The 47,368-nt window shown below is 68.9% G+C and carries 45 protein-coding genes and 1 pseudogene; 28 read left to right on the forward strand and 18 right to left on the reverse strand.

The window, feature by feature from the left end:
* The 7 genes from DK254_RS19515 to DK254_RS19545 all read left to right on the forward strand — a co-directional run.
* A partial coding sequence (locus DK254_RS19515) for an amino acid synthesis family protein (protein WP_109935791.1) occupies positions 1 to 550 on the forward strand: 550 nt, incomplete at its 5' end.
* Positions 551 to 576: 26 nt separating this feature from the next.
* The gene (locus tag DK254_RS19520) at positions 577 to 1,410 is read left to right on the forward strand and encodes an alpha/beta fold hydrolase (protein ID WP_109935094.1); all 834 of its coding nucleotides are present in this window, start codon (positions 577 to 579) and stop codon (positions 1,408 to 1,410) included.
* A complete protein-coding gene (locus DK254_RS19525) occupies positions 1,407 to 2,888 on the forward strand; it encodes an aldehyde dehydrogenase (RefSeq protein ID WP_109935095.1) in 1,482 nt (493 codons plus the stop codon). Before DK254_RS19520 ends, DK254_RS19525 begins: the two co-directional genes overlap by 4 nt.
* Before the next feature lie 10 nt (positions 2,889 to 2,898).
* Positions 2,899 to 3,384, forward strand: coding sequence for a flavin reductase family protein (locus DK254_RS19530; RefSeq protein WP_089391077.1), 486 nt, complete (start codon positions 2,899 to 2,901; stop codon positions 3,382 to 3,384).
* A 190-nt stretch (positions 3,385 to 3,574) separates the two neighbouring features.
* On the forward strand, positions 3,575 to 3,964 hold the full coding sequence (locus tag DK254_RS19535) for a carboxymuconolactone decarboxylase family protein (protein ID WP_089391078.1): 390 nt from the start codon (positions 3,575 to 3,577) through the stop codon (positions 3,962 to 3,964).
* A gap of 43 nt (positions 3,965 to 4,007) precedes the next feature.
* Positions 4,008 to 4,760, forward strand: a complete 753-nt coding sequence (locus DK254_RS19540; RefSeq protein WP_109935096.1) for a GntR family transcriptional regulator — start codon at positions 4,008 to 4,010, stop codon at positions 4,758 to 4,760.
* A gap of 4 nt (positions 4,761 to 4,764) precedes the next feature.
* Positions 4,765 to 5,328 carry an NUDIX hydrolase gene (locus DK254_RS19545; RefSeq protein WP_089391080.1) on the forward strand — a complete coding sequence of 188 codons (564 nt, stop codon included), beginning with the start codon at positions 4,765 to 4,767 and terminating at the stop codon, positions 5,326 to 5,328.
* A gap of 334 nt (positions 5,329 to 5,662) precedes the next feature.
* On the opposite strand, the gene DK254_RS19550 is transcribed toward DK254_RS19545, so the two are convergent.
* Positions 5,663 to 5,956, reverse strand: coding sequence for a DUF1330 domain-containing protein (locus tag DK254_RS19550; protein WP_109935097.1), 294 nt, complete (start codon positions 5,954 to 5,956; stop codon positions 5,663 to 5,665).
* 77 nt (positions 5,957 to 6,033) lie between these two features.
* Between DK254_RS19550 and ribBA the strand changes: the two genes are divergently transcribed.
* From ribBA to DK254_RS19575, 5 genes are all read left to right on the forward strand, one after another.
* Positions 6,034 to 7,164 (forward strand): bifunctional 3,4-dihydroxy-2-butanone-4-phosphate synthase/GTP cyclohydrolase II, encoded by a 1,131-nt coding sequence (ribBA, locus tag DK254_RS19555; protein ID WP_109935098.1) that lies wholly within the window; start codon positions 6,034 to 6,036, stop codon positions 7,162 to 7,164.
* Between the two features lie 351 nt (positions 7,165 to 7,515).
* The gene (locus DK254_RS19560) at positions 7,516 to 8,541 is read left to right on the forward strand and encodes an ABC transporter substrate-binding protein (RefSeq protein ID WP_089391094.1); all 1,026 of its coding nucleotides are present in this window, start codon (positions 7,516 to 7,518) and stop codon (positions 8,539 to 8,541) included.
* A complete protein-coding gene (locus DK254_RS19565; RefSeq protein ID WP_089391083.1) occupies positions 8,526 to 9,473 on the forward strand; it encodes an ABC transporter permease in 948 nt (315 codons plus the stop codon). Before DK254_RS19560 ends, DK254_RS19565 begins: the two co-directional genes overlap by 16 nt.
* Positions 9,474 to 9,479: 6 nt before the next feature.
* Positions 9,480 to 10,289 (forward strand): ABC transporter permease, encoded by an 810-nt coding sequence (locus DK254_RS19570; protein ID WP_089391084.1) that lies wholly within the window; start codon positions 9,480 to 9,482, stop codon positions 10,287 to 10,289.
* A gap of 17 nt (positions 10,290 to 10,306) precedes the next feature.
* Positions 10,307 to 11,446, forward strand: a complete 1,140-nt coding sequence (locus DK254_RS19575) for an ABC transporter ATP-binding protein (protein ID WP_109935099.1) — start codon at positions 10,307 to 10,309, stop codon at positions 11,444 to 11,446.
* 815 nt (positions 11,447 to 12,261) lie between these two features.
* Here DK254_RS19575 and DK254_RS19580 read toward each other — a convergent pair.
* Complete coding sequence (locus DK254_RS19580) at positions 12,262 to 13,665, reverse strand: cytosine permease (RefSeq protein WP_109935100.1); 1,404 nt, start codon at positions 13,663 to 13,665, stop codon at positions 12,262 to 12,264.
* Positions 13,666 to 14,228: 563 nt separating this feature from the next.
* On the opposite strand from DK254_RS19580, the gene DK254_RS19585 reads away from it, so the two are divergent.
* A complete protein-coding gene (locus DK254_RS19585; RefSeq protein WP_109935101.1) occupies positions 14,229 to 14,714 on the forward strand; it encodes a flavin reductase family protein in 486 nt (161 codons plus the stop codon).
* 224 nt (positions 14,715 to 14,938) lie between these two features.
* Here DK254_RS19585 and DK254_RS35240 read toward each other — a convergent pair whose 3' ends face one another.
* On the reverse strand, positions 14,939 to 15,667 hold the full coding sequence (locus tag DK254_RS35240; RefSeq protein WP_371921176.1) for a methyl-accepting chemotaxis protein: 729 nt from the start codon (positions 15,665 to 15,667) through the stop codon (positions 14,939 to 14,941).
* A 129-nt stretch (positions 15,668 to 15,796) separates the two neighbouring features.
* A pseudogene (locus tag DK254_RS35245) lies at positions 15,797 to 16,972 on the reverse strand (cache domain-containing protein); the annotation flags it as partial.
* Between the two features lie 114 nt (positions 16,973 to 17,086).
* Here DK254_RS35245 and DK254_RS19595 point away from each other — a divergent pair.
* Positions 17,087 to 18,130 carry an LLM class flavin-dependent oxidoreductase gene (locus tag DK254_RS19595; protein ID WP_109935103.1) on the forward strand — a complete coding sequence of 348 codons (1,044 nt, stop codon included), beginning with the start codon at positions 17,087 to 17,089 and terminating at the stop codon, positions 18,128 to 18,130.
* A gap of 71 nt (positions 18,131 to 18,201) precedes the next feature.
* Here DK254_RS19595 and DK254_RS19600 read toward each other — a convergent pair whose 3' ends face one another.
* The 4 genes from DK254_RS19600 to DK254_RS19615 form a co-directional block, all read right to left on the reverse strand.
* A complete protein-coding gene (locus tag DK254_RS19600) occupies positions 18,202 to 19,560 on the reverse strand; it encodes an aromatic acid/H+ symport family MFS transporter (protein ID WP_109935104.1) in 1,359 nt (452 codons plus the stop codon).
* Between the two features lie 76 nt (positions 19,561 to 19,636).
* On the reverse strand, positions 19,637 to 19,981 hold the full coding sequence (locus tag DK254_RS19605) for an NIPSNAP family protein (protein ID WP_109935105.1): 345 nt from the start codon (positions 19,979 to 19,981) through the stop codon (positions 19,637 to 19,639).
* Positions 19,981 to 21,714, reverse strand: coding sequence for an FAD-dependent oxidoreductase (locus DK254_RS19610; RefSeq protein ID WP_109935106.1), 1,734 nt, complete (start codon positions 21,712 to 21,714; stop codon positions 19,981 to 19,983). Before DK254_RS19610 ends, DK254_RS19605 begins: the two co-directional genes overlap by 1 nt.
* Before the next feature lie 77 nt (positions 21,715 to 21,791).
* Positions 21,792 to 22,625 carry an SDR family NAD(P)-dependent oxidoreductase gene (locus DK254_RS19615; RefSeq protein WP_109935107.1) on the reverse strand — a complete coding sequence of 278 codons (834 nt, stop codon included), beginning with the start codon at positions 22,623 to 22,625 and terminating at the stop codon, positions 21,792 to 21,794.
* Positions 22,626 to 22,851: 226 nt separating this feature from the next.
* On the opposite strand from DK254_RS19615, the gene DK254_RS19620 reads away from it, so the two are divergent.
* The 5 genes from DK254_RS19620 to DK254_RS19640 all read left to right on the forward strand — a co-directional run bounded on the left by DK254_RS19620 (position 22,852) and on the right by DK254_RS19640 (position 28,075).
* Positions 22,852 to 23,727, forward strand: coding sequence for a helix-turn-helix domain-containing protein (locus DK254_RS19620; RefSeq protein WP_109935108.1), 876 nt, complete (start codon positions 22,852 to 22,854; stop codon positions 23,725 to 23,727).
* A 279-nt stretch (positions 23,728 to 24,006) separates the two neighbouring features.
* Positions 24,007 to 24,567, forward strand: coding sequence for an FMN reductase (gene msuE / locus DK254_RS19625; RefSeq protein ID WP_109935109.1), 561 nt, complete (start codon positions 24,007 to 24,009; stop codon positions 24,565 to 24,567).
* A gap of 11 nt (positions 24,568 to 24,578) precedes the next feature.
* Positions 24,579 to 25,730, forward strand: coding sequence for an FMNH2-dependent alkanesulfonate monooxygenase (gene ssuD / locus DK254_RS19630; protein WP_109935110.1), 1,152 nt, complete (start codon positions 24,579 to 24,581; stop codon positions 25,728 to 25,730).
* A complete protein-coding gene (locus DK254_RS19635; RefSeq protein WP_109935111.1) occupies positions 25,727 to 26,938 on the forward strand; it encodes an acyl-CoA dehydrogenase family protein in 1,212 nt (403 codons plus the stop codon). The genes ssuD and DK254_RS19635 overlap by 4 nt, the downstream gene beginning before the upstream one ends.
* A gap of 9 nt (positions 26,939 to 26,947) precedes the next feature.
* Entirely contained in the window at positions 26,948 to 28,075 is a 1,128-nt protein-coding gene (locus DK254_RS19640) for a sigma-54-dependent Fis family transcriptional regulator (protein WP_109935112.1), read from the forward strand.
* A 6-nt stretch (positions 28,076 to 28,081) separates the two neighbouring features.
* Here the strand turns inward: DK254_RS19640 and DK254_RS19645 are convergent, their stop codons facing one another.
* The 5 genes from DK254_RS19645 to DK254_RS19665 form a co-directional block, all read right to left on the reverse strand.
* Entirely contained in the window at positions 28,082 to 29,125 is a 1,044-nt protein-coding gene (locus DK254_RS19645) for a methionine ABC transporter ATP-binding protein (protein WP_109935113.1), read from the reverse strand.
* 53 nt (positions 29,126 to 29,178) lie between these two features.
* A complete protein-coding gene (locus DK254_RS19650; RefSeq protein WP_109935114.1) occupies positions 29,179 to 29,949 on the reverse strand; it encodes a MetQ/NlpA family ABC transporter substrate-binding protein in 771 nt (256 codons plus the stop codon).
* 98 nt (positions 29,950 to 30,047) lie between these two features.
* Positions 30,048 to 30,713: a methionine ABC transporter permease gene (locus DK254_RS19655; protein ID WP_109935115.1), complete on the reverse strand. Its 666-nt coding sequence runs from the start codon at positions 30,711 to 30,713 to the stop codon at positions 30,048 to 30,050.
* Complete coding sequence (locus tag DK254_RS19660; protein WP_109935116.1) at positions 30,710 to 32,083, reverse strand: LLM class flavin-dependent oxidoreductase; 1,374 nt, start codon at positions 32,081 to 32,083, stop codon at positions 30,710 to 30,712. The genes DK254_RS19655 and DK254_RS19660 overlap by 4 nt, the downstream gene beginning before the upstream one ends.
* A gap of 9 nt (positions 32,084 to 32,092) precedes the next feature.
* On the reverse strand, positions 32,093 to 33,307 hold the full coding sequence (locus tag DK254_RS19665) for an SfnB family sulfur acquisition oxidoreductase (protein ID WP_109935117.1): 1,215 nt from the start codon (positions 33,305 to 33,307) through the stop codon (positions 32,093 to 32,095).
* 321 nt (positions 33,308 to 33,628) lie between these two features.
* On the opposite strand from DK254_RS19665, the gene DK254_RS19670 reads away from it, so the two are divergent.
* Positions 33,629 to 34,357, forward strand: a complete 729-nt coding sequence (locus DK254_RS19670; RefSeq protein ID WP_109935118.1) for a hypothetical protein — start codon at positions 33,629 to 33,631, stop codon at positions 34,355 to 34,357.
* Positions 34,358 to 34,370: 13 nt separating this feature from the next.
* On the opposite strand, the gene DK254_RS19675 is transcribed toward DK254_RS19670, so the two are convergent.
* The gene (locus DK254_RS19675; RefSeq protein ID WP_109935119.1) at positions 34,371 to 34,559 is read right to left on the reverse strand and encodes a hypothetical protein; all 189 of its coding nucleotides are present in this window, start codon (positions 34,557 to 34,559) and stop codon (positions 34,371 to 34,373) included.
* Positions 34,560 to 34,794: 235 nt separating this feature from the next.
* On the opposite strand from DK254_RS19675, the gene DK254_RS19680 reads away from it, so the two are divergent.
* Both DK254_RS19680 and DK254_RS19685 read left to right on the forward strand, forming a co-directional pair.
* Positions 34,795 to 35,232 (forward strand): CBS domain-containing protein, encoded by a 438-nt coding sequence (locus DK254_RS19680; protein WP_109935120.1) that lies wholly within the window; start codon positions 34,795 to 34,797, stop codon positions 35,230 to 35,232.
* Positions 35,233 to 35,324: 92 nt separating this feature from the next.
* Positions 35,325 to 35,507, forward strand: a complete 183-nt coding sequence (locus tag DK254_RS19685; RefSeq protein WP_109935121.1) for a ribbon-helix-helix protein, CopG family — start codon at positions 35,325 to 35,327, stop codon at positions 35,505 to 35,507.
* Between the two features lie 902 nt (positions 35,508 to 36,409).
* Here the strand turns inward: DK254_RS19685 and DK254_RS19690 are convergent.
* The 4 genes from DK254_RS19690 to DK254_RS19705 all read right to left on the reverse strand — a co-directional run bounded on the left by DK254_RS19690 (position 36,410) and on the right by DK254_RS19705 (position 40,370).
* Positions 36,410 to 37,144, reverse strand: coding sequence for a proteasome-type protease (locus tag DK254_RS19690; RefSeq protein WP_109935122.1), 735 nt, complete (start codon positions 37,142 to 37,144; stop codon positions 36,410 to 36,412).
* Positions 37,145 to 37,214: 70 nt separating this feature from the next.
* On the reverse strand, positions 37,215 to 38,012 hold the full coding sequence (locus DK254_RS19695; protein ID WP_109935123.1) for a transglutaminase family protein: 798 nt from the start codon (positions 38,010 to 38,012) through the stop codon (positions 37,215 to 37,217).
* Complete coding sequence (locus DK254_RS19700; protein ID WP_089391910.1) at positions 38,009 to 38,959, reverse strand: alpha-E domain-containing protein; 951 nt, start codon at positions 38,957 to 38,959, stop codon at positions 38,009 to 38,011. The genes DK254_RS19695 and DK254_RS19700 overlap by 4 nt, the downstream gene beginning before the upstream one ends.
* A gap of 1 nt (position 38,960) precedes the next feature.
* Positions 38,961 to 40,370, reverse strand: a complete 1,410-nt coding sequence (locus tag DK254_RS19705) for a circularly permuted type 2 ATP-grasp protein (protein WP_109935124.1) — start codon at positions 40,368 to 40,370, stop codon at positions 38,961 to 38,963.
* 372 nt (positions 40,371 to 40,742) lie between these two features.
* On the opposite strand from DK254_RS19705, the gene ydcS reads away from it, so the two are divergent.
* From ydcS to DK254_RS19735, 6 genes are all read left to right on the forward strand, one after another.
* Positions 40,743 to 41,882 carry a putative ABC transporter substrate-binding protein YdcS gene (gene ydcS, locus DK254_RS19710; RefSeq protein WP_109935125.1) on the forward strand — a complete coding sequence of 380 codons (1,140 nt, stop codon included), beginning with the start codon at positions 40,743 to 40,745 and terminating at the stop codon, positions 41,880 to 41,882.
* Positions 41,883 to 42,171: 289 nt separating this feature from the next.
* Positions 42,172 to 43,197, forward strand: a complete 1,026-nt coding sequence (locus tag DK254_RS19715; RefSeq protein WP_109935126.1) for an ABC transporter ATP-binding protein — start codon at positions 42,172 to 42,174, stop codon at positions 43,195 to 43,197.
* A gap of 1 nt (position 43,198) precedes the next feature.
* Positions 43,199 to 44,149: an ABC transporter permease gene (locus tag DK254_RS19720; RefSeq protein WP_371921166.1), complete on the forward strand. Its 951-nt coding sequence runs from the start codon at positions 43,199 to 43,201 to the stop codon at positions 44,147 to 44,149.
* Positions 44,139 to 44,945 carry an ABC transporter permease gene (locus DK254_RS19725; RefSeq protein ID WP_089391494.1) on the forward strand — a complete coding sequence of 269 codons (807 nt, stop codon included), beginning with the start codon at positions 44,139 to 44,141 and terminating at the stop codon, positions 44,943 to 44,945. Before DK254_RS19720 ends, DK254_RS19725 begins: the two co-directional genes overlap by 11 nt.
* Before the next feature lie 185 nt (positions 44,946 to 45,130).
* Positions 45,131 to 46,555 (forward strand): gamma-aminobutyraldehyde dehydrogenase, encoded by a 1,425-nt coding sequence (locus tag DK254_RS19730; protein ID WP_109935127.1) that lies wholly within the window; start codon positions 45,131 to 45,133, stop codon positions 46,553 to 46,555.
* Between the two features lie 92 nt (positions 46,556 to 46,647).
* Complete coding sequence (locus tag DK254_RS19735) at positions 46,648 to 47,124, forward strand: ester cyclase (protein WP_109935128.1); 477 nt, start codon at positions 46,648 to 46,650, stop codon at positions 47,122 to 47,124.
* The last annotated feature ends 244 nt before the right edge of the window (positions 47,125 to 47,368 follow it).

Below are 47,368 nucleotides of genomic sequence, written 5' to 3' on the forward strand. Positions count from 1 at the left end.
AACCTTCATCGAGGGCGGCAAGGCTGCCGAGAAGCCGGTGACCATGGCCGGGCTGGCCGTGGTGATCAGGAACCCCTGGCTGGGCCGTGGCTTCGTCGAGGACCTCAAGCCGGAGATCCGCGCCAACTGCTCCGACCTGGGCGCGCTGATGGTCGAGCGCCTGACCGCGCTGATCGGTGGCGCCGGCAGGATCGAAGCCTACGGCAAGGCCGCCGTGGTCGGCGCCGATGGCGAGATCGAGCATGCCTCGGCGGTGATCCACACCCTGCGCTTCGGCAACCACTACCGCAAGGCGGTGGACGCCAAGAGCTACCTGAGCTTCACCAACAAGCGCGGCGGCCCGGGCACCTCGATCCAGATCCCGATGATGCACAAGGACGACGAGGGCCTGCGTTCGCACTACATCACCCTGGAGATGCAGATCGAGGACGCGCCGCGCGCCGACGAGATCGTCGTGGTCCTGGGCGCCGCCGACGGCGGCCGCCTGTACCCGCGCATCGGCAACCGCTACATCGACCTGGAAGAGCTGGCCGCCGAGCAGGCCCAGTGATTCCGCGGCCAGTGCAGGAGCGTTCCATGATTCGGCTCACCGCTGAACACACACCGGCCGGCACCAGCTACCTGGCGACCGGCCAGGGCCAACCCGTGGTACTGATCCACGGCGTAGGCCTGAACAAGGAAATGTGGGGCGGGCAGATCGTCGGCCTGGCCCCGCATTACCGGGTCATCGCCTACGACATGCTCGGCCACGGCGCCAGCCCGCGCCCCGAACCGGGCACCGGGCTGGTCGGCTACGCCGCGCAGCTGCGCGAGCTGCTCGACCACCTGCAGATCCCCCAGGCCACGGTCATCGGCTTCTCCATGGGTGGCCTGGTGGCGCGCGCCTTCGCCCTGCACCATCCGCAGCAGCTGCAGGGCCTGGTGATCCTCAACAGTGTGTTCAACCGCAGCGCCGAACAGCGCGCCGGCGTCATCGAGCGCACCCGCCAGGCCGCCGAGCACGGCCCCGACGCCAATGCCGAGGCCGCGCTGTCGCGCTGGTTCAGCCGCGAGTACCAGGCGGCCAACCCGGCGCAGATCGCCGCCATCCGCCAGACTCTGGCGAGCAACGACCCGCAGGGCTACCTGACCACCTACGAGCTGTTCGCCACCCAGGACATGTACCGCACCGAGGACCTGGGCAGCATCCGCGTGCCGACCCTGGTCGCCACCGGCGAGCTGGACCCCGGCTCGACCCCGGAGATGGCCCGGCAGCTGGCCGCGCGCATTCCCGGCGCGCAGGTGGCCATACTCGATGAACAACGCCACATGATGCCGGTGGAGTCGCCGCGCCTGGTCAACCAGGTGCTGCTGGACTTCCTGCACCAGGCCCTGAGCCTGCCGAACCAGACCGAGGGGATAGTCGCATGACACTCGCCCGCTTCCAGATGTGCATCGACGGCCAATGGCTCGATGCGCTTTCCGGCAAGACCTTCGAAAGCCTCGACCCGTCCAGCGCGCAGCCCTGGGCGCTGCTGCCCGATGCCGCCGAGGAAGACGTCGAGCGCGCCGTGCAGGCCGCGCAGAAGGCCTTCGAGAATCCCGCCTGGCGCAAACTCAGCGCCACCGCCCGCGGCAAGCTGCTGCGCCGCCTGGGCGACCTGATCGCCGAGAACAGGGAGCACCTGGCCCAGCTGGAGAGCCGCGACAACGGCAAGCTGATCCGCGAGACCCGCGGCCAGGTCGGCTACCTGCCGGAGTTCTTCCATTACACCGCGGGCCTGGCCGACAAGCTCGAAGGCGGCACCCTGCCGATCGACAAGCCGGACATGTTCGCCTACACCGTGCACGAGCCGCTGGGCGTGGTGGCCGGGATCATCCCCTGGAACAGCCCGCTGTACCTCACCGCGATCAAGCTGGCCCCGGCCCTGGCCGCCGGCAATACCATCGTGCTCAAGCCGTCGGAACACGCCTCGGCGACCATCCTCGAGCTGGCCCGCCTGGCCCTGGAGGCCGGCTTCCCGGCCGGCGTGGTCAACGTGGTCACCGGCTTCGGCCCGAGCACCGGCGCGGCCCTGACGCGCCACCCGCTGGTGCGCAAGATCGCCTTCACCGGCGGCGCCGCCACCGCCCGCCACGTGGTGCGCAGCAGCGCGGAGAACTTCGCCAAGCTGTCGCTGGAGCTGGGCGGCAAGTCGCCGAACATCATCTTCGCCGACGCCGACCTGGACAGCGCCATCAACGGCGTGGTGGCCGGCATCTACGCCGCCACCGGGCAGAGCTGCGTGGCCGGCTCGCGGCTGCTGGTGCAGCGCGAGATCTACGACGAGTTCGTCGCCCGCCTGATCGAACGCGCCCAGCGCATCCGCATCGGCAACCCGCAGGAAGATGCCAGCGAGATGGGCCCCATGGCGACCGCGCAGCAACTGGCGGTGGTCGAGGGCCTGGTGGCCGCGGCCAAGGCCGAGGGCGCGCGCCTGCTGATGGGCGGCAAGCGCCCCGAGGGCCAGGGCGAGGGCTGGTATTACGAGCCGACGCTGTTCGCCTGCAACAGCCACTCCATGCGCATCATGCAGGAGGAAGTGTTCGGCCCGGTGGCCTCGGTCATCCCCTTCGACGACGAGACCGAGGCGCTGGCCCTGGCCAACGACTCGCAGTACGGCCTGGCCGCCGGCATCTGGACCCGCGACCTGGGCCGCGCCCACCGCCTGGCGCGCGACGTGCGCTCGGGGATCATCTGGGTCAACACCTACCGCGCGGTCTCGGCCATGGCGCCGATCGGCGGCTTCCACCAGAGCGGCTACGGCCGCGAGAGCGGCATCGACTCGGTGCTGGCCTACACCGAACTGAAGACGGTGTGGATCAACCTCTCGCAGGCGCCCATGCCCGACCCCTTCGTGATGCGCTGAGGTACAGACCATGATCGAACCCGGAATCTACAAGGAAGTCATGGGCTCCTTCCCCTCGGGGGTGACCGTGGTCACCACCCTGGACGCCGCGGGCGGCATCGTCGGCATCACCGCCAGCGCCTTCAGCGCGCTGTCGATCGACCCGGCGCTGGTGCTGTTCTGCCCCAACTACGCCTCGGACACCTACCCGATCCTGCGCGACAGCAAGCAGTTCGCCATCCACCTGCTGTGCGCCGACCAGCAGGCCGAGGCCTATGCCTTCGCCGGCAAGGGCAAAGACAAGGCCAAGGGCATCGACTGGTACCTGAGCGAGCGGGGCAACCCGCTGCTGCGCAAGGCCACGGCGATCATCGAGTGCGAGCTGTGGCGCGAGTACGACGGCGGCGACCACGCCATCATCGTCGGCGCGGTGAAGAACCTGATCCTGCCCGAGCAGGCGGTGACGCCCATGGTCTACCACCGCGGCAAGCTCGGCGCCCTGCCGCAGCTGGCCTGATCGTCACGCCCCGTGGGAGCGAGCCTGCTCGCTCCTACAGGTAGCGGAGAAACACTGACGCAGGGTGGCGTTGAGCGAAGCGATACCCATCACCACGGCCGCATGAGTTTCGCAAGCTCGACCCCTCCTGCGAGAAACACCTCGGAGCAGCCGGCAGACAGTTGCTCCTACATGAAAGCAGGAGCATGCGATGAGCAACGAGAAATACGACAAGGGCCTGGCCATCCGCACCCAGGTGCTGGGCGAGGCCTACGTGAACAGGTCGCTGGCCGCCGCCGACGAGTTCAGCAAGCCGCTGCAGGAACTGGTCACCGAGTACTGCTGGGGCCACGTCTGGGGCCGCGAGGGTTTGTCGCTGAAAGAACGCAGCATGATAAACTTGGCGATGATTTCGGCCCTCAACCGGCCGCACGAACTGAAGCTGCACATCCGCGGCGCCCTGCGCAACGGGCTCAGCCGCGAGCAGATCCGCGAAATCCTGCTCCAGGTCGGCATCTACTGCGGCGTCCCGGCGGCGGTCGACAGCTTCCGCCTGGCCCGCGAGGCCTTCGCCGAGGCCGATGCCGAGACCCAGGGCTAGGCCGCTTCACCCCCTACGGACAGCCATAACCAGAGCGGACCACATGAAACGCTTGCCCCTCGACGATAGCTTCAAGGTCAACCGCAACCCCGTGACCCTGCGCGAGATTGTGCTGGACAAGCTGCGCGGCGCCATCCTCAACTTCCAGTTGCTGCCGGGCGACCGCCTGGTGGAGCGCGACCTCTGCGACCGCCTCGGCGTCAGCCGCACCTCGGTGCGCGAGGCCCTGCGCCACCTGGAGTCCGAGGGGCTGGTGGAGTTCGCCGACGCCAAGGGCCCGCGGGTGGCCATCATCACCCTGGAAGACGCCTGCGACATCTACGAGCTGCGCTGCGTGCTCGAGGGCATGATCGTCCAGCTGTTCACCCTGAACGCCAAGGCCAAGGACATCCGCGCCCTGGAGCGCGCCCTCGAGGAGAACCGCAAGGCCCTGGAGGAAGGCGACCTGCAGCAGGTGCTGGATTCGGTGCAGGGCTTCTACGACGTGCTGCTGGAAGGCTCGGGCAACCGCATCGCCGCCACCCAGCTGCGCCAGCTGCAGGCGCGCATCAGCTACCTGCGCGCCACCTCGGTGTCCCAGGCCAACCGCCGCGGGGCGAGCAACCAGGAGATGGAGAAGATAGTCGCGGCGATCAAGAGCGGCGACCCGGCGGCCGCGCACCAGGCCTCGGTGGACCACGTGCGCGCCGCGGCCAAGGTGGCGCTGGACTACCTGAAGTCCAAGCAGGAAGAGGATGGCAAGGTCCGCGAGATCGCCACCCCCATCGTCCTCAAAGAGCCGCGCATAGGACGCTGACGCCATGCCCGCCCCGCGCTTCTGCCCGCAGTGCGGCGGCGACCGGATGGAACGCCGCCAGCCGCCGGGGGACACCCACGAGCGCCTGCTGTGCGGCGCCTGCGGCTACATCCACTACGAGAACCCCAAGGTCATTGCCGGCTGCATCATCGAGCGCGACGGCCAGTACCTGCTGTGCCAGCGCGCCATCCCGCCGCGCCCCGGCACCTGGACGCTGCCGGCCGGCTTCATGGAAAGCGGCGAGACCACCGAACAGGCGGCCCTGCGCGAGGTCTGGGAAGAGAGCGGCGTGCGCGCCGAGATCCTCTCGCCCTACTCCATCTTCAGCGTGCCGAAGATCAGCGAGGTGTACATCATCTTCCGCGCCCAGGCGCTGGAGATCACCGACGCCTACGGCCCGGAGACCCTCGACCGGCGCTTCTTCGCGCCTGAAGACATTCCCTGGGAGCAGATCTACTACCCGGCAATCCGGCAGATTCTCGAGCGCTACATCGAGGAGCGGCAGGCGGGGGTGTATGGGATCTATATGGGGAATGACGATAGCGGGAAGATCCACTTCATTCGCTGATTGCGGCTTCTGCTTTTCGTAGGAGCGAGGGGGTGCCTAGCTCTTGCTCGCGAATGGTGTTTCCCGGTGACTGTGGTGTGTTGGGCCAACTCCGCTCCCTCTCCCTAACCCTCTCCCTGAAGGGAGAGGGGACCGTTCGGCCTCAAGCGTAACCTTGGCGCTCGCCGGCACATAAGAAGTTGCCGGCCATCACAAGACCCAAAGCAGACACGGACAAGCCCCCTCTCCCTTCAGGGAGAGGGCTGGGGAGAGGGGACGAAATCACCCTCAAACACCAGCGCTGCCGGGAAACGCCGGTTCGCGAGCAAGCTCGCTCCTACAAAAGACCCCTCCCTCAGAGCTCAACCCCCTCGACGATGATCACCTCCGCCTTCGCCGCCCCCTGCCGCTGCGCCCAGGCCTCCTGGTATTCCTTCGAGCGGTAGCAGGCCAGCGCCTGGTCGTAGGAGGCGAACTCGATCACCACGCTGCGCTGCGGCGTCGGGCGGCCCTCCAGGGCCTCGGAGCGGCCGCCGCGGGCGAGGATGCGGCCGCCGTACAGGGCGAAGGCCGCTGGCGCGCGGCGGGTGTATTGGCTGTACTGCTCGGGGTCGGTGACGTCCACGTGGGCGATCCAGTAGGCCTTCATGGCAACCTCTTGGTGACAGTGATTTTGTGTATGATGGTATACCAAAATAATCTTCCCGCCATACCCCGGAGCCGGCCATGCCGTTCAATACCACCGAAGAAATCATCGAGGACTTCCGCCAGGGCCGCATGGTGCTGCTGGTGGACGACGAGGACCGCGAGAACGAGGGCGACCTGCTGCTGGCCGCCGAGTTCTGCACGCCCGACGCCATCAACTTCATGGCCCGCGAGGCGCGCGGGCTGATCTGCCTCACCCTCACCGAGGAGCACTGCCTGCGCCTCGGCCTGGAGCAGATGGTGCCGAACAACGCCAGCCCCTACTCCACCGCCTTCACCGTCTCCATCGAGGCGGCCACCGGGGTGACCACCGGCATCTCCGCCGCCGACCGCGCGCGCACCGTGCAGGCCGCGGTGGCGCCGGGGGCCAGCGCGGCGGACATCGTCCAGCCCGGGCACATCTTCCCGCTGCGTGCCCGCGAGGGCGGCGTGCTCACCCGCGCCGGGCACACCGAGGCCGGCTGCGACCTGGCGCGCCTGGCCGGGCTGACCCCGGCGGCGGTCATAGTCGAAGTGATGAACGACGACGGCAGCATGGCCCGCCGCCCCGAGCTGGAAGCCTTCGCCGCGCAGCACGGGATCAGGATCGGCACCATCGCCGACCTCATCCACTACCGCCTGAGCACCGAGCACACCGTGCGGCGCATCGGCGAGCGCGAGCTGCCCACGGTGCACGGCAGCTTCCGCCTGGTGACCTTCGAGGACCGCATCGAGGGCGGCGTGCACATGGCCATGGTGATGGGCGACATCGACCCCGCCGAACCGACCCTGGTGCGCGTGCACGTGATCGACCCGCTGCGCGACCTGGTCGGCGCCGAGTACGCCGGGCCGAAGAACTGGACGCTGTGGGCGGCCCTGCAGCGCGTGGCCGAGGAAGGCCGCGGCGTGGTGGTGGTGCTGGCCAACCACGAGTCGTCCCAGGCGCTGCTGGAGCGCGTGCCGCAGCTCACCCAGCCGAGCCGGCCGTTCACCCGCTCGCAGTCGCGCATCTATTCGGAGATCGGCGCCGGCGCGCAGATCCTCCAGGACCTGGGCGTGAGCAAGCTGCGCCACCTCGGCCCGCCGCTGAAATACGCCGGCCTCACCGGCTACGGGCTGGAAGTGGTGGAAAGCGTGCCCTTCGACGACTGGAAGCCGGCCACCGAGGCCTGACCACCGGTCGGCCGATACTGGCCGCCGGCCAGCTCGCGGGCACCCGGACGTGTGGATAAACGCTAGAAAAATCAGTCGATTGCCGCCATCGGGCGGCAACCGAAAAGCCGCCAGGGACGGCGCTAACCGGCAATCCACGGGGCCTGGAATGGGGCGAAGGCTTGCAGAAAGCTTGGAATACCATAATATGACATTCCGTAGGCCGACGATTGTCTCGGCGCCCCCGAACACGGGACAGCCTGAACAACGCTCCGGACAAGGCCGACCCTGACAGGCCCAGATGGCCACTGCTCCTGATGGGCAGGCACACAGCGCCTGCCCGCGCACAAACACAACAACGAGGGCATGTACATGGTGTTCAAGAAACGCGCAGTCGCGGCGACCCTCGCCGCCCTCCTGGGCCTGGCCGGCACCGCCGCCAGCGCCGCCGACGCCATCAGCTTCGTGAGCTGGGGCGGCACCACCCAGGACGCCCAGAAACAGGCCTGGGCCGAGCCCTTCAGCCAGGCCAGCGGCATCCGCGTGGTGCAGGACGGCCCCACCGACTACGGCAAGCTCAAGGCCATGGTCGAAAGCGGCAACGTGCAGTGGGACGTGGTGGACGTGGAGGCGGACTTCGCCCTGCGCGCCGCCGCCGAAGGCCTGCTGGAGCCGCTGGACTTCAACGTCATCAAGCGCGAGCGCATCGACCCGCGCTTCGTCTCCGACCACGGCGTGGGCTCCTTCTACTTCTCCTTCGTGCTCGGCTACAACCAGGGCAAGGTCGGCGGCAACGCCCCGCAGGACTGGAGCGCGCTGTTCGACACCAAGACCTACCCGGGCAAGCGCGCCCTGTACAAGTGGCCGAGCCCCGGCGTGCTGGAACTGGCCCTGCTGGCCGACGGCGTGCCCGCCGACAAGCTCTACCCGCTGGACCTGGACCGCGCCTTCAAGAAGCTCGACAGCATCAAGAAGGACATCGTCTGGTGGGGCGGCGGCGCCCAGTCCCAGCAGCTGCTGGCCTCCGGCGAGGCGACCATGGGGCAGTTCTGGAACGGCCGCGTCTACGCCCTGCAGCAGGACGGCGCGCCGGTGGGCGTGAGCTGGAAGCAGAACCTGGTCATGGCCGACTTCCTGGTGGTGCCCAAGGGCTCGAAGAACAAGGACGCGGCCATGAAGTTCCTGGCCGAGGCCTCCAGCGCCAAGGGCCAGGCCGAGTTCGCCAACCTCACCGCCTACGCCCCGGTCAACCTCGACAGCGTCGGCCAGCTCAAGGGCGACCTCGCCCCCAACCTGCCGACCGCCTACGCTAAGGATCAGATCACCCTCGACTACGCGTACTGGGCCAAGAACGGCCCGGCCATCGCGGCACGGTGGAACGAATGGCTGGTCAAGTGAAGCTGACGGCCGCTCCCCACGGCCGCTCCACTCCCGTCGACGGCGCCGCGCGCGCCGCCGACGCGGTGCAAACGAGGTCGCCGATGAAGCCGCAAGGCGTGTCGCCCTGGCGCGGCTCGGCCAAGCTGCTGCCGGCCCTGCTGTTCCTCGGCCTGTTCTTCCTCGCCCCACTGGTCGGCCTGCTGCTGCGCGGCGTGCTCGAACCCACCCCGGGGCTGGACAACTACGCCCAGCTGTTCGCCAACTCGGCCTACACGCGGGTGCTGTTCAACACCTTCGCGGTGGGCGCGCTGGTCACCCTGATCAGCCTGCTGCTGGGCTTCCCCCTGGCCTGGGCGATCACCCTGGTGCCGCGCGGCTGGGGCCGCTGGCTGCTGAACATCGTGCTGCTGTCGATGTGGACCAGCCTGCTCGCCCGCACCTACTCCTGGCTGGTGCTGCTGCAGGCCTCCGGGGTGATCAACAAGGTGCTGATGGCCCTGGGCATCATCGACCAGCCGCTGGAACTGGTGCACAACCTCACCGGCGTGGTGATCGGCATGAGCTACATCATGATCCCGTTCATCGTGCTGCCGCTGCAGGCGACCATGGCGGCCATCGACCCCATGGTGCTGCAGGCCGGCTCGATCTGCGGCGCCAGCCCCTGGAGCAACTTCTTCAAGGTGTTCCTGCCGCTGTGCCGGCCGGGGCTGTTCTCCGGCGGGCTGATGGTGTTCGTCATGTCCCTGGGCTACTACGTCACCCCGGCGCTGCTGGGCGGCGCGCAGAACATGATGCTGCCGGAATTCATCGTCCAGCAGGTGCAGTCCTTCCTCAATTGGGGCCTGGCCAGCGCCGCCGCGGCGTTGCTGATCCTGATCACCCTGGTGCTGTTCTACGTCTACCTGAAAGTGCAGCCGGAATCCCCGGTCGGCGCCAGTAACGCGAGGTAAGCCGCCATGCTGCTCTCCCCCAACGCCATGGGCCCGCGCCTGCGCGGCGGGCTGTACCTGGTCACCGGCCTGATCGCCGCCTTCCTGCTGCTGCCGATCGTGTTCATCGTGCTGCTGTCGTTCGGCTCCTCGCAGTGGCTGGTGTTCCCGCCGCCGGGCTGGACGCTGAAGTGGTACACCCAGTTCTTCGCCAACCCCGAATGGATGGACGCCGCCCTGGCCAGCCTCAAGGTGGCGGTGCTCACCACTGTCTGCGCGGTGGCCCTGGGCCTGCCGACCGCCTTCGCCCTGGTGCGCGGCAGGTTCCCCGGTCGCGAGCTGCTCTACGGCCTGTTCACCCTGCCGATGATAGTGCCGCTGGTGATCATCGCCGTGGCGGTGTACGCGCTGTTCCTCAAGCTGGGCTACACCGGCACGCTGTTCGCCTTCGTGGTCAGCCACGTGATAGTCGCCCTGCCCTTCACCATCATTTCGATCATCAACTCGCTGAAGCTGTTCGACCAGTCCATCGAGGACGCCGCGGTGATCTGCGGCGCCTCGCGCCTGCAGGCGGTGTTCAGGGTGACCTTCCCGGCCATTCGCCCGGGCATGGTCGCCGGCGGCCTGTTCGCCTTCCTGGTCTCCTGGGACGAGGTGGTGCTCAGCGTGATGATGGCCAGCCCCACCCTGCAGACACTGCCGGTGAAGATGTGGACCACCCTGCGCCAGGACCTGACCCCGGTGATCGCCGTCGCCTCGACGCTGCTGATCGGCCTGTCGGTCCTGGTGATGCTCGCCGCCGCGCTGCTGCGCCGGCGCAATGAAGTCAGCGCCTGAGCGCGAGGAGTCAGACAATGAGTGCCGTCATCCAAGAAACCGCGCAGGGCGGGACCCTGGTCAGCCTGCGCAACCTGAACAAGCACTACGGCGACTTCACCGCCGTGGACAACATCAACCTCGACATCCGCGACGGCGAGTTCCTCACCTTCCTCGGCTCCAGCGGCTCGGGCAAGAGCACCACGCTGTCGATGCTGGCCGGCTTCGAGACGCCCAGCAGCGGCGAGATCCTGGTGCAGGGCCAGTCGCTGGTGAACGTGCCGCCGCACAAGCGCGACATCGGCATGGTGTTCCAGCGCTACTCGCTGTTCCCGCACCTGTCGGTGCGCGACAACATCGGCTTCCCGCTGGACATCCGCAAGCAGAAGGGCGACGCGCGCGAGCGCCGCGTCGACGCCATGCTCAAGCTGGTGCAACTGGAGAAGTTCGCCCAGCGCCGCCCGGCGCAGCTTTCCGGCGGCCAGCAGCAGCGCGTGGCGATCGCCCGCGCGCTGGTCTACGAGCCGCGCATCCTGCTGATGGACGAACCCCTGGGCGCGCTGGACAAGAAGCTGCGCGAGGACCTGCAGGACGAACTGCGCCACCTGCACCGGCGCCTGGGCATCACCATCGTCTACGTGACCCACGACCAGGAAGAGGCCATGCGCCTGTCCCAGCGCATCGCCATCTTCAGCCACGGCAGGATCGTCGGCCTGGGTAGCGGCTACGACCTCTACCAGAACCCGCCGAACACCTTCGTCGCCTCCTTCCTCGGCAACTCCAACTTCCTTCGCGTGCAGGCCCAGGGCAACGCCGCGGCGCGCTTCGAGAGCAGCGTGCTGGGCATCCGCCCCACCGGCGGCCTGCGCGAAGGCCAGGACCTGGTGCTGATGGTGCGCCCGGAGAAGGCCCTGGCCCTGACCGCCGAACAGGCCGCCGCGCAGCCCCTGCAGGCCGGCTGGAACGAACTGGGCGCCACGGTGCAGGAAGTGGTGTTCCTCGGCGAGAGCCAGACCTGCAGCGTGACCACCGTGGGCGGCACCCAACTGACCCTCAAGGCGCTCTCCGGCGGCCAGCCGCTGCACCCGGGCAGCCCGGTGCGGGTACGCTGGGCGGCGGCCGACGCCTGCATCTACGGCGAATGGAACGAGAGCGACCTGGTGAAGGGCGCGCACTGATCCTTTGAAGTCCCTTGCGCCCCCGGCCGTTGTGGCGGCCGGGGGCTTTTTTTGCCTGCGGCTCCCGCTCCATATTTCCCCGTAGGAGCGGACCCTACCCACACCATTCCCTGTAGGAGCGCGCCTTGCGCGCGAAATCGCGGGCAGGGCCCGCTCCTACAGGTTGACACCGAACGCCGAATGGCCCGTAGGGCGAATAACCGTTCGCGGTTATCCGCCGTTGGCCGTGCTGCCGGGGCGTCCGGCGTGGCCGGTGAATCCAATCGCGGACGGAGTCCGCTCCTACGTCCGTGCGTCCTGGAACCGTAGGAGCGGACCTTGTCCGCGATTTGGCGGATAACGCCATAGGCGTTATGCGCCCTACAGGAAGCCCGGGAGCTTCGTGGTTTCGCCTCGCGCCGAACGGTCCCCTCTCCCGCTTGCGGGGGAGAGTTAGGGAGGGGGCACGGAGTCAGAGTTTGGCAGAGGTGCCAGAGCGAAGTCCGTCCCCTCTCCCCAGCCCTCGCCTACGCGGCCCGCCCTGAAGGGAGAGGGAGCCGTTCGGCGTGCATGGATAACGCAGCGTCAGCCGGCAAACTCGTAGGACGAATAACCGTTCGCGGTTATCCGCCGTTGGCCGTGCCACCGGGGCGTCCGGCGTGGCCGGTGAATCCAATCGCGGACGGAGTCCGCTCCTACGTCCGTGCGTCCTGGAACCGTAGGAGCGGACTCTGTCCGCAATCATGGCTACGAACCGTGCCGGCGGATGGTTTCGTGCGGCAAAAAAAGCCCCGCCAGAGCTGCTCTCGGGGCGGGGCGGAGAGTGGGACAAGGAATCAGTCGGCCAGGCCCAGGCGGCCCTGCAGGCTTGCGCGGGCCTGGCCGCGGGTGGCCAGGCAGTAGTACAGCGGGCAGGTCACCAGCAGGCCGGCCAGCCAGGACAGGTCGGCGCCTTCCAGGTAGTTGGCGTAGGGGCCGACGTAGAGCGCGGTGTTGGCGAAGGGCAGCTGCACCAGGATGCCGATGGCGTAGGCGACGATCGCGTGCGGGTTGAAGCGCCCGTAGATGCCGCCGTCGGCGCGGAAGATCGAGGCGATGTCGTAGCGGCCGCGCTTGACCAGGTAGAAATCGATCAGGTTGATGCAGGCCCAGGGCACCAGGACCAGCAGCAGGGTGAGGATCAGCCCGATGAACTGCGCGATGAAGTTCGCCGAGGCGCTCAGCGCCACCAGGCAGCTACCGGCGAGCACCACCGACGACAGCACCACGCGCAGGCGCACGCTGGGCGTCCAGGTGGCGGCGAAGGTCTGGATCGAGGTGACGATGGAGAGCACCGCGCCGTACAGGTTCAGCGCGTTGTGGCTGATGATGTTGAGCAGGAACAACACCATCAGCGCCGGGCCGAACACGCCGGTGGCCTGCTTCACCGCGGCCATGGCCTCGGTGCCTTCGGGGGTGGCCAGCACCGCCACCGCGCCGAAGCTGAACGACAGGCTGGTGCCCAGCACCGCGCCCAGGAAAGTGGCGAAGAACGGCCTGGCGATGCCGACGCTGGCCGGCAGGTAGCGCGAGTAGTCCGAGGTGTAGGGCGAGAAGCTGACCTGCCAGATGATCCCCAGGCACAGGGTGGCGACGAAGCCAGAGAGGTTGAAGCCGCCGCGGCTGAAGAAGTCCGCCGGCAACTGCTGGCAGAAGATCCAGGCGAAGCCCAGCAGCAGCGCGCCGCCCATCACCCAGGTGCCGATGCGGTTGAGGGTGTGGATGAAGCGGTAGCCGATCACGCCGATGGCGGTGGCGCCCAGCGCGCCGAGCAGGATGCCCGCCGGCAGCGGCACGGCCGGGGCGATGCTGTGGATCGACTCGCCGGCCAGGACGATGTTGGAGATGAAGAAGCCAAGGTAGATGAGCGCGGTGAAGAACACGATCAGCAAGGCGCCGTAGCGGCCGAACTGGCCGCGGCTCTGGACCATCTGCGGGATGCCCAGCTGCGGCCCCTGGGCCGAGGCCAGGGCGATGCCGACGCCGCCGAGCATGTGCCCGAGGAAGATCGCGACCAGGCCCCAGAGCAGGTCCAGGTGGTAGACCTGGACCACCATGGCGCCGGTCACCACCGGCAGGGGCGCGATATTGGTGCTGAACCACAGGGTGAACAGGTCGCGGGCACGGCCATGGCGCTCGGCCGGGGGCACGTAGTCGACGGTATGGTTCTCGATGAGCGGGGTGGACTCGGTGTGGGACATCTTCTGGCTCGCTGCGGATGGCCGGGCGCGGGCGCGGAGCGTCCGGCCACATGGCCGACGGCGTTCCACTGCGGGCGCGGACAGTCGGGAATCGGGATTGCAGGAATCAGGCCACGGGCGGCCTGGTGCGGGACCGGCGGTGCCGGGGCGGGTGCAACCTCGGGGAATCATCGAGCCAGGCCCCTTCGGAGGCGCGGCGGGGGAACATCATGCACAGCATCTTCTTGTCTTCTTTGTACGAAAGCTACGTATGTATTTGCTTCGGCAGCAGGCCCCGTAAAGGGCTGGCAGGCACGCTTGGGCGAAGACCATATTATGGTATTCCAAAATTCCGGCAAGCCTTTTCCCCACCAGCAGCCCCGACCTGGAGCTATCCAGGCGGCCATCCAGGCCCCTCGGAGAACCGCTGAAACCCTTGCCGCCCGAGGGCTTGAGCCCAAAGAGCGACGTTCGTCGGCAACCGACTGGCGGTCATCCCGGGGCTTGAACTTTCAGTAATACGGTATACCATCAGACGAAAATAATTCCTCCAACGCCCGCCCCCGTGGCAGCAGGTACCCGCAATGATCGACGCCAACCTCTACAAGCAAGTCATGGGCTCCTTCCCCTCCGGCGTGACCGTGATCACCACCCTGGACGAGGACGGCCAACTGGTGGGCCTGACCGCCAGCGCCTTCAGCTCGCTGTCGATGGACCCGGCGCTGGTGCTGTTCTGCCCCAACTACAGCTCCGACTCCTACCCGGTGCTGATCCGCCGCAGGCAATTCGCCATCCACCTGCTCTCCGCCGAGCAGCAGCGCGAGGCCTACAGCTTCGCCAAGAAGGGCAAGGACAAGGCCGAAGGCATCGACTGGCAACTGAGCGAGCTGGGCAACCCGCTGCTGGAGGGCGCCACCGCGGTGATCGAGTGCGAGCTGTGGCGCGAGTACGAAGGCGGCGACCACGCGATCATGGTCGGCGCGGTGAAGAACCTGGTGGTGCCGGAACAGCGGGTGCAGCCGATGGTTTACTGCCGCGGGAAGATGGGGGCGCTGCCGGCGCTGGCCTGATACCCGTAGGGCGCATAACGCCTACGGCGTTATCCGCCAAATCGCGGACAAAGTCCGCTCCTACGGTTCCAGGAAGCACGGTCGTAGGAGCGGGCCCTGCCCGCGATTCGCGCGCAGGGCGCGCTCCTACAGGGGAATGGCATGGCTCGGCCAGCGTAGGAGCGGACTCCGTCCGCGATTGGTCCTGCAGGCTACGCCGGACCCTCCGGTGGCACGGCCAGCCCTCACGTCCTGAACCGCGACACCAGCCGGTTCAACTCCTCCGACAACCCATTCAACGTCTGCGCATCCCCCCGCGTGGCGTCCGCCAGCCCCGCCACTTCCTGGGCGTCGCGGTGGATCTGGGCGATGTGCCGGTTGATCTCCTCCGCCACCTGGTGCTGCTCCTCCGCGGCCGTGGCGATCTGCGCGTTCATGTCGCGGATCACGTCCACCGACTCGCGGATGGCGCCGAAGCAGGCGCGGGCCTCGCGGATGGAGCCGACGGTGCGCTGCGAGGCCTCCAGGCTGGCCTGCATCTGCCGGCCGGTGTCGTGGGTGCGGCGGGCCAGGTTGCCCAGCAGCGCGTCGATCTCGCCGGTGGATTCGGCGGTGCGCCGCGCCAGCGCGCGGACCTCGTCGGCCACCACGGCGAAGCCGCGGCCCTGGTCGCCGGCCCGCGCCGCCTCGATGGCGGCGTTGAGCGCCAGCAGGTTGGTCTGCTCGGCGATGGAGCGGATGGTGCCGAGGATCGACTGGATGTCGTTGCTGTCCTGCTCCAGCTGGCGCATGGCGCTGGCCGAGCCGGCGATCTCCTCGCTCAGGCGGCCGACGCTGTCCACCGCCTCGTCGATCTGCTGCTGGCCGTCGTGGGCCTGGCGCTGGCCGCTGTCGGCGGAGGCCGCCGCCTGGCTGCAGGAGCGCGCCACCTCGTTGGCGGTCATGACCATCTCGTTGAACGCCGTGGACACCATGTCCACCGCCTCGCGCTGGCGCGCCGCGGTGTCGGCCAGGGCCTGGGAGGTGCCGCTGGAACTGCCGGCGCTCTGGTGGATGCTCGCCGCGGCCTGGCCGATGTTCTGCACCAGGCGGCGGATGGCGTCGAGGAACTGGTTGAACCAGCCGGCCAGCTGCGCCGTCTCGTCGCGGCCGCGCACCGGCAGGCGTCCAGTCAGGTCGCCGTCGCCCTGGGCGATGCCCTCCAGGCCGTCGGCCACCGCGCGCACCGGGCGCACCACCAGGCCGGCGAAAAAGGCGCCGACACCGGCGAAGCCCAGCGCCACCAGCGCGGCGATCAGGGCGATCGCCCAGGTCAGGCGGGTCGCCGCGGCCATCACCTCGCTCTCCTTGATCAGGCCGACGAAGCGCCAGCCCAGGGCCTGGGACGGCCAGACGTTGGCCAGGTAGCGCTCGCCGTCGATGGTCACTTCCACCAGGCCCTTGTCGGCGCTGGCCAGACTGGCATAGCCGCTGCCCAACTCGTCGAGCTTCCTGAAGTTGTGCTCCGGCTGCTGCGGGTCGACCAGCACGGTGCCGTCGCCTTCCATCAGCATCAGGTAGCCGCTCTCGCCCAGGCGGATGCCCTTGACGATATCGGTCAGGCGCTTGAGCGAGACGTCGATGTTGACCACCCCACCCTGCTCGCCGAGGCGGTTGGCGAAGGTGCGCACGGTGCTGACCAGCACCACCTTGTCCGCCGCCCAGTAATAGGCGTGAGTGCGCAGGGTGCGCCCCGGCTGGGCCATGGCCGCCTGGTACCAGGGGCGGGTGCGCGGGTCGTAGCTGGCCAGCTGGTCGTCGCCCGGCCAGAAGGCGTAGCCGCCCTCGCGCGTGCCGAGGGACACGTAGGCGTAGTCCGGGTGGCTGTGGGCCAGGCCGGCGAAGAGGTCGAACACCCGGTGGTCGAGGTCGCCGGCCGGGTGCTGCGCGGCGTCGGCGCCGATGAATTGCTTGAGGCCGGCGTCGATGGCCTGCAGCTGCGGGTGGCTGGCCAGGTACTCGACGTTCTGGGCGATGCCGTCGAAGAACAGCTGCATGGCGTTCTCCACCTGGCGGATCTCCCGGCTGCTGCCGTCGATGAAGCCGGCCCGCGCCTCGCCGCGCAGGTTGAAGATCACCAGCGCGGCGACCAGGAGCACCGGCAGGCTGGCGATGGCGGCGAAGGCCAGAATCAGTTTCTGTTTGAGGTTCATCCTTACTCCTTGGTCGGCGCCGGGCAGAAACGCCTTGCAGATATTCCGTATTATGGTATACCAATAAACCACGGACACCCAGCACATTCATGGCCAGTCGCCATGCCAGTGCCCGACCCCCGAAGCAGCGGTGCGCGCAGGCGCATCCCATCCGCCGGCCGCGCCTGTGCCGGATACAAGAAAAGGTTCGAGGTAAGCGATATGAAATTTTCCCTGTTCGTGCACATGGAGCGCTACGACGAGCAAACCAGCCACCGCCAGCTGTTCGAGGAACTCACCGAACTGACGCTGATGGCCGAGGCCGGCGGCTTCAGCACCGTGTGGATCGGCGAGCACCACGCCATGGAATACACCATCTCGCCCAGCCCGATGCCGCTGCTGGCCTACCTGGCCGCCCGTACCGAAACCATCCGCCTGGGCGCCGGCACCATCATCGCGCCCTTCTGGCACCCCATCCGCGTGGCCGGCGAATGCGCCCTGCTCGACGTGATCAGCAACGGCCGCATGGAAGTGGGCCTGGCCCGCGGCGCCTACCAGTACGAGTTCGACCGCATGGCCAACGGCATGCCGGCCACCGACGGCGGCAAGTACCTGCGCGAGATGGTCCCGGTGGTGCGCGCGCTGTGGCAGGGCGACGTCGCCCACGAAGGCGAGATCTGGAAATTCCCCACCGCCACCTCCTCGCCGCGGCCGCTGCAGAAGCCCACCCCGCCGATGTGGATCGCCGCCCGCGACCCGGACTCGCACAACTTCGCCGTGGCCAACGGCTGCAACGTGATGGTCACCCCGCTGATGAAGGGCGACGAGGAAGTGGTCGACCTGAAGAACAAGTTCGAGGCGGCCCTGACCAACAACCCCGGCGTGCCGCGCCCGCAACTGATGGTGCTGCGCCACACCCACGTGCACAGCGCCGACGACCCGGACGGCTGGAAGGTCGGCGCCGAGGCCATATCGCGCTTCTACCGCACCTTCGACGCCTGGTTCGGCAACAAGCAGACCCCGGTCAACGGCCTGCTGCCGCCCAGCCCCGAGGAGAAGTTCAAGGAGCGCCCGGAGTTCGAGCTGGAGAACATCCGCAGGAACACCATGATCGGTACCCCCGAGGAAATCATCGCGCGCATCCGCCACTACCAGGAACTGGGCGTCGACGAATTCAGCTTCTGGGCCGACAACAGCCTGCCCTACGAGCAGAAGAAGAAGTCCCTGGAACTGTTCATCAAGCACGTGGTGCCGGCGTTCCGCTGAACATCCGCCCGGGCTTCGCAACACCAACGCCGGTCAGGAAACTGACCGGCGTTGTGCATTCGGTCCCTGGCTCACCAGGAACCGGCGCCCGCCACCTTCGCCCGCTCGGTGCGGGCCGCGCGGCGGCCCTGGGCGCACACCGCCAGGGCGGCCAGGGCGGCGGGCGCCACCAGGGCGCCGAACACCTGCGGCAGCGACCAGCCCAGGGCCATCATCTGGGCGCCGGCGAAGGCGCTGAGGATGGCGCCGAAGCGGCCGATGCCGCTCATCCAGCTGGCCCCGGTGGCGCGCGCCTCGGTGGGGTAGAAACAGGCGGCCAGGGCGTTCATGCCGACGCTGGAGCCGTTCAGGCAGAAGCCCACCAGCCAGGCGATGGCGCACAGCAGGTAGAAGTGCGCGGTGACGTGGCCGATGGCGAAGATCACCAGGCCGCCGAGCAGGAAGCTGAGCATGATCACCCGCTGCTTGTTCCAGCGGTCCATGGCCCAGCCCACGCTGAGCGCGCCCAGCGGCCCGCCGACCTGGAAGCAGGCGGTGATCAGCGCCGCGTCCGCCACGCTGTAGCCGCCGCCCTCCTTGACCAGGGTCGGCAGCCAGCTGCTGAACAGGTAGACCAGGAACAGCGAGAGGAAGTAGCCGCCCCAGAGCATCAGGGTGCCGAAGCGGTAGCGTGGCGAGAGCATGATGCCGATGGCGCCGCCCGGCTCGCGCGCCCTGGGCGGCACCAGGAATTCGCTGTCGGCGGCGATCGCGTCCGGCGCCAGGCGCCGGAGGATGCGGCGGATGCGCGCCGGCTCGGCGCGGCGCGCCACCAGGAAGTTCACCGACTCCGGCAGGCCGAACAGCAGCAGCGGCGCCACCAGCAGCGGCAGCACGCCGCCGAGCACCAGCACGCTGTGCCAGCCGAAGGCCGGGATCATCCAGGCGGAGAGGAAGCCGCCGCCCGCCGCGCCCAGGGAGAAGCCGCAGAAGGCCACGGTGATGAGGAAGGAGCGGCTGCGTTGCGGCGCGTACTCCGACACCAGGGTGCTGGCGTTGGGCATGGCCGCGCCCAGGCCCACGCCGGTGAGCAGGCGCAGGATGACCATCTGCTGCAGGTCGCCGGCGAAGGCCGTGGCCAGGGTCCACAGGCCGAAGAAGAACACGCTGCACACCAGCACAGCCTTGCGCCCGTAGCGGTCGGCCAGCGGCCCGGCCACCAGGGCGCCCAGCGCCAGGCCGATGAGCGCGGCGCTGAGCACCGGGCCCAGGTCCCTGGCGCTCAGCGCCCAGTCCATCTTCAGCTGCGGGGCGATGAAGCCCATCGCCGCCACGTCGAAACCGTCCAGGGCGATGATCAGGAAGCCGAGGAACACCACCCACTTCTGGTAGCCGCCCAGGGGCCGGGCGTCGATCAGTTCACGCACGTCTATGGCTTGCTTGCCGCTCATTTCTGGCACCTCTCGCATCGGGCGGCCGGCGGCCGCCGCTTTCTTGTTGTTGTGTCGCGATCGTTCCGGGCCCGCCTCAGGCCCGTGGCTGGCCCTCCAGCGTGCGGAAGCGCACCGGGCGGATGATCCGCGTCTCCTGGGCGATCACCAGGTGGGTGGTGGCGCGCAGGTATTCGGCGAAGCCCGGGTCGCTGTCGCGGGCCATGCTGCGTTTCTCGAAGTCGTCGAGGCTGTCGTAGCCCCACAGGTGCACCACCTGGTTCAGCGGGCCGATGCTGCTGGTGTAGAAGGCCAGCGGCGGGCCCAGGTGGCGCAGCAGGATGGGCATGGCCAGGCGCTCGAAGAGGTCGAGGAACTCGGCCATGCCACGCGGGCGGATGCTGTAGACGCGGTGGTCGACCACCGGCTTGTGGGCAAGCATCAGGCCACCTCCCGGTGCCGCGCGGCGCCTTGCTCCACCCCGGCCAGGTAGCGGCCGGTGAGGTAGCCGAAGGTCATGATCGGGCCCAGGGTGATGCCGGCGCCGGGGTAGTTGCCGCCCATCACGCTGGCGCGGTCGTTGCCCACCGAGAACAGCCCGGGGATGGCCTCGCCGCGGGCGTCGAGCACTTCGCCACGGACGCTGGAGCGGATGCCGTCGAAGGTGCCGAGGTCGCCCATCAGCACCTTGAGCGCGTAGTAGGGCCCTTCGCCGATCGGCGCCACGCAGGGGTTGGGGCGCTGCCCGGGGTCGGCCAGGTAGCGGTTGAACGAGGTGCTGCCACGGCCGAACTGGCGGTCCTCGCCATGCGCCGCGCCCTGGTTGTACTCGTGCACTGTGCGCTCCAGGCCGGCGGCGTCGAGCCCGGCGGCCTGGGCCAGCTCGGCCAGGGTGCGGCCCTTGACCAGGTAGCCGTTGCGCAGCAGGGGCGCCAGCGGCATGGGCGCCGGCTTGGCGTAGCCGAGACCGTACTTGGCGATGGTGCGGCTGTCGCAGACCAGCCACATGGCCGTCTCCTTCTCGCCAGCGCAGGCCCGGATCAGCGCCGCGCCGACGTCGTGGTAGGAGTTGGACTCGTTGGTGAAGCGCGTACCGTCGCGCAGCACGCCGATCACCCCGGGCTTGTAGCGATCCAACAGGTGTGGGAAGGCCGTGTAGCCACCGCCCATGGGCACCCTGGACACCGGCATCCAGGCCGCCGCCTCGGGGTAGCGGATGTCCACCTGGCCGCCGGCCTGCTCGGCCATGCGCAGGCCGTCTCCGGTGTTGCCGGCGGGCACCGGCGAGCAGTGCTCGCCGCCGCTGCGCAGGTGCGGGTAGGCCTGGCGGATGCGCTGCAGATCGTGGGAGAAGCCGCCGCAGGCCAGCACCACGCCGCGCTTCGCCTCGATGCGCAGCTCGCCCCCGAGGCCGCTGGCCAGCGCGCCGCGCACCTTGCCGCCGTCGATCAGCAGCTGGCGGGCGGGGGTGGCCGTGTGGATCGGGATGCCCAGGTCCAGCGCCGACTTCGCCAGGCGCGCGGCCAGGGCATTGCCGCTGGTGACCTGGATGCCGCGGCGGTACAGCAGCAGCTCCTTCACATGGGTGGCCAGGCGCCTGGCTACGTAGACGAAGGACTTCAGCGAGCGGGTGGCGTTGAAGAAGTGCTTCAGGTCGGCGTTGGACGAGTTGAACATCATGCCGATGAAGGTGATGGTCTTCAGCGGCGGGCGCAGACGCGCCATGTCCCGGCCCAGGCCGCGGATGTCGTAGGGCGCGGCGAGGATGGAGCGGCCGACGTCGACGCCGCCGGGGGCGTCGGGGTGGTAGTCCGGGTAGAGCGTGGGCACGAAGCGCACCTGGGTCTCGCGCTCGAAGAAATCGACCATCTCCGGGCCGGCGTCGAGGAAGGCGTCCACCGCCTCGGCGTCGTAGAAGTCGCCGGTCTCGTGCTGCAGGTAGGCGAGCGCGGCCTCGCGGCTGTCCTTCACCCCGGCCTCGCGGGCGTGGCGGTTGCCGGGTATCCACAGCACGCCGCCGGAAAACGCGGTGGTGCCGCCGAACACGCTGTCCTTCTCGATCACGACCACGTCCAGGCCGTGCTTGCGCACGGTGATGGCGGTGGACAGGCCGCCGGCGCCGGCGCCGATGACCAGCACGTCGCAGCGCAGGGTGGTTTCTTGCTGGGGGCTCATGGGGCTCTCCTCGAATGCGGGCGAGCGCGCCCGGCCCGCGGGGCGGCGGGCAGGCGCGGTGGTGGTGGCGGGAAGGCTCAGGCGGCCTTGATCGGCGACTCGTAGCCGGGGCGCGGGATCAGCGCCATGGGCATGCTTTCCAGGCCGCCGTCGACGGTCAGCTCGGCGCCGTTGACGTAGTCCGCGCGGGGGCTGGCGAGGAACAGCACGGCGTTGGCGATGTCCAGCGGCTCGCCGATGCGGCGGTTGGCAGTCATCGCCTCGCGCGCGGCCTGCACCTGCGGGTCGGCGTAGAACGAGGCCGACAGCGGGGTGCGGATCAGCCCCGGGCAGATGGCGTTGCTGCGCACGCCGCGGGCGCCCCATTCGGCGGCCAGCTGGCGCGAGAGCATGCTCACCCCGGCCTTGGCCGCGCTGTAGGCGCCGCTCCAGGTCTGCGGGTAGTGCGCAGCGATGGAGGCGATGTGGACGATGCGCCCGGCGCCGCGGGCCAGCATCAGCCGGCCGAAGGCCTGGGAGCACAGCAGGTAGCCGTTGAGGTTCACCGAAAGCACCTGGTTCCACTGCTCCAGGCCGATCTCCTCCAGGGCGCCTGGGCGCAGCACGCTGGCGTTGTTGACCAGCACGTCGCAGCGGCCGAAGCGCGCCTGCACCAGGGTGGCGGCGTTGTTCACGCTTTCCGGGTCGGCAATGTCGCAGGCGATGGCCGGCACTTCCTGCCCGGCCTGCTGCGCCAGCAGCCCGGCGAGGTCGCGACAGCGGGGCTGGTCGCGGTCCAGCAGGACCACCCGGGCGCCCTCGCGCACCAGGGCGCCGGCGATTTCGAAACCGATGCCGCCGGCGGCGCCGGTGACGACGCATACCGCGTCGTCCAGGCCGAGCCAGGGGCTGCGTGCTTGGGATTGAGTCATTGTTGTCTCCGGCACTGTAAGGCGAAGGCCGGGGAAGGTTCGGCAGCCCCGGTCCTGGCGGCCAGAGTAGGCCCGGCGACGGCGCCGGCAGAATGGACAAAAGCCGCAAGCGACCCGACATTTTCGACAATCCGCCGCCGCAATGACCGCCACGATTTGCCTGCGCCGGCCGCACTGGTTAGGGTTGTCCACAGGTCCGCCGAGCCCTGCCGGGCATACAACAACAATGAGCAGCATCCCCAACTACGACCTCTACGGCGAGGCGCCGCAACCGGTGTGGCACGAGTCGCTGCACGTGGAGTCCATCTCCCAGCGCTCCGGCGCGCACAACTGGGAAATCGCCCCGCACCGCCACGACGGCCAGCTGCAGATCCTCTACCTGCAGCAGGGCGCCGGCGAGGTGCTGCTGGAAAGCCAGTGGGTGGCGGCGCAAGCCCCCTGCGTGATCTACATCCCCGCGCAGATGGTCCACGGCTTCCACTGGGCCGGGCAGGTGGACGGCCACGTGGTCACCGCCCTGCAGCCGCCGCTGGAAAGCGCCGCCGCCGTGCTCTCCCCGGCCCTGCTGCCGCAGTTGCAGAAGCCCTGGGTGATCCCCCTGCCGCACTGGGAAACCGGCGAGGATCCGCTGCTGCCGCTGTGCCTGGCGCTGCACCAGGAGTACCACGAGCGCGCCCGCGAGCACGTGGCCTGCAGCATGTCGCTGCTGCTGGCGCTGGTGATCCACATCTTCCGCTGCGCCGCCGAGGCCGACCACCCGGCCCCGCCCCAGGGCCGCCGCAGCCAGCAGGTGCGCGCTTTCCGCGAGCTGGTGGAAGCGCACTTCCGCCGCCACCGCCCGGTGCACGACTACGCCGACGAGCTGGGCGTGACCATGGCCACCCTCGGCCGCCTGTGCCAGGAGCAGCTGGGCATGACGCCCATGGCGGTGATCAACGCGCGCCTGGTGCTGGAGGCCAAGCGCGAACTGGCCCATTCGCGCCAGAGCGTCAAGGCCATCGCCCACGACCTGGGCTTCTCCGACGTCGGCTACTTCAGCCGCTTCTTCCGCAAGCACACGCGCTTGTCGCCCAGCGAGTTCCGTAGCCAGGGCGCCGGCTGACGCGGCCTGCGGGCCTTATATTCATTTAAAGAATAATAAAATCTGAATTTATTCTTTTTTACCTCCACCTCGATTCCTCTATAACTGCGCAGGAATCGACGGCCAGCACACTGTTGCGCTGCCAACAGTTGCCCAGCAGCAACTACCCGCCAGCCAACAGTTCGCCCAGCAACACTTGATAAATATCCATACGAATCAATGCGTTGAGTCCTGGCACAGGTCTTGCGAAAAGGATCTGGACCCGCCCTGCCGGCAGGGCAACAGCACAGGAAACCGAGAATGACTGCCCCCTTGAAAGTGGTCGCCGTGTCCGGCGGCGCCTATCGCCCCTCCCGCACCCTGGTCCTGACCGAGGCCATCCTCGCCGAGATCGGCCGCCACCTGGACACCGAGGTCCAGCTCATCGAGCTGGCCGACATCGCCCGCCCGGTGGGCGGCGCCCTGAGCCGCGCCGAGCTGCCGGCGGAAGTGGAAGCGCAGCTGCGCGCCATCGAGGCGGCCGACCTGCTGCTGGTGGCCTCGCCGGTGTACCGCGGCGCCTACCCGGGGCAGCTCAAGCACCTGTTCGACCTGATCGGCCAGGACGCCCTGATCGGTACCCCGGTGCTGCTCGCCGCCACCGGCGGCAGCCAGCGCCATGCCCTGGTCATCGACCACCAGCTGCGCCCGCTGTTCAGCTTCTTCCAGTCCCTGACCCTGCCCCTGGGCGTGTACGCCAGCGAGGCCGACTTCCAGGACTACCGCGTCACCTGCGAACTGCTGCAGGCGCGCATCCGCCTGGCGGTGGAACGCGCCCTGCCGCTGTTCGGCGACCACCGCGCACTGCGCCGCATCGCCTGAGGAGCGCCACGATGAATGTCTTCTGGTTCCTCCCCACCCACGGCGACGGCCACTACCTGGGCACCAGCCAGGGCGCGCGCCCGGTCAGCCTCAACTACCTCAAGCAGATCGCCCAGGCCGCCGACGGCCTCGGCTACCACGGCGTGCTCATCCCCACCGGGCGTTCCTGCGAGGACTCCTGGGTGATCGCCTCGGCCCTGGCGCCGCTTACCGAGCGCCTGCGCTACCTGGTGGCGATCCGCCCGGGGATCATCTCGCCGACCGTTTCCGCGCGCATGGCCGCGACCCTCGACCGCCTCTCCGGCGGCCGCCTGCTGATCAACGTGGTGACCGGCGGCGACCCCGACGAGAACCGCGGCGACGGCATCCACCTCAGCCACGCCGAGCGCTACGAGGTCACCGACGAATTCCTGCGCATCTGGCGCCGGGTGCTGCAGGGCGAGTCGGTGGACTTCGCCGGCAAGCACATCCAGGTGGAGAACGCCAAGGCGCTCTACCCGCCGATCCAGAAGCCCTACCCGCCGCTGTACTTCGGCGGCTCCTCGGAAGCCGCCCACGAGCTGGCCGCAGAGCAGCTGGACGTATACCTGACCTGGGGCGAGCCGCCGGCCGCGGTGGCGGCGAAGATCGCCGACGTGCGCCAGCGCGCCGCCCGCCACGGGCGCGAAGTGAAGTTCGGCATCCGCCTGCACGTGATCGTCCGGCCCACCGAGGAAGAAGCCTGGAAGGCCGCCGACCAGCTCATCGAGCACATCTCCGACGACACCATCGCCGCCGCGCAGCAGTCGTTCTCGCGCTTCGACTCCGAAGGCCAGCGGCGCATGGCCGCACTGCACGGCGGGCGCCGCGACAGGCTGGTGGTGGCGCCGAACCTGTGGGCCGGCGTCGGCCTGGTGCGCGGCGGCGCCGGCACCGCGCTGGTGGGCAACCCGCAGCAGGTCGCCGAGCGCATCAAGGAATACGCGGACCTGGGCATCGACAGCTTCATCTTCTCCGGCTACCCGCACCTGGAAGAAGCCTACCGCTTCGCCGAGCTGGTCTTCCCGCTGCTGCCCGAGCCCTACGCCAGCCTGGCCGGCCACGGCCTGACCAACCTCACCGGGCCGTTCGGCGAAATGATCGCCAACGACGTCCTGCCCACTGCCCGGAAGCAGTCGGCATGAGCCGGCACGAGGAGCTGCCCGTGAATTCGTCCGCACAAGCCTCCGTCCTCAGCCCGCTGCAGCTGGCCCGCCAGCTGGCGGCGGACTTCGCCGAAAGCGCCGTGGAGCGCGACAAGCTCGGCGGCACCCCGAAGGCCGAGCGCGACGCCCTGCGCCGCAGCGGCCTGCTCGGGCTGGTCATCCCGCAACAGTACGGCGGCCTGGGCGCCAGCTGGAGCGAGGCCCTGGAAGTGACCCGCGAGTTCGCCCGCGTCGACAGTTCCGTGGCCCACGTGTTCGGCTTCCAGCACCTGATGCTGGCCACCGTGCGCCTGTTCGCCCGCCCCGAGCAGTGGCAGCCGTGGTTCGAGCAGACCGCGCGCAAGAACTGGTTCTGGGGCAACGCCCTCAACCCCCTGGACACCCGCACGGTGGTGAAGAAGCTCGACGGCTGGCGCGAGTTCTCCGGCAAGAAGAGCTTCTGCTCCGGCGCCAGCGACTCGGAAATGCTGATCGCCTCGGCGGTGGACGAAGGCAACGGCGGCAAGCTGCTGATCGCCGCCATCCCCAGCGGCCGCACCGGCATCACCCTGCACGGCGACTGGGACAACATGGGCCAGCGCCAGACCGATAGCGGCAGCGCCACCTTCGAACGGGTGCGCGTGGAAGAGTCCGAGCTGCTGCTCGACCCGGGCCCGCTGAGCACGCCCTTCGCCTGCCTGCGCCCGCTGATCGCCCAGCTGCTGTTCGCCAACCTGTTCCTCGGCGTGGCCGAGGGCGCCTTCGAGGAGGCGCGGCAGTACAGCCTCAAGGAAAGCCGCCCGTGGTTCCGCTCCAGCGCCCGCAGCGTCGGCGAGGACCCGTACGTGCTGCGCCACTACGGCGAGTTCTGGGTCGGCCTGGAAGGCGTGCGCCTGCTGGTGGAACGCGCCGCCGCGCAGCTGGACGAGGCCTGGCGCAAGGAACACGCCCTGGGCGCCGAGGAGCGCGCGCAGCTGGCGGTGGCCATCGCCACCGCCAAGGTCGCCGCCAGCCGCACCGGCCTGGACATCTGCAACCGCCTGTTCGAGGTCACCGGCGCCCGCGCCACCCACGCCTCGCTGCGCCTGGACCGCTTCTGGCGCAACCTGCGCACCCAGTCCCTGCACGACCCGCTGGACTACAAGCTCCACGAGCTGGGGGACTGGGCGCTCAACGGCACGCGGCCGACACCCACCTTCTACTCCTGAGGCAGAGACATGCAACTGCTGACGCTACCCCCCTCCCCCGCACTGGCCACCTCGATCCGGGCGACCGCACAGGTCTTCGAAGACCCGAAATCGCAGGCGCTGCTCGCCCATCTGCAACAGGTCGCCCCCAGCGAGGCCAGCGTCCTGATCATCGGCGAGACCGGCACGGGGAAGGAGCTGGTGGCGCGGCACATCCACAACCTCAGCGGGCGGCGCAACGGGCCCTTCGTCGCGGTGAACTGCGGGGCCTTCTCCGAGTCGCTGGTGGAGGCGGAACTGTTCGGCCATGAAAAGGGCGCCTTCACCGGCGCCCTGAGCGCCAAGGCCGGCTGGTTCGAGGAAGCCAACGGCGGCACCCTGTTCCTCGACGAGATCGGCGACCTGCCCATGGCCATCCAGGTCAAGCTGCTGCGCGTGCTGCAGGAGCGCGAGGTGGTGCGCCTGGGCTCGCGCAAGAGCATCCCGATCAACGTGCGGGTGCTGGCGGCCACCAACGTGCAGCTGGAACGGGCGATCAACGCCGGGCACTTCCGCGAGGACCTGTACTACCGCCTCAACGTCGTCACCCTGCAGTTGCACCCGCTGCGCGAACGCCCCGGCGACATCCTGCCGCTGACCCGCCATTTCATCCGCAGCTACAGCGAGCGCCTGGGCTACGGCCAGGTGCAGCTCAGCGCCGAGGCCGAGCGCAAGCTGGTCGGCTACGGCTGGCCGGGCAACATCCGCGAGCTGGAGAACGTCATCCACCACAGCCTGCTCACCTGCCGCGACGGCCTGGTGCGCGAGGACGACCTGCGCCTGTCCAACCTGCGCCTGGAACGCCAGGACGAGGCCCCGGCGGGGCACAGCGGCAGCCCGGCGGCCACTGGCGGCGAATCCGCCGAGGAACTGCTGCAGCGCGCCTTCCGCCGCCTGTTCGAGGAATCCGCCGGGGCGCTCTACGAGCGCGTCGAGGAAAGCCTGCTGCGCGCCGCCTACCGCTTCTGCCACCACAACCAGGTGCACACCGCCAACCTGCTCGGCCTGTCGCGCAACGTCACCCGCACGCGGCTGATCGCCATCGGCGAACTGGTGGTGAACAAGCGCCGCGGCCCGGAGCAGGAGCTGGACAACCGCGTGGTGCGGCTGTCCATCTGAGCCCCTTCAGGCGCCGCCCACCAGGCTGACGCGGTCGGCCAGCGTCCGCGCGCGCGCCACTATCCTTTCGCGTTCCGCCAGCGGCGCTACCACGCGCAGCCGCAGGCTGCCCAAGGAGCGGCCCTGGATGCGTTCCAGGCTGGCCTGCACCAGGTGCACCGCGAAGCCCAGTTCGCGGCCGATGGCGGCCGGCTCCGGCTCGCGGGCGCTGGCGCCGCTGTAGTGCAGGTCCAGCAGCAGGCCCTCGCCCGCCGCCTCGCCGTCGGCATCGTGGTGCAGGGTGCCGAGCAGGCTGCGCGTCACCTCGTGGCGCGGGTCGCCGAACACTTCCCAGACCTCGCCCTGCTCCACCACCTGGCCGCGCTCCAGCACCACCACGCGGTCGCAGAGGTCGCGGATCACTTCCATCTCGTGGGTGATGAGGACGATGGTCAGGTCCAGGCGGCGGTTGATGTCGCGCAGCAGCGCGAGGATGGACTGGGTGCTTTCCGGGTCCAGCGCCGAGGTGGCCTCGTCGCACAGCAGCAGGTCCGGCTGCAACACCAGCGCGCGGGCGATGCCGACGCGCTGCTTCTGCCCGCCGGACAGCTGCGCCGGGTAGGCGTCGCGCTTGTCCGCCAGGCCCACCAGCTGCAGCAGTTCGTCAACGCGCCGGGCGCGCTCGGCGCGCGGCACGCCGGCCAGCACCAGCGGCAGGGCGACGTTGTCGCCGACCGTGCGCGAGGCCATCAGGTTGAAGTGCTGGAAGATCATCCCGGTGCGCCGGCGCAACTGCGCCAGGCGCCCGTCGTCGAAGGCGCCGATGTCCTCGCCGTCGACCAGCACCTGGCCGGCGCTGGGCCGTTCCAGGCGGTTGAGCGAGCGCAGCAGCGAGGACTTGCCGGCGCCGCTGCGGCCGATGATGCCGAAGACCTCGCCACGGCGGATCTCCAGGTCGATGCCGTGCAGCGCCTGCACTTCCCGGCCGCCGGCCAGATAGTGCTTGGCCAGGCCCTGCAGGCGGATGTGGGTGGCAGCCGCCAGCGGCTGCGAATGCTTGAAGCTGACCATGGGTGCGTTCCTGCCGGGCGCGGCGCCCGTCCTGGGCGCCGCGCCGGGTCACATCAGAAGCCGGGGGCGATCTCGCCCTTGTAGCGGGTCAGGATGAAGTTGCGCACTTCCGGCGAGTTGAGCGCCTTGGCGAGCTTCTGGATGCCCGGGTCCTGGATGTTGTCCGGGCGCGCCACCAGGAACTCGATGTAGAGGTCCTTGCCCTTCTCGACGATCAGCGCGCTCTTGATGTCGATGCCGGCTTCCAGCGCGTAGTTGGCGAAGACGAAGGCCAGGTCGACCTGTTTCACCGAGCGCGCCAGCATGGCGCCTTCCAGCTCGCGGATCTTCAGGTGGTGCGGGTTGTCGACGATGTCGCGCTGGGTGGACTGCGGGTTCGCCGGGTCCTTCAGCTTGATCAGCCCGGCCTCGGCCAGCAGCACCAGGGCGCGGCCGGTGTTCACCGGGTCGTTGGGGATGGCTACGCTGGCGCCATCGGGCAGCTCGGCCAGGCTCTTGTACTTGGCCGAATAGGCGCCGAAGGGCTCGATGTGCACGCCGACCACCGGCACCAGGTTGGTGTGGCGGGTCTTGTTGAAGTCATCGAGGAACGGGCGGTACTGGTAGTAGTTGGCGTCGAGATTCTTCTTCGCCAGCTGCAGGTTGGGCTGGATGAAGTCGTTGAAGACCTTCACCTCCAGGTCCACGCCTTCCTTGGCCAGGGCCGGCTTGACGAACTCGAGGATTTCCGCGTGCGGCACCGGGGTGGCGCCCACCACCAGGTGTTCGTTGGCGTGGGCGTTGATGGCGATGACGGCAGCCAGGGCGGCCAGGACTTTCTTCATTGTGCTTGCTCCGATCAGTGGTTTCTTGGGATGGCCGTCGTGGGTGTGGACGTGGGCCTGCGGCGACGTTTCCCGGCCGCCGCGAGCGGGTGTTGGGTTCAGCGCCGGGTGTAGTGGCGCACCAGGCGGTCGCCGCTCATCTGCAGGGCCTGCACCAGCAGGATCAGCAGCAGCACGGTGACCACCATGACGTCGGTCTGGAAACGCTGGTAGCCGAAGCGGATGGCCAGGTCGCCCAGGCCGCCGCCGCCGACCACCCCGGCCATGGCCGTGTAGTCGACCAGCACGATGGCGGTCACGGTGATGGCCGCGATCAGCCCGGTGCGCGCTTCCGGCAGCAGGGTGTGGAAGACGATCTGGCGGGTGCTCGCACCCATGGCCTGCACCGCTTCCACCAGGCCGCGGTCCACTTCGCGCAGCGAGCTTTCCACCAGCCGCGCGAAGAACGGCGTGCAGCCCACCACCAGCGGCGGGATGGCGCCGCGCACGCCCAGCGAGGTGCCGGTGAGCAGCTCGGTGGCCGGGATCAGCACGATCAGCAGGATGATGAACGGCATCGAGCGCAGCACGTTGGCCACCACCGAGAGGGTGCGGTACAGGCGCGGCGAGTCGAGCAGCTGGCGCTGGCCGGTGAGGTACAGCAGCACGCCCAGCGGCAGCCCCAGCAGCACGGTGCAGCCCAGGGCCGCGCCGAGCATGCTGAGGGTGTCCAGGCAGGCCTGGGCGATCTCGCTCCAGTCGACGTTGGCCAGCCATTCGTTCATCGCCGGACCTCCTCGCGCAGGGTGGCGACCGGGTGCGGCGCGGCCAGGCGGTCGCCGGCGCCGAACAGCTTGTGGCGCAGGGTGCCTTCGGCGTAGTCGCGCTTGAACAGGCCGCGGGCCTGCAGCTCCGGCACCAGCAGGTCGACCACCGCCTCGAAGGTTTCCGGCATCACCACGCCGGCCAGGTTGAAGCCGTCGACGTCGGTTTCTTCCACCCATTCCTGCAACTGGTCGGCCACGGTCTGCGGCGAGCCGACCAGCACCGGCCCGTCGCCGCCGATGGCGCAGTAGTCGGCGATCTCGGCGGTGGTCCAGGTGCGCGTCGGGTCGGCGCGGGTGAAGGCTTCCACCGCCGACTGGATGGCATCGCTGGGCACTTCGCGCAACACCTGGCCGGGGGCGTATTCGGCGAAGTCGATACCGGTCCAGCCGGACATCAGGGTCAGCGCGCCGGTGGCGCTGGCGTACTCGCGGTACTCGGCCAGGCGCGCCAGGGCCTCGGCGTCGGTCGGCGCGACTATCACCGTGAGCTGTTCGAGCACCAGCACGTCGGCCGGGTCGCGCCCGGCGGCGCGCACCGCCTCGCGCAGGTCGGCCACCTGCTTCTTCAGCACCGCCTTGCTCGGCGCGGCGACGAACACGCACTCGGCGTTGGCCGCGGCGAAGGCCCGGCCGCGGCTGGAGGCGCCGGCCTGGTAGAGCACCGGGGTGCGCTGCGGCGAGGGCTCGCAGAGGTGGAAGCCGGGCACCTGGAAGTACTCGCCAGCATGGTGGATACCGTGGACCTTGCCCGGCTCGGCGTAGACACCGCTGTCGCGGTCGGCGACCACGGCGTCGTCCTCCCAGCTGGTCTCCCACAGCTTGTAGCAGACCTGCAGGTATTCCTCGGCCAGGGCGTAGCGCTGGTCGTGGGACAGCTGGCGCTGCTGGCCGAGGTTGCGCGCGCCACTGGCCAGGTACGAGGTGACGATGTTCCAGCCGGCGCGGCCGCCGGTCAGGTGGTCGAGGGTGGACATGCGCCGGGCGAAGGGGAACGGGTGCTCGAAGGACACCGAGGCGGTCACGCCGAAGCCCAGGTGGCGGGTGGCCGCGGCCATCGCCGGGACCAGTTGCAGCGGGTCGTTCACCGGCACCTGGGCGCCGGTGCTGAGCGCGGCGTCGGCGTTGCCGCCATAGACGTCGTACACGCCCAGCACGTCGGCGATGAACAGGCCGTCGAGCTTGCCGCGCTCCAGGGTCCTGGCCAGTTCGATCCAGTAGTGGATGTCGGTGTAGCGCCGCGCCTGGTCGCGCGGGTGGCGCCAGAGGCCGGGCGACAGGTGCCCGACGGTGTTCATGGCGAAGGCGTTGAGGCGGATCTGCTTGCTCATCGCGCGCCCTCAGTTCCAGTCGTGGCGCGGCGGGCGCTTGCCGTTGAGCAGCCAGTTGCCGACCAGGTGATACTTCCAGCGCACCGGGTCGTGCAGGGTGTGCACGCGGGCGTTGCGCCAGTGGCGGTCGAGGTTGTGCTTGCGCAGGGTGGAGCGGGTGCCACCCAGCTCGAACAGCTTGTTGCTGGCCTCGATGGCGATCTCGGTGGTCAGCACCTTGGCCCGCGCCACCGCCAGCGAGGCGGCGGCCACCTTGTCCTCGTCGGGCTCGGCCTTGCCGGCGTCGAGCACCCGGCCGGCGCGCTCCAGCAGGGCTTCGGCGGCCTCCAGGCGGATGTCCAGGCCGCCGACCTGGATGATGGTCAGCGGGTCCTCGCTGGCCTTGTCCACACCTGCGTCGATCCACGGGCGCGCCTGCTCGCGGACGAAGGCGATGGTGTCGCGCAGCGCCGCGCGGGCGATGCCGGCGTCGATGGCGGCGGTGGTGATCTGGGCGAAGGGCCCGGCCAGGGTCGGGCTTTCGTAGGAGCGGTAGCTGGGGAACAGGTTGAAGGCCGGCACGCGCAGGCCTTCGAGCAGCACGCTGCCGCTGGAGGTGGTGCGCTGGCCGATGCTGTCCCAGTCGTCGATCACCGCCAGCCCGGCGCTTTCGCGGGGCACGAAGGCCAGTTGCGCGCGGTCCTGCTCGTCCAGCGCCAGCACGCCCAGCCAGTGCGCGTAGAGCGAGCCGGTGCAGTAGCCCTTGCGGCCGTCGATGCGGTAGCCGTCGCCTTCGGCGACCAGGCGGGTGCGGATGTCCTGGACGTTCTTGCCGCCGGTTTCCGACAGCGCGTTGGCGAAGCGGTGGCCTTCCAGCACCAGGCCGAAGAAGTAGCGCTTCTGCTCCTCGGTGCCCTGCAGGCGGATGTCTTCCAGCAGGCAGTAGTGGTTCTGCGGAATCTGCCCCAGCGACGGGTCGGCCGCCGAGACGATGGCGATCACCTGGGCCAGGGTGGCGTGGGAGACCTCCGCGCCGCCGTACTCGCGCGGCACGGTGATGCCCCACAGGCCGCTGTTGGAGAAGGCGTCGACGACCTCCGCCGGCACCCGGCGGTCGAGGTCGCGCCCGGAGGCGCCGGCCAGCAGCAGCTCGGCGACCTCGTGGGCGACGCGGATGGCCTCGGCGTCGTCGCGGATCACGCGCGCGGCGGGGCGGTTGAGGGGGTAGGCAGCAGAAACGGACATGGTCTTCCTCGTGGCGAACAGTGGCCCGTGTGGGGCCGGGACCTCCCGGCAGCGGGCCCTGCTCTGTCCGAGCACAATCCATGCCTGAATTTTTTATCTTAAATATCAATTAGTTGAGATTTATCGGCGACAAACGAGTGGCCGGCCGGACACTGCCTGTTGAAGCACTGTCCGGCAGCCAACAGTTGTTCCCCGGGCAACAGCCCCGCCGAAGCATGGGACGGACAGCCGGGCGACGGAAATGTGCCGCCGCGCCCTGCAAGCGCCAAAGCACCGACTAGACTTGAAACTCCCGGCCCGCGCATTTCCAAGGAGGCCACCGTGCGTACCTGTTTCGTACTGCTCCTCGCGGCCGGCCTGGTCGGCTGCGCGGCGGATGTGAAGCGCGCCGACGCGCTCTCCCCCATCAGCACCTATGCCGACACCCGCAACCGCCTGCTGGTGAACTTCCAGGGCGACCCCGGCGTGACCGCCACGCCGGGCTGGACGCGGCTGACCGGCGCCTGGCGGCGCATGCTGCAGGACGACGCGGCGTCGTCCGACTACCAGCTGGGCGAGCAGACCGGCGCGGTGGCGACCACCAGCGTGCCGGCGACGCTGCTGGTGGTGGAAGTCGACCGCCTGCGCCAGGAGGCCGACGGCGACGGCCTGGGCAAGGGCAGCCTGCGCGTCAACGTGCGCTTCACCGACGGCCCCAGCGGCCGGCTGATGGGCTCGCGCCGCTACGAGAGCGACATCGCCGAACCCACCTCGCTGGAAGGCCAGCTCAAGGACATTTCCAAGGCCATCATCGAGGAAGTCGAAGGCGCCCAGCGCATCGCCAAGCGCGACCCGCTACCGGAGTCCCCGACGCCGGCCAGCGCGCCGGCCGAGCAACCGGCCCGGCCCGCGCCGGCACCGGCGCCCGGCCAGTCGGTGGCCAGCCGCGACGCGGCGGCCAAGCCGGTGGTGGCGGTGGAGAACCAGGAACGCCAGTTGCAGAAGCTGCAGCGCAGCAACCTGCCGTTCGACCAGTACCAGAACGAATACCGGCGCATCACCGCGCAGTGAGCGCCGGCGCGCCTCAGTCGTCGTGCCAGTGGGCGCCGTCGTCCTCGTCGTCCCAGTCGTCCTGATCGTCCTGATCGTCCTCCGGCTCGTCGCGCAGGCCGGTGGCGTCGTGCTCGAAGTCCTCCGGGGCGTCGTCATCCCACTCGTGGTCGAGCAGGTGCTCGTGCTCCGGCTCGGGGAGGTCGATGTCGTCGTCGTGCATGGTGCGGTCTCGGCAGGCGGGGTGCAGCGGAGCCCCCATGCTACGGCCTCGCAGGGCCCGCGCAAAGCCTCGGTGGTCGCGCGGCACGGCGCATTTGGCTATAAGTCAGAAGGAAGGCGATGACGTTTTCCTATCGGGGCGATGCCGTTTCCAGCATTGTGCGCAACGCCCCGCTTGCCGATCCTGTGGCCACTCGGGGCAGGTGCCCCCGCACAACAGTAGAAGGACATCCAGCATGAAGACCGTCGCACAGCTCCTCCACGCCAAGCAGAGCCAGCAGGTGCACACCATAGGCCCGCACGAGATGGTGCTCGACGCCCTGCGGGTGATGGCGGTGAAGAACGTCGGCGCCCTGCCGGTGGTGGACAACGGCCAGGTGGTGGGCGTGGTCAGCGAACGCGACTACGCGCGCAAGATGATCCTCCAGGGCCGCTCCTCGGTGGGCACCCCGGTCAGCGCCATCATGAGCTCGCCAGTGGTCACGGTGGACTCGCAGCAGAACATCGACACCTGCATGAGCATCATGACCGAGCGCCACCTGCGCCACCTGCCGGTGGTGGAGAACGGCCAGCTGGTGGGCCTGTTGTCCATCGGCGACCTGGTCAAGGAAGCCATCGCCGAGCAGGCCGCGCTGATCCAGCAGCTGGAGCAGTACATCCGCGGCGAACAGTGAGCCGCCGGGGGCGCGGCGGACGGCGCCATGACAGGGGCGCGGATGGGGCATTAGAATTTGATTAACATCCGCGACCCGAACAAGTAGAACCCATGGAAAACCGCACCGCCCGCCTGACCGTCCTGATCGACCCGATGAAGAAGAAGGCCTTCGAGGAACTCTGCGCCAGCCAGGACCTGACCCCCTCCCAGGTGGTTCGCCAGCTGATCCGGGACTACCTGGAGAGCCACGGGGTGAGCTACGCCACGCAGCCGAAGGTGGGCGGGCAGGATTGAGGCCAGCCCGCACAATCGCCCATGCAGGAGCGCGCCCTGCGCGCGAATCGCGGGCAAGGCCCGCTTACGACCGTGCTTCCCGGTAACGTAGGCATTCGGGGCAAGAGCACCCTCTCCCCAGCCCTCTCCCGCAAGCGGGAGAGGGGGCTGTCCTCTGCAGGGGGAAGGGCCGGAGTCAACCTCACACCTTCGCAATAGATAGACTGTGCGTAGGGCGCATAACCGTTCGCGGTTATCCGCCATTGCCCGTGCCGCCGGGGCGCCCGGCGTGGCCGATACCAATCGCGGACGGAGTCCGCTCCTACATCACCGGTTGGCAGCGCTTTTCGTAGGAGCGAGCTTGCTCGCGAACCGCATGGCACCGCGTTTGTTCGCGAGCAAGCTCGCTCCTACGAAGAGCATCTCGGCGCAGGCTGCAAGACAGTTGCTCCTACGGTTCCAGGAAGCAGGGGCGTAGGAGCGGACTCCGTCCGCGATTGGATTCACCGGCCACGCCGGACGCCCCGGTGGCACGGCCAACGGCGGATAACCGCGAACGGTTATTCGCCCTACGAGTTTGCCGGCTGACTCTGCGTTATCCGACAGCTCGGGACAGCCCCCTCTCCCTTCAGGGAGAGGGTTGGGGAGAGGGGACGGACTTCGCTCTGGCACTTCTGCCAACCCTGACTCCGCTCCCCCTCCCTAACCCTCCCCCGCAAGCGGGAGAGGGGACCGTTCGGTGTGGCGCGAAACCACGAAGCTCCCGGGTTCCCACGTAGGGCGCATAACGCCTACGGCGTTATCCGCCGAATCGCGGACAAGGTCCGCGCCTACGGTTCCAGGAAGCACGGGCGTAGGAGCGGACTCCGTCCGCGATTGCCCCCCGCCACACAAAACCCTCCGGTGGCACAGCCCTCCCCCGGCTAGATGTTGTACTCCGGCGGCGGCGCCGGCAGTTGCGCCAGCAGCTCGTGCAGCCCCGCCGACCACTGCTTGCGGATGCTCGCGTAGTAGGCGTCCTCCTCCGTCACCCGGTAGCCCGCCGGGACGATCAGGCTGTCGCGGTGGTACACCAGCAGGTCCAGCGGCATGCCCACCGAGAGGTTGCTGCGGATGGTCGAGTCGAAGGACACCAGCGCGCAGCGCAGGCCTTCGGCCAGGCTGGTGGTGAATTCCAGGTTGCGGTCGAGGATCGGCTTGCCGTACTTGCTCTCGCCCAGCTGCAGGAAGGGCGTGTCTTCCGTGGCCTGGATGAAGTTGCCCTGGGGGTAGATGCTGTACAGCTCCGGCGGGCCGCCGGCGATCTGCCCGCCGACCAGGAAGGAGCAGCTCAGGTCGGTGTTGCCGGCCAGGGGCGCGGCGTCGCGGGCCACCACCTCGCGCACGGTGGCGGCCACCAGGGCGGTGGCCTCGTAGAGGGTGGGCACGCTGTGCAGGTTGGCCTGGGCGGCGTCGCCCAGGCGTTGCTTCAGCAGGTTCACCACCGACTGCGAGGTGGCCAGGTTGCCGGCGCTCTGCAGCACGATCAGGCGCTCGCCGGGCACGCCGAAGGTGAACAGCTTGCGAAAGGTGGCGATGTGGTCGATGCCGGCGTTGGTCCGCGAGTCCGAGGCGAACACCAGGCCCTCGTCCAGGCACATGGCTACGCAATAGGTCATGGGATGGCCTTCTTCTGGGGTGCCCGGGGAATACTAGACCACCGGGCGCCTTCGCCCTGCCCCGTCGGGCTCACTGCTGGCCGCGCAACAGCGGCGCCACCACCACCCGCGCGTGCATCTGCTCGCCCAGGCCGCTGCCGCGGCGCATGCCGCGCACCGGGCAGGCGTCCAGGTAGTCCAGGCCCACCGCCAGCTTCAGGTGGCGCTCCGGGCGCGCCAGTTCGTTGGTCACGTCGAAGCTGTACCAGGCATCGTCCAGCCAGGCCTCGGCCCAGGCGTGGTTGGCCAGGTCCTGGTCGCTGCCGCGGTACAGGTAGCCGGAGACGAAGCGCGCCGGGATGCCCAGGCTGCGCGCGCAGGCGAGGAAGGCATGGGTGTGGTCCTGGCAGACCCCGGCGCCACCGGCGAAGGCCTCGGCGGCGGTGCTTTCCACCCCGGTGGAGCCCGGCTGGAACGGCATCTGCGCGTGCAGGGCGTGCATCAGCCTGATCAGCGCCGCGCGGTCGCGGGCCTCGCCGCACTGCGCCAGGGCGAAGGCGCGCAGGGCGTCGTCGGGGGTGGTCAGGCGGGTGTGACGCAGGAACGGCAGCGGCGACTGGGCGTCGTGCTCGGCCTCGCGGCTCTCGTCGATCTCCACCAGGCCGCGGGCGCGGATCACCACGGCCTCGTGGGGTTCGTCGATGCTCAGCACGTGCAGCACGTTGCCGTAGGGGTCGCGCTGGGCGCGGGCCGGGCGCGGCAGCGTGAGCTCCCAGCTGAGCACGTGCTGGCGCTCGCTTTCCTGGGGCGTCAGGCGCAGGTACTGGATGCTGGCGCGCACCGGGTCGTCGTAGCGGTAGGTGGTGTCGTGGCTGATGGCGAGTTTCATACGGCCTCCAGATAGGAACTGTGGATTGCCCGGGCCAGTTGGCGGACCAGCAGGATGAAGTCGGTGAGCCAGGCGTGCAGGCCGTCGCCGAGGATCTCGTCGATCGCCGTGTAGCGCAGGCGCGCGGCCAGCTCGGCGGCCAGGCGCTGCGCCGGCCGGCCGTTGTCGCCGGGCAGGGTGGATAGGATGCCGTCCAGTTCCTCCACGCAGGCTTGCAGGGAACGGGGCACCTCGGCACGCAGGAGCAGCAGTTCGGACACGTGGCGGGCATCGGGCGAGCCACGGTAGATCTCGTTGTAGGCTTCGAAGGACGACAGGGCGCGCAGCAGCGCGCTCCACTGGTAGTAGCCGCGCGCCGAGGTGTCGCTGACCTCCTCGGCCTCCTCGCCGAGCAGCTCGTAGCGGGCGTCGAGCAGGCGCAGGGTGTTGTCGGCGCGTTCGATGAAGGTGCCCAGGCGGATGAAGCTGGAGGCCTCGCCGCGCATGATGGTGCCGTAGGTGGCGCCGCGGAACAGGTACGAGCGCTCCTTCACCCATTCGCAGAAGCGGCTGATGCCGTAGCGGCCCAGGCCCTGCTGGGCGATGCTGCGCATCTCCAGCCAGGTGGCGTTGATGTTCTCCCAGATGTCCGCGGTGATCCGCCCGCGCACCGCGTGGGCGTTGCCGCGGGCGGCCTGCAGGCAGCGGTAGATGCTCGCCGGGTTGTCGGCGTCGAGGGCGAAGAAGTGCAGCATGCGCTCGGGCTGCATCTTCCCGTGGCGTTCCAGGTAGTCGTCCATGGTGCCGGTGATCAGCAGCGGCATGGCCAGCTCGTCGGCGCCGCCGCCGCGGTCGTCCGGCGGCATCAGCGACAGCGAGTAGCTCACGTCGAGCATGCGCGCGAGGTTCTCCGCGCGCTCCAGGTAGCGGGACATCCAGTACAGGTCGGCTGCGGTACGGCTCAGCATCTCAGTCCTCCACCACCCAGGTGTCCTTGGTACCGCCACCCTGTGACGAATTGACGACCAGCGAGCCCTCGCGCAGCGCCACGCGGGTCAGCCCGCCGGGCACCAGGCGCGTCTCGCGGCCGGACAGCACGAAGGGCCGCAGGTCGATGTGCCGCGGGGCGATGCCGCTGTCGACGTAGGTCGGACAGGTCGACAGGCACAGCGTCGGCTGGGCGATGTAGGCGTGCGGGCGGGCCTTGATGCGTTCGCGGAAGGCCTCGATCTCCTGGTTGCTGGCCGCGGGGCCCACCAGCATGCCGTAGCCGCCGGAGCCCTGGGTTTCCTTGACCACCAGTTCCGGCAGGTGCGCCAGCACGTGGGACAGGTCCTGGGGCTTGCGGCACTGCCAGGTGGGTACGTTCTTCAGGATGGGTTCCTCGGACAGGTAGAAGCGCACCATGTCGCCGACGTAGGGGTAGATCGACTTGTCGTCGGCCACCCCGGTGCCGATGGCGTTGGCCAGCACCACGTTGCCGGCGCGGTAGGCCGCCAGCAGGCCGGGCACGCCGAGCATCGACTCGGGGTTGAAGGCCAGGGGGTCGAGGAAGGCGTCGTCCAGGCGCCGGTAGATCACGTCCACCGGGCGCGGGCCGGCGGTGGTGCGCATGTACACGCGCTCGTCGCGGACGAACAGGTCGGCGCCCTCCACCAGCTCCACGCCCATCTCGCGGGCCAGGAAGGCGTGCTCGAAGTAGGCGCTGTTGAAGCGCCCCGGGGTCAGCACCACCACGCTGGGGTTGTCCAGCGGGCTGGAGCTGCGCAGAGTCTCCAGCAGCAGGTTCGGGTAGTGGTCGATGGGGGCGATGCGCTGCGCGGCGAACAGCTCGGGGAACAGCCGCATCATCATCTTGCGGTCCTCGAGCATGTAGCTCACGCCGCTGGGGGTGCGCAGGTTGTCCTCCAGCACGTAGTAGCTGCCGTCGGCGTCGCGCACCAGGTCGACGCCGGCGATATGGGCGTAGAGGTCGCGGTGCAGGTCCAGGCCCTGCATGGCGATCTGGTAGCCCTCGTTGGTCAGCACCTGCTCCGCCGGGACCACCCCGGCCTTGATGATGCGCTGCTCGTGGTAGAGATCGGCGAGGAACATATTCAGCGCCCGCACCCGCTGGATGCAGCCGCGCTCCACCACGCGCCATTCGCTCATGGGAATGCTGCGCGGGATGGTGTCGAACGGGATCAGGCGCTCGGTGCCCTGCTCGTCGCCATAGAGGGTGAAGGTGATGCCGGCGCGGTGGAACAGCAGGTCGGCCTCGCGCCGGCGCTGCTCCAGTGTCTCCGGCGGTGCCGCCGCCAGCCAGCGGGCGAATTCGCGGTAGTGCGCCCGGCACTGGCCATTCGCGTCATACATCTCATCGTAGAAAGTGCGGGACATGCCGAACTCCTTGTCGCCACCAGTACTCTTGCCATCGCAAGCCCCGTGCCATCGAAACAAAGCCTTTTGCTTCAATGACTTGCAAAACACGCCCAGCCCTGGTGCGCCAACTTGGTGCAGCCGGCGCGGGCAACGGGCCGGCACCGCCCCGTTTGGCGCCAACCGGGTCAGTCTAGGCCAGCGGCGGCAACCGGCCCGCCGGACTTGGGCCTATGCTTAGCCGGAACGGCGGCCGTGGGCTTGTAGCCCCTGCAGGGCGCGACTAGGCTGCCAGAGATATCGATCTGCCATGACATGATGCTGTCGCCCAGGTGCCCCGCCCGCGGTGCGGTACGGCCGCAGAGGCTCCTACCCCCTTACAGGAGTCCGACCATGCCTTCCCCGAAATTCGCCCCCCTGGCCTTCGCCGGCGTCTGCGCCCTGGCCAGCGCCGCCTCGCAGGCCGCCCAGAGCGGCGCGCCCGAGGGCGCCCTCGACATCATCGCCTGGCCCGGCTACATCGAGCGCGGTGAGAGCGACAAGAACTACGACTGGGTGACGCCCTTCGAGAAGGAGACCGGCTGCAAGGTCAACGTGAAGACCGCCGCCACCTCCGACGAGATGGTCAGCCTGATGGCCAAGGGCGGCTACGACCTGGTCACCGCCTCCGGCGACGCCTCGCTGCGCCTGGTCTACGGCAAGCGCGTGCAGCCGATCGACGTCAGCCGGATCCCCAACTGGAAGAACGTCGACCCACGCCTGCAGGACGCGCCCTGGCACACCGTCGCCGGCAAGCACTACGGCACGCCCTACCAGTGGGGGCCCAACGTGCTGATGTACAGCACCAAGGTCTTCCCCAAGGCGCCGGAAAGCTGGAGCGTGGTGTTCAAGGAACAGCAGTTGCCCGACGGCAAGAGCAACAAGGGCCGCGTGCAGGCCTACGACGGGCCCATCTACATCGCCGACGCCGCGCTCTACCTCAAGGCCACCGAACCCTCCCTGGGCATCCAGGACCCGTACCAGCTCACCGAGGACCAGTACGCCGCGGTGCTCAAGCTGCTGCGCGCCCAGCACGCGCTGATCCACCGCTACTGGCACGACGCGACCGTGCAGATGAGCGACTTCAAGAACGAGGGCGTGGCCGCCTCCGGCTCCTGGCCCTACCAGGTCAACGCCCTGCAGGGCGAGAAGCAGCCGATCGCCTCGACCATCCCCGCCGAGGGCGTCACCGGCTGGGCCGACACCACCATGCTGCACGTCGACGCCAAGCACCCGAACTGCGCCTACAAGTGGCTGAACTGGTCGCTGGAGCCCAAGGTGCAGGGCGACGTCGCCGCCTGGTTCGGCTCGGTGCCGGCGGTGCCGGCCGGCTGCAAGGAAAGCCAGCTGCTCGGCGCCCAGGGCTGCGCCACCAACGGCTACGACCAGTTCGAGCGCATCGCCTTCTGGAAGACGCCGCAGGCCGAGGGCGGGAAGTACGTGCCCTATAGCCGCTGGACGCAGGATTACATCGCGATCATGGGCGGCAGGTAGCGCTCCGGCTTTTCGTAGCAGCGAGCTTGCTCGCGAACGGGGTTTGCCGGTGGCTTCGGCGCCAGGATCAAGAGCACCCTCTCCCCGCCACGATCAAACATCCAGGAACGTAGGGCGAATAACCGTTCGCGGTTATCCGCCGCCTGGCCACGGTTACCGGCCCACTCGGGTTCGACCCTGGGTGTAACGGCGTACAACCGCGAACGGTTGTACGCCCTACATCTGGATCCAGCCCGGCGCTCCCCCATGCACTACCCTGTTAGAGCACACCAGCCACGCGGGTAGCGCCATGACCACAGCCGTCCAGTTCACCGAGGTGAGCCGCCACTACGGCGAGGTGAAAGCCGTCGACCGGGTGTCCATCGAGATCCGCGATGGCGAGTTCTTCTCCATGCTCGGTCCCTCGGGCTCGGGCAAGACCACCTGCCTGCGGCTGATCGCCGGGTTCGAGCAGCCCTCCTCCGGCTCCATCCGCATCCATGGCCAGGAAGCCGCCGGGCTGCCGCCCTACGAGCGCGACGTGAACACGGTGTTCCAGGACTACGCGCTGTTCCCGCACATGAACGTGCTGGACAACGTCGCCTATGGGCTGAAGGTCAAGGGCGTGGCCAAGGCCGAGCGTCTCCAGCGTGCCGAAGAGGCCTTGAACATGGTCGCCCTGGCCAACTACGGCAGCCGCAAGCCGGCGCAGCTGTCCGGCGGCCAGCGCCAGCGCGTGGCCCTAGCCCGGGCCCTGGTGAACCGCCCGCGCGTGCTGCTGCTGGACGAGCCCCTGGGCGCGCTGGACCTGAAGCTGCGCGAGCAGATGCAGAGCGAGCTGAAGAAGCTGCAGCGCCAGTTGGGCATCACCTTCATCTTCGTCACCCACGACCAGGGCGAAGCGCTGTCCATGTCCGACCGCGTGGCGGTGTTCAACAAGGGCCGCATCGAGCAGGTGGACACCCCGCGCAACCTCTACATGAAGCCGGCCACGCCCTTCGTCGCCGAGTTCGTCGGCACCTCCAACGTGCTGCGCGGCGACCTCGCCCGGCAGCTCACCGGCAACGCCCAGCCGTTCTCCATCCGCCCCGAGCACATCCGCTTCGCCAGCGGCGAGCGCGCGGCCTGCGACCTGGAGATCAGCGGCCTGCTGCACGACATCCAGTACCAGGGCGCCGCCACCCGCTACGAGATCCGCCTGGACAACGGCCAGAACCTCTGCCTGAGCCAGGCCAACAGCCAGTGGGACGCCGCCGCCGTCGCCCACCAGCCGGGGCAGCGCGTGACCGCGCGCTGGGCGCGCGAGGCCATGGTGGCGCTGAACGAGGGCGCCTGAGATGGAACTGACGATGAACGCGCCGGCGCCTACGGCCGGCAACGGCCCGCTACGGCGCCTGTCCAACCTGCTGTACCGCAAGCCGACGCTGTACCTCTCGCTGCTGCTGGTACCGCCGCTGCTGTGGTTCGGCGCGATCTACCTGGGTTCGCTGCTGACCCTGATGTGGCAGGGCTTCTACACCTTCGACGACTTCACCATGACGGTGACGCCGGACCTGACCTGGGCCAACTTCGCCGCCCTGTTCACCCCAGCCAACTTCGACATCATCCAGCGCACAGTGCTGATGGCGGTGGCCGTGTCCATTGCCAGCGGCGTGGTGGCCTTCCCCATCGCCTACTACATGGCGCGCTACACCAGCGGCAAGACCAAGGCGTTCTTCTACATCGCGGTGATGATGCCGATGTGGGCCAGCTACATCGTCAAGGCCTATGCCTGGACCCTGCTGCTGGCCAAGGGCGGCGTGGCGATGTGGTTCGTGCACCACCTCGGCCTGCAATGGCTGCTGGACCTGCTGATGGACGTTCCCGGCGTGGGCGGCAACACCCTGTCCACCTCGCACCTGGGGCGCTTCCTGGTGTTCGTCTACATCTGGCTGCCGTTCATGATCCTGCCGATCCAGGCCTCCCTGGAGCGCCTGCCGCCGTCGCTGCTGCAGGCCTCGGCGGACCTCGGTGCGCACCCGCGGCAGACCTTCGCGCAGGTGATCCTGCCGCTGTCGATCCCGGGCATCGCCGCCGGCTCGATCTTCACCTTCAGCCTGACCCTGGGCGACTTCATCGTGCCGCAGCTGGTGGGCCCGCCGGGCTACTTCATCGGCAGCATGGTCTACGCCCAGCAGGGCGCGATCGGCAACATGCCGATGGCCGCCGCCTTCACCCTGGTGCCCATCGTGCTGATCGCCCTGTACCTGTCCATCGTCAAACGCCTGGGGGCCTTCGATGCACTCTGACAAAGCTTCCTGGGGCCTGAAAGCGGCCGCCTGGGGCGGGCTGGTGTTCCTGCACTTCCCGATCCTGATCATCTTCCTGTACGCCTTCAACACCGAGGACGCCGCGTTCAGCTTCCCGCCGCAGGGCTTCACCCTGCACTGGTTCAGCGTCGCCTTCGCCCGCCAGGACGTGCTGGAGTCGATCACCCTGTCGCTGAAGATCGCCTGCGTCGCCACCCTGATCGCCATGCTCCTGGGCACCCTGGCCGCGGCCGCGCTGTACCGCCGCGACTTCTTCGGCAAGGAAGGCATCTCGCTGATGCTGATCCTGCCCATCGCCCTGCCCGGCATCATCACCGGCATCGCGCTGCTGTCGGCGTTCAAGACCCTCGGCATCGAGCCGGGCTTCCTGACCATCGTCATCGGCCACGCGACCTTCTGCGTGGTGATCGTCTACAACAACGTGATCGCGCGCTTCCGCCGCACCTCCCACAGCCTCATCGAAGCCTCGATGGACCTGGGCGCCGACGGCTGGCAGACCTTCCGCCACGTGATCCTGCCGAACCTCGGCTCGGCCCTGCTGGCCGGCGGCATGCTGGCCTTCGCGCTGTCCTTCGACGAGATCATCGTCACCACCTTCACCGCCGGCCACGAGCGCACCCTGCCGATCTGGCTGCTCAACCAGCTGACGCGCCCGCGCGACGTCCCGGTGACCAACGTGGTGGCCATGCTGGTGATGCTGGTGACCATGCTGCCGATCCTTGGCGCCTACTACCTGACCAAGGGTGGCGAGGGTGTGGCGGGGAGTGGCAAGTGACACCGTGCCGTGCGGCCCTCTCCCTAACCCTCTCCCTTCGGAGCGGGGCGCGTAGCCAGGGCGGGGGGAGAGGGAAAAGCCCCCGCTCCGAAACAACAGACCCCCTCAGGACTGCCGTAAACGGCGGCCCCATAAAAGAAACCCCAACGAATACCTGCAAGCTCCTGACCAAGAGGACTTAAAGAATGCAAACCAAACTGCTGATCAACGGCCAACTGGTCGCTGGCGAAGGCGAGAAGCTCGCCGTACTCAACCCGTCCCTGGGCACCCCCCTGGTGGAGATCGCCGAGGCCTCGCCGGCCCAGGTCAACGCCGCGGTGGAAGCCGCCGACGCCGCCTTCGACAGCTGGTCGCAGACCGCACCGAAGGACCGCTCGCTGCTGCTGCTGAAACTGGCCGACGCCATCGACGCCAACGCCGAGGAGCTGGCCCGCCTGGAATCCAGCAACTGCGGCAAGCCCTACAGCGCGGCGCTGAACGACGAACTGCCGGCCATCGCCGACGTGTTCCGCTTCTTCGCCGGCGCCAGCCGCGTGCTGCAGGGTTCGGCCGCGGGCGAGTACCTGCCCGGCCACACCTCGATGATCCGCCGCGACCCGGTGGGCGTGGTGGCCTCGATCGCGCCCTGGAACTACCCGCTGATGATGGCCGCCTGGAAGCTGGGCCCGGCCCTGGCCGCCGGCAACACCGTGGTGCTCAAGCCCTCCGAGCAGACGCCGCTGACCGCCCTGCGCCTGGCCGAGCTGATCGCCGAAATCTTCCCCGCTGGCGTGGTCAACATGGTCTTCGGCCGCGGCCCGAGCGTCGGCGAGCCGCTGACCACCCACCCGAAGGTGCGCATGGTCTCGCTGACCGGCTCGGTGGCCACCGGCAGCCGCATCATCGCCGGCACCGCCGATACCGTTAAGCGCATGCACATGGAACTGGGCGGCAAGGCCCCGGTGATCATCTTCGACGACGCCGACATCGACGCCGCCGTGGAAGGCATCCGCACCTTCGGCTTCTACAACGCCGGGCAGGACTGCACCGCCGCCTGCCGCATCTACGCGCAGAAGGGCGTGTACGCCAGGTTCGTGCAGAAGCTGGGCGAAGCCGTCGGCAGCATCCGCTACGGCGAGCAGGACGACCCGGACACCGAGCTCGGCCCGCTGATCACCGAGCAACACCTGCAGCGCGTCGAAGGCTTCGTCGAGCGCGCCCGCCAGGTGCCGCACATCCAGGTGGTCACCGGCGGCAAGCGCGCCGACCGCCCCGGCTTCTTCTTCGAGCCGACCGTGCTGGCCGGCGCCCGCCAGGACGACGAAGTGGTGCGCCGCGAGATATTCGGCCCGGTGGTCTCGGTCACCGAGTTCGACGACGAGGCGCAGGCCCTGGCCTGGGCCAACGACTCCGACTACGGCCTGGCAAGCTCGGTGTGGACCCGCGACGTCGGCCGCGCCCACCGCCTGGCGGCCCGCCTGCAGTACGGCTGCACCTGGGTCAACACTCACTTCATGCTGGTCAGCGAAATGCCACACGGCGGCGTGAAGCATTCCGGCTACGGCAAGGACATGTCCATGTACGGGCTGGAGGACTACACCGCCGTCCGCCATGTGATGTTCAAGCACTGAGGCAAGTCGCTGGGCCCTCGCGTTCGCGGGGGCCCAGCGCCTCGGGCCACCCGGCCCACAACCCCGCGGGCGCGCCCGCAACGGAGGCAAGCATGCGTCACCTCGTCAGAGCGTTCTACCTGCTGTCGCTGTTCACCCTCGCCGGCCTGGCCCAGGCCGCGGAGAGCCCTAAACAGATAGTCGACGCCTACATGGCCGCGTGGAACGCCCACGACGCCGAGAAGGCCGCCGGCTACCTGGCCAAGGACGCGGAGTACTTCGACGTCACCGTCGGCACCCCGCAGAAGGGCCGCGAGGCCGCGCGCGACAACGTCATCAAGGTCTTCGTCGGCGCCGTGCCGGACCTGAAGTGGAAGATGAACGGCACGCCCATCGTCAGCAAGGACGGCATCGCCTTCCAGTGGACCTTCAGCGGCACCAACACCGGCGCCTGGGACGCCCAGACCCCGGCGACCAACAAGCCGCTGTCGTTCGATGGCGTGAGCTATGTGAAGGTCAAGGATGGCAAGATCGTGTACCAGGGGGACTATTACGACGCCCTGGGGTTGCATAAGCAGTTGGGGTGGTGAGGTTGGCCTGGGGCTGGAAGGTTTGCGCTGGCCCCACCAACCCTCTCCCCCCGCCCTCTCCCTGAAGGGAGAGGGAGCTGTCCGTGCCCACGGGAAGAATGGTGCTCACCGGCAACGCCGGCTTGCCGGCTAACTTCAAAACCGCGCTTCACGCCATACAGCCCCCTCTCCCTTCAGGGAGAGGGTTGGGGAGAGGGAAAGAAGCCCACCCAATGCACGACAGCCACCGGAAAGCACCCCTCGC

This window comes from Pseudomonas sp. RW407 (assembly GCF_003176655.1).
Taxonomy (GTDB): Bacteria; Pseudomonadota; Gammaproteobacteria; order Pseudomonadales; family Pseudomonadaceae; genus Pseudomonas; species Pseudomonas delhiensis.

Coding starts and splice junctions, on each gene's coding strand:
- DK254_RS19700 (WP_089391910.1), bottom strand. CDS start 38,959: ATGCTGAGCCGTACCGCAGCCGACCTGTACTGGATGTCCCGCTACCTG.
- DK254_RS19530 (WP_089391077.1), top strand. CDS start 2,899: ATGATCGAACCCGGAATCTACAAGGAAGTCATGGGCTCCTTCCCCTCG.
- ssuD (WP_109935110.1), top strand. CDS start 24,579: ATGAATGTCTTCTGGTTCCTCCCCACCCACGGCGACGGCCACTACCTG.
- DK254_RS19735 (WP_109935128.1), top strand. CDS start 46,648: ATGCGTCACCTCGTCAGAGCGTTCTACCTGCTGTCGCTGTTCACCCTC.
- DK254_RS35240 (WP_371921176.1), bottom strand. CDS start 15,667: ATGGTGTCCACGGCGTTCAACGAGATGGTCATGACCGCCAACGAGGTG.
- DK254_RS19520 (WP_109935094.1), top strand. CDS start 577: ATGATTCGGCTCACCGCTGAACACACACCGGCCGGCACCAGCTACCTG.
- DK254_RS19575 (WP_109935099.1), top strand. CDS start 10,307: ATGAGTGCCGTCATCCAAGAAACCGCGCAGGGCGGGACCCTGGTCAGC.
- DK254_RS19595 (WP_109935103.1), top strand. CDS start 17,087: ATGAAATTTTCCCTGTTCGTGCACATGGAGCGCTACGACGAGCAAACC.
- DK254_RS19635 (WP_109935111.1), top strand. CDS start 25,727: ATGAGCCGGCACGAGGAGCTGCCCGTGAATTCGTCCGCACAAGCCTCC.
- DK254_RS19525 (WP_109935095.1), top strand. CDS start 1,407: ATGACACTCGCCCGCTTCCAGATGTGCATCGACGGCCAATGGCTCGAT.
- DK254_RS19690 (WP_109935122.1), bottom strand. CDS start 37,144: ATGACCTATTGCGTAGCCATGTGCCTGGACGAGGGCCTGGTGTTCGCC.
- DK254_RS19620 (WP_109935108.1), top strand. CDS start 22,852: ATGAGCAGCATCCCCAACTACGACCTCTACGGCGAGGCGCCGCAACCG.
- DK254_RS19585 (WP_109935101.1), top strand. CDS start 14,229: ATGATCGACGCCAACCTCTACAAGCAAGTCATGGGCTCCTTCCCCTCC.
- DK254_RS19545 (WP_089391080.1), top strand. CDS start 4,765: ATGCCCGCCCCGCGCTTCTGCCCGCAGTGCGGCGGCGACCGGATGGAA.
- DK254_RS19540 (WP_109935096.1), top strand. CDS start 4,008: ATGAAACGCTTGCCCCTCGACGATAGCTTCAAGGTCAACCGCAACCCC.
- DK254_RS19645 (WP_109935113.1), bottom strand. CDS start 29,125: ATGGTCAGCTTCAAGCATTCGCAGCCGCTGGCGGCTGCCACCCACATC.
- ribBA (WP_109935098.1), top strand. CDS start 6,034: ATGCCGTTCAATACCACCGAAGAAATCATCGAGGACTTCCGCCAGGGC.
- DK254_RS19685 (WP_109935121.1), top strand. CDS start 35,325: ATGGAAAACCGCACCGCCCGCCTGACCGTCCTGATCGACCCGATGAAG.
- DK254_RS19665 (WP_109935117.1), bottom strand. CDS start 33,307: ATGTCCGTTTCTGCTGCCTACCCCCTCAACCGCCCCGCCGCGCGCGTG.
- DK254_RS19650 (WP_109935114.1), bottom strand. CDS start 29,949: ATGAAGAAAGTCCTGGCCGCCCTGGCTGCCGTCATCGCCATCAACGCC.
- DK254_RS19660 (WP_109935116.1), bottom strand. CDS start 32,083: ATGAGCAAGCAGATCCGCCTCAACGCCTTCGCCATGAACACCGTCGGG.
- DK254_RS19640 (WP_109935112.1), top strand. CDS start 26,948: ATGCAACTGCTGACGCTACCCCCCTCCCCCGCACTGGCCACCTCGATC.
- DK254_RS19550 (WP_109935097.1), bottom strand. CDS start 5,956: ATGAAGGCCTACTGGATCGCCCACGTGGACGTCACCGACCCCGAGCAG.
- DK254_RS19675 (WP_109935119.1), bottom strand. CDS start 34,559: ATGCACGACGACGACATCGACCTCCCCGAGCCGGAGCACGAGCACCTG.
- DK254_RS19570 (WP_089391084.1), top strand. CDS start 9,480: ATGCTGCTCTCCCCCAACGCCATGGGCCCGCGCCTGCGCGGCGGGCTG.
- DK254_RS19605 (WP_109935105.1), bottom strand. CDS start 19,981: ATGCTTGCCCACAAGCCGGTGGTCGACCACCGCGTCTACAGCATCCGC.
- DK254_RS19565 (WP_089391083.1), top strand. CDS start 8,526: ATGGCTGGTCAAGTGAAGCTGACGGCCGCTCCCCACGGCCGCTCCACT.
- DK254_RS19655 (WP_109935115.1), bottom strand. CDS start 30,713: ATGAACGAATGGCTGGCCAACGTCGACTGGAGCGAGATCGCCCAGGCC.
- ydcS (WP_109935125.1), top strand. CDS start 40,743: ATGCCTTCCCCGAAATTCGCCCCCCTGGCCTTCGCCGGCGTCTGCGCC.
- DK254_RS19610 (WP_109935106.1), bottom strand. CDS start 21,714: ATGAGCCCCCAGCAAGAAACCACCCTGCGCTGCGACGTGCTGGTCATC.
- DK254_RS19680 (WP_109935120.1), top strand. CDS start 34,795: ATGAAGACCGTCGCACAGCTCCTCCACGCCAAGCAGAGCCAGCAGGTG.
- DK254_RS19730 (WP_109935127.1), top strand. CDS start 45,131: ATGCAAACCAAACTGCTGATCAACGGCCAACTGGTCGCTGGCGAAGGC.
- DK254_RS19725 (WP_089391494.1), top strand. CDS start 44,139: ATGCACTCTGACAAAGCTTCCTGGGGCCTGAAAGCGGCCGCCTGGGGC.
- DK254_RS19560 (WP_089391094.1), top strand. CDS start 7,516: ATGGTGTTCAAGAAACGCGCAGTCGCGGCGACCCTCGCCGCCCTCCTG.
- DK254_RS19615 (WP_109935107.1), bottom strand. CDS start 22,625: ATGACTCAATCCCAAGCACGCAGCCCCTGGCTCGGCCTGGACGACGCG.
- DK254_RS19720 (WP_371921166.1), top strand. CDS start 43,199: ATGGAACTGACGATGAACGCGCCGGCGCCTACGGCCGGCAACGGCCCG.
- DK254_RS19715 (WP_109935126.1), top strand. CDS start 42,172: ATGACCACAGCCGTCCAGTTCACCGAGGTGAGCCGCCACTACGGCGAG.
- DK254_RS19580 (WP_109935100.1), bottom strand. CDS start 13,665: ATGTCCCACACCGAGTCCACCCCGCTCATCGAGAACCATACCGTCGAC.
- DK254_RS19600 (WP_109935104.1), bottom strand. CDS start 19,560: ATGAGCGGCAAGCAAGCCATAGACGTGCGTGAACTGATCGACGCCCGG.
- DK254_RS19705 (WP_109935124.1), bottom strand. CDS start 40,370: ATGTCCCGCACTTTCTACGATGAGATGTATGACGCGAATGGCCAGTGC.
- DK254_RS19695 (WP_109935123.1), bottom strand. CDS start 38,012: ATGAAACTCGCCATCAGCCACGACACCACCTACCGCTACGACGACCCG.
- msuE (WP_109935109.1), top strand. CDS start 24,007: ATGACTGCCCCCTTGAAAGTGGTCGCCGTGTCCGGCGGCGCCTATCGC.
- DK254_RS19535 (WP_089391078.1), top strand. CDS start 3,575: ATGAGCAACGAGAAATACGACAAGGGCCTGGCCATCCGCACCCAGGTG.